Source organism: Candidatus Thiopontia autotrophica, assembly GCF_982804495.1.
This window is the reverse complement of record NZ_CEYDPX010000014.1, coordinates 1-42,343: the sequence shown is the minus strand read 5'-3', so window position 1 is coordinate 42,343 and position 42,343 is coordinate 1. Positions and strand designations below refer to the sequence as shown.

Annotated in this window: 49 protein-coding genes, 2 tRNA genes and 1 pseudogene; 36 read left to right on the top strand and 16 right to left on the bottom strand. The window is 50.1% G+C overall.

What is annotated here, in order from left to right:
* Positions 1 to 2: 2 nt before the first annotated feature.
* Together AC3ZFK_RS05655 and AC3ZFK_RS05650 are read right to left on the bottom strand one after the other, a co-directional pair.
* Positions 3 to 78, bottom strand: a tRNA-Asn gene (locus AC3ZFK_RS05655).
* Between the two features lie 71 nt (positions 79 to 149).
* Positions 150 to 1,340 carry a pyridoxal phosphate-dependent aminotransferase gene (locus AC3ZFK_RS05650; RefSeq protein WP_487506886.1) on the bottom strand — a complete coding sequence of 397 codons (1,191 nt, stop codon included), beginning with the start codon at positions 1,338 to 1,340 and terminating at the stop codon, positions 150 to 152.
* A gap of 108 nt (positions 1,341 to 1,448) precedes the next feature.
* Between AC3ZFK_RS05650 and uvrB the strand changes: the two genes are divergently transcribed.
* Complete coding sequence (gene uvrB / locus AC3ZFK_RS05645; RefSeq protein ID WP_487506885.1) at positions 1,449 to 3,464, top strand: excinuclease ABC subunit UvrB; 2,016 nt, start codon at positions 1,449 to 1,451, stop codon at positions 3,462 to 3,464.
* Here the strand turns inward: uvrB and AC3ZFK_RS05640 are convergent.
* A complete protein-coding gene (locus AC3ZFK_RS05640; protein ID WP_487506884.1) occupies positions 3,448 to 4,353 on the bottom strand; it encodes a recombination-associated protein RdgC in 906 nt (301 codons plus the stop codon). The genes uvrB and AC3ZFK_RS05640 overlap by 17 nt on opposite strands.
* A 96-nt stretch (positions 4,354 to 4,449) precedes the next feature.
* Positions 4,450 to 4,785 (bottom strand): hypothetical protein, encoded by a 336-nt coding sequence (locus AC3ZFK_RS05635; protein WP_487541471.1) that lies wholly within the window; start codon positions 4,783 to 4,785, stop codon positions 4,450 to 4,452.
* 182 nt (positions 4,786 to 4,967) lie between these two features.
* Between AC3ZFK_RS05635 and AC3ZFK_RS05630 the strand changes: the two genes are divergently transcribed.
* Positions 4,968 to 5,585 carry a hypothetical protein gene (locus tag AC3ZFK_RS05630; protein WP_487506882.1) on the top strand — a complete coding sequence of 206 codons (618 nt, stop codon included), beginning with the start codon at positions 4,968 to 4,970 and terminating at the stop codon, positions 5,583 to 5,585.
* Between the two features lie 201 nt (positions 5,586 to 5,786).
* On the opposite strand, the gene lexA (AC3ZFK_RS05625) is transcribed toward AC3ZFK_RS05630, so the two are convergent.
* On the bottom strand, positions 5,787 to 6,404 hold the full coding sequence (gene lexA / locus AC3ZFK_RS05625; protein ID WP_487506881.1) for a transcriptional repressor LexA: 618 nt from the start codon (positions 6,402 to 6,404) through the stop codon (positions 5,787 to 5,789).
* Positions 6,405 to 6,670: 266 nt separating this feature from the next.
* Here lexA (AC3ZFK_RS05625) and lexA (AC3ZFK_RS05620) point away from each other — a divergent pair, with 266 nt between their 5' ends.
* Entirely contained in the window at positions 6,671 to 7,135 is a 465-nt protein-coding gene (lexA, locus tag AC3ZFK_RS05620) for a transcriptional repressor LexA (protein WP_487506880.1), read from the top strand.
* A 52-nt stretch (positions 7,136 to 7,187) separates the two neighbouring features.
* Here the strand turns inward: lexA (AC3ZFK_RS05620) and AC3ZFK_RS05615 are convergent, their stop codons facing one another.
* The gene (locus AC3ZFK_RS05615) at positions 7,188 to 7,607 is read right to left on the bottom strand and encodes a YqaA family protein (RefSeq protein ID WP_487506879.1); all 420 of its coding nucleotides are present in this window, start codon (positions 7,605 to 7,607) and stop codon (positions 7,188 to 7,190) included.
* 24 nt (positions 7,608 to 7,631) lie between these two features.
* Positions 7,632 to 8,099 (bottom strand): DUF411 domain-containing protein, encoded by a 468-nt coding sequence (locus tag AC3ZFK_RS05610; protein WP_487506878.1) that lies wholly within the window; start codon positions 8,097 to 8,099, stop codon positions 7,632 to 7,634.
* Between the two features lie 116 nt (positions 8,100 to 8,215).
* Here AC3ZFK_RS05610 and AC3ZFK_RS05605 point away from each other — a divergent pair, with 116 nt between their 5' ends.
* The 7 genes from AC3ZFK_RS05605 (at position 8,216) to AC3ZFK_RS05575 (ending at position 13,303) form a co-directional block, all read left to right on the top strand.
* Positions 8,216 to 8,638, top strand: coding sequence for a hypothetical protein (locus AC3ZFK_RS05605; RefSeq protein WP_487506877.1), 423 nt, complete (start codon positions 8,216 to 8,218; stop codon positions 8,636 to 8,638).
* Positions 8,639 to 8,703: 65 nt separating this feature from the next.
* Positions 8,704 to 8,898, top strand: coding sequence for a heavy-metal-associated domain-containing protein (locus AC3ZFK_RS05600; protein ID WP_487506876.1), 195 nt, complete (start codon positions 8,704 to 8,706; stop codon positions 8,896 to 8,898).
* A gap of 2 nt (positions 8,899 to 8,900) precedes the next feature.
* Positions 8,901 to 9,620, top strand: a complete 720-nt coding sequence (locus AC3ZFK_RS05595) for a response regulator (RefSeq protein ID WP_487506875.1) — start codon at positions 8,901 to 8,903, stop codon at positions 9,618 to 9,620.
* Between the two features lie 6 nt (positions 9,621 to 9,626).
* Positions 9,627 to 11,054 carry an ATP-binding protein gene (locus AC3ZFK_RS05590; RefSeq protein ID WP_487506874.1) on the top strand — a complete coding sequence of 476 codons (1,428 nt, stop codon included), beginning with the start codon at positions 9,627 to 9,629 and terminating at the stop codon, positions 11,052 to 11,054.
* 35 nt (positions 11,055 to 11,089) lie between these two features.
* Positions 11,090 to 11,917, top strand: coding sequence for a transporter family protein (locus tag AC3ZFK_RS05585; RefSeq protein WP_487506873.1), 828 nt, complete (start codon positions 11,090 to 11,092; stop codon positions 11,915 to 11,917).
* Positions 11,918 to 11,928: 11 nt separating this feature from the next.
* Entirely contained in the window at positions 11,929 to 12,237 is a 309-nt protein-coding gene (locus AC3ZFK_RS05580; RefSeq protein ID WP_487506872.1) for a heavy-metal-associated domain-containing protein, read from the top strand.
* Entirely contained in the window at positions 12,191 to 13,303 is a 1,113-nt protein-coding gene (locus tag AC3ZFK_RS05575; protein WP_487506871.1) for an NHL repeat-containing protein, read from the top strand. Before AC3ZFK_RS05580 ends, AC3ZFK_RS05575 begins: the two co-directional genes overlap by 47 nt.
* A 6-nt stretch (positions 13,304 to 13,309) precedes the next feature.
* Here the strand turns inward: AC3ZFK_RS05575 and AC3ZFK_RS05570 are convergent, their stop codons facing one another.
* Both AC3ZFK_RS05570 and AC3ZFK_RS05565 read right to left on the bottom strand, forming a co-directional pair.
* The gene (locus tag AC3ZFK_RS05570) at positions 13,310 to 13,525 is read right to left on the bottom strand and encodes an SHOCT domain-containing protein (RefSeq protein WP_487506870.1); all 216 of its coding nucleotides are present in this window, start codon (positions 13,523 to 13,525) and stop codon (positions 13,310 to 13,312) included.
* 11 nt (positions 13,526 to 13,536) lie between these two features.
* Positions 13,537 to 13,848, bottom strand: coding sequence for a hypothetical protein (locus tag AC3ZFK_RS05565; RefSeq protein ID WP_487506869.1), 312 nt, complete (start codon positions 13,846 to 13,848; stop codon positions 13,537 to 13,539).
* Between the two features lie 257 nt (positions 13,849 to 14,105).
* Between AC3ZFK_RS05565 and AC3ZFK_RS05560 the strand changes: the two genes are divergently transcribed.
* The 11 genes from AC3ZFK_RS05560 to AC3ZFK_RS05510 all read left to right on the top strand — a co-directional run bounded on the left by AC3ZFK_RS05560 (position 14,106) and on the right by AC3ZFK_RS05510 (position 24,884).
* Positions 14,106 to 14,483 (top strand): hypothetical protein, encoded by a 378-nt coding sequence (locus tag AC3ZFK_RS05560; protein ID WP_487506868.1) that lies wholly within the window; start codon positions 14,106 to 14,108, stop codon positions 14,481 to 14,483.
* Positions 14,484 to 14,554: 71 nt separating this feature from the next.
* The gene (locus AC3ZFK_RS05555) at positions 14,555 to 15,433 is read left to right on the top strand and encodes a c-type cytochrome (RefSeq protein ID WP_487506867.1); all 879 of its coding nucleotides are present in this window, start codon (positions 14,555 to 14,557) and stop codon (positions 15,431 to 15,433) included.
* Between the two features lie 36 nt (positions 15,434 to 15,469).
* Positions 15,470 to 15,895, top strand: a complete 426-nt coding sequence (locus tag AC3ZFK_RS05550) for a DUF4399 domain-containing protein (RefSeq protein WP_487506866.1) — start codon at positions 15,470 to 15,472, stop codon at positions 15,893 to 15,895.
* Positions 15,896 to 15,914: 19 nt separating this feature from the next.
* Positions 15,915 to 16,307, top strand: a complete 393-nt coding sequence (locus tag AC3ZFK_RS05545) for a c-type cytochrome (RefSeq protein WP_487506865.1) — start codon at positions 15,915 to 15,917, stop codon at positions 16,305 to 16,307.
* Positions 16,308 to 16,329: 22 nt separating this feature from the next.
* Complete coding sequence (locus tag AC3ZFK_RS05540) at positions 16,330 to 16,701, top strand: c-type cytochrome (protein ID WP_487506864.1); 372 nt, start codon at positions 16,330 to 16,332, stop codon at positions 16,699 to 16,701.
* Positions 16,702 to 16,726: 25 nt separating this feature from the next.
* Positions 16,727 to 17,170, top strand: a complete 444-nt coding sequence (locus AC3ZFK_RS05535) for a c-type cytochrome (protein WP_487506863.1) — start codon at positions 16,727 to 16,729, stop codon at positions 17,168 to 17,170.
* Positions 17,171 to 17,674, top strand: a complete 504-nt coding sequence (locus AC3ZFK_RS05530; RefSeq protein ID WP_487506862.1) for a TlpA family protein disulfide reductase — start codon at positions 17,171 to 17,173, stop codon at positions 17,672 to 17,674.
* Positions 17,671 to 19,890 (top strand): heavy metal translocating P-type ATPase, encoded by a 2,220-nt coding sequence (locus tag AC3ZFK_RS05525; RefSeq protein ID WP_487506861.1) that lies wholly within the window; start codon positions 17,671 to 17,673, stop codon positions 19,888 to 19,890. The genes AC3ZFK_RS05530 and AC3ZFK_RS05525 overlap by 4 nt, the downstream gene beginning before the upstream one ends.
* An 82-nt stretch (positions 19,891 to 19,972) precedes the next feature.
* Positions 19,973 to 22,423 (top strand): efflux RND transporter permease subunit, encoded by a 2,451-nt coding sequence (locus tag AC3ZFK_RS05520; protein WP_487541476.1) that lies wholly within the window; start codon positions 19,973 to 19,975, stop codon positions 22,421 to 22,423.
* 242 nt (positions 22,424 to 22,665) lie between these two features.
* Positions 22,666 to 23,379, top strand: coding sequence for an outer membrane lipoprotein-sorting protein (locus tag AC3ZFK_RS05515; RefSeq protein WP_487506859.1), 714 nt, complete (start codon positions 22,666 to 22,668; stop codon positions 23,377 to 23,379).
* On the top strand, positions 23,379 to 24,884 hold the full coding sequence (locus AC3ZFK_RS05510) for a DUF1302 family protein (RefSeq protein WP_487506858.1): 1,506 nt from the start codon (positions 23,379 to 23,381) through the stop codon (positions 24,882 to 24,884). Before AC3ZFK_RS05515 ends, AC3ZFK_RS05510 begins: the two co-directional genes overlap by 1 nt.
* Here AC3ZFK_RS05510 and AC3ZFK_RS05505 read toward each other — a convergent pair.
* A complete protein-coding gene (locus AC3ZFK_RS05505) occupies positions 24,881 to 25,159 on the bottom strand; it encodes an ArsR/SmtB family transcription factor (RefSeq protein WP_487506857.1) in 279 nt (92 codons plus the stop codon). The genes AC3ZFK_RS05510 and AC3ZFK_RS05505 overlap by 4 nt on opposite strands.
* A gap of 96 nt (positions 25,160 to 25,255) precedes the next feature.
* Between AC3ZFK_RS05505 and AC3ZFK_RS05500 the strand changes: the two genes are divergently transcribed.
* From AC3ZFK_RS05500 to AC3ZFK_RS05475, 6 genes are read left to right on the top strand one after another with little or no spacing between them, the layout of a single operon-like run.
* The gene (locus AC3ZFK_RS05500) at positions 25,256 to 26,080 is read left to right on the top strand and encodes a sterol desaturase family protein (RefSeq protein ID WP_487506856.1); all 825 of its coding nucleotides are present in this window, start codon (positions 25,256 to 25,258) and stop codon (positions 26,078 to 26,080) included.
* 10 nt (positions 26,081 to 26,090) lie between these two features.
* Entirely contained in the window at positions 26,091 to 26,741 is a 651-nt protein-coding gene (locus tag AC3ZFK_RS05495; protein WP_487506855.1) for a TVP38/TMEM64 family protein, read from the top strand.
* Positions 26,731 to 29,073, top strand: coding sequence for an FAD-dependent oxidoreductase (locus AC3ZFK_RS05490; protein WP_487506854.1), 2,343 nt, complete (start codon positions 26,731 to 26,733; stop codon positions 29,071 to 29,073). Before AC3ZFK_RS05495 ends, AC3ZFK_RS05490 begins: the two co-directional genes overlap by 11 nt.
* Entirely contained in the window at positions 29,070 to 30,719 is a 1,650-nt protein-coding gene (locus tag AC3ZFK_RS05485) for a multiheme c-type cytochrome (RefSeq protein ID WP_487506853.1), read from the top strand. Before AC3ZFK_RS05490 ends, AC3ZFK_RS05485 begins: the two co-directional genes overlap by 4 nt.
* On the top strand, positions 30,719 to 31,450 hold the full coding sequence (locus AC3ZFK_RS05480) for a multiheme c-type cytochrome (protein WP_487506852.1): 732 nt from the start codon (positions 30,719 to 30,721) through the stop codon (positions 31,448 to 31,450). Before AC3ZFK_RS05485 ends, AC3ZFK_RS05480 begins: the two co-directional genes overlap by 1 nt.
* Positions 31,451 to 31,477: 27 nt before the next feature.
* Positions 31,478 to 31,711 carry an RND transporter gene (locus AC3ZFK_RS05475; RefSeq protein WP_487506851.1) on the top strand — a complete coding sequence of 78 codons (234 nt, stop codon included), beginning with the start codon at positions 31,478 to 31,480 and terminating at the stop codon, positions 31,709 to 31,711.
* A 62-nt stretch (positions 31,712 to 31,773) separates the two neighbouring features.
* On the opposite strand, the gene AC3ZFK_RS05470 is transcribed toward AC3ZFK_RS05475, so the two are convergent.
* Entirely contained in the window at positions 31,774 to 33,033 is a 1,260-nt protein-coding gene (locus tag AC3ZFK_RS05470; protein WP_487506850.1) for an inorganic phosphate transporter, read from the bottom strand.
* A gap of 14 nt (positions 33,034 to 33,047) precedes the next feature.
* Complete coding sequence (locus AC3ZFK_RS05465; RefSeq protein ID WP_487506849.1) at positions 33,048 to 33,722, bottom strand: TIGR00153 family protein; 675 nt, start codon at positions 33,720 to 33,722, stop codon at positions 33,048 to 33,050.
* Between the two features lie 192 nt (positions 33,723 to 33,914).
* Here AC3ZFK_RS05465 and AC3ZFK_RS05460 point away from each other — a divergent pair, with 192 nt between their 5' ends.
* Genes AC3ZFK_RS05460 through AC3ZFK_RS05445 form a run of 4 tightly spaced genes read left to right on the top strand, consistent with a single transcriptional unit; the run spans position 33,915 to position 37,268 of the window.
* Positions 33,915 to 34,967: a methyltransferase domain-containing protein gene (locus tag AC3ZFK_RS05460; RefSeq protein WP_487506848.1), complete on the top strand. Its 1,053-nt coding sequence runs from the start codon at positions 33,915 to 33,917 to the stop codon at positions 34,965 to 34,967.
* A gap of 6 nt (positions 34,968 to 34,973) precedes the next feature.
* On the top strand, positions 34,974 to 35,942 hold the full coding sequence (arsS, locus tag AC3ZFK_RS05455) for an arsenosugar biosynthesis radical SAM (seleno)protein ArsS (protein WP_487506847.1): 969 nt from the start codon (positions 34,974 to 34,976) through the stop codon (positions 35,940 to 35,942).
* Positions 35,842 to 36,627, top strand: a complete 786-nt coding sequence (locus AC3ZFK_RS05450; RefSeq protein WP_489433745.1) for a TIGR04283 family arsenosugar biosynthesis glycosyltransferase — start codon at positions 35,842 to 35,844, stop codon at positions 36,625 to 36,627. The genes arsS and AC3ZFK_RS05450 overlap by 101 nt, the downstream gene beginning before the upstream one ends.
* Complete coding sequence (locus AC3ZFK_RS05445) at positions 36,624 to 37,268, top strand: TIGR04282 family arsenosugar biosynthesis glycosyltransferase (protein ID WP_487506845.1); 645 nt, start codon at positions 36,624 to 36,626, stop codon at positions 37,266 to 37,268. The genes AC3ZFK_RS05450 and AC3ZFK_RS05445 overlap by 4 nt, the downstream gene beginning before the upstream one ends.
* On the opposite strand, the gene AC3ZFK_RS05440 is transcribed toward AC3ZFK_RS05445, so the two are convergent.
* Complete coding sequence (locus AC3ZFK_RS05440; RefSeq protein ID WP_487506844.1) at positions 37,265 to 37,495, bottom strand: TIGR02647 family protein; 231 nt, start codon at positions 37,493 to 37,495, stop codon at positions 37,265 to 37,267. The genes AC3ZFK_RS05445 and AC3ZFK_RS05440 overlap by 4 nt on opposite strands.
* Positions 37,496 to 37,588: 93 nt before the next feature.
* Between AC3ZFK_RS05440 and AC3ZFK_RS05435 the strand changes: the two are divergent.
* Positions 37,589 to 37,728, top strand: a pseudogene (locus AC3ZFK_RS05435) (organoarsenical effux MFS transporter ArsJ); the annotation flags it as partial.
* Positions 37,729 to 37,817: 89 nt separating this feature from the next.
* Positions 37,818 to 38,246 (top strand): hypothetical protein, encoded by a 429-nt coding sequence (locus AC3ZFK_RS05430; protein WP_487506843.1) that lies wholly within the window; start codon positions 37,818 to 37,820, stop codon positions 38,244 to 38,246.
* Here the strand turns inward: AC3ZFK_RS05430 and AC3ZFK_RS05425 are convergent.
* Genes AC3ZFK_RS05425 through AC3ZFK_RS05415 form a run of 3 tightly spaced genes read right to left on the bottom strand, consistent with a single transcriptional unit; the run spans position 38,216 to position 40,410 of the window.
* A complete protein-coding gene (locus tag AC3ZFK_RS05425; RefSeq protein ID WP_487506842.1) occupies positions 38,216 to 38,779 on the bottom strand; it encodes a hypothetical protein in 564 nt (187 codons plus the stop codon). The genes AC3ZFK_RS05430 and AC3ZFK_RS05425 overlap by 31 nt on opposite strands.
* A complete protein-coding gene (locus AC3ZFK_RS05420; protein WP_487506841.1) occupies positions 38,769 to 40,145 on the bottom strand; it encodes a hypothetical protein in 1,377 nt (458 codons plus the stop codon). Before AC3ZFK_RS05420 ends, AC3ZFK_RS05425 begins: the two co-directional genes overlap by 11 nt.
* A 4-nt stretch (positions 40,146 to 40,149) precedes the next feature.
* Positions 40,150 to 40,410 (bottom strand): hypothetical protein, encoded by a 261-nt coding sequence (locus AC3ZFK_RS05415; protein WP_487506840.1) that lies wholly within the window; start codon positions 40,408 to 40,410, stop codon positions 40,150 to 40,152.
* A 96-nt stretch (positions 40,411 to 40,506) separates the two neighbouring features.
* On the opposite strand from AC3ZFK_RS05415, the gene AC3ZFK_RS05410 reads away from it, so the two are divergent.
* From AC3ZFK_RS05410 to AC3ZFK_RS05400, 3 genes are all read left to right on the top strand, one after another.
* Positions 40,507 to 41,286 (top strand): tRNA threonylcarbamoyladenosine dehydratase, encoded by a 780-nt coding sequence (locus AC3ZFK_RS05410; RefSeq protein ID WP_487506839.1) that lies wholly within the window; start codon positions 40,507 to 40,509, stop codon positions 41,284 to 41,286.
* 470 nt (positions 41,287 to 41,756) lie between these two features.
* Positions 41,757 to 42,179: a hypothetical protein gene (locus AC3ZFK_RS05405; RefSeq protein ID WP_487506838.1), complete on the top strand. Its 423-nt coding sequence runs from the start codon at positions 41,757 to 41,759 to the stop codon at positions 42,177 to 42,179.
* An 87-nt stretch (positions 42,180 to 42,266) separates the two neighbouring features.
* Positions 42,267 to 42,343 (top strand) — tRNA-Arg (locus tag AC3ZFK_RS05400).

Genomic DNA, 42,343 nt, shown 5'->3' with positions numbered 1-42,343 from the left:
TATGGCTCCCCCGACAAGACTCGAACTTGTGACCCAAGGATTAACAGTCCTTTGCTCTACCAACTGAGCTACAGGGGAATAGTGGCGCAGATGGTACATTTACCGCTCGATTTGGTCAACAGAAACTGTTGGATTTAGTCCGTTTTTTACTATTCACCAAGGGCGTTGGTAATACGCTCTAATGCAGTTTTCAGGTTTTCCATGCTGGTGGCAAATGAGAGCCGGATATATCCCTCGGCACCAAATGCTGCGCCAGGCACAACAGCAACCTCGGCCTCACTCAGTAGCATCTCTGATAATTCTGTATCGTTGGAGATATCATCCATACGGTTAATAACTCCCTCTACATTGGCAAATGCATAGAAGGCTCCTTGTGATAGCAGGCAGTGGACGCCAGGAATATTGTTCAGGCTCTCGACCACAAAGTGGTTACGCTCACGAAATGACTCATTCATGATGTCTATACATTCACGGTCCCCATTCAGGGCGGTCTCAGCAGCGACCTGTGCGATTGATGTGGGGTTTGATGTGCTTTGTGACTGAACCTTTTTCATTGCACCAATCAGTTTTGGCGGGCCGCCGGCATATCCTATTCTCCATCCAGTCATGGAGTACCCTTTGGAGACCCCGTTCATCATGACTGTACGGTCATAGAGGTTGGGATTTGCCATCAACAGGTTGCTGAAAGGAATATCCCCCAGAAGGATATGTTCATAGATGTCATCAGTCGCAACAATTACGTGGGGGTGATGTTCTAGTACCTCACCCAGTGCAGCCAGTTCATCTGCCGTATACATGACGCTGGTTGGGTTGGATGGGGTGTTGTGGACAAAAAGTTTGGTATTCGGGGTGATTGCGGCCTCTAGCTGCTCAGGGGTAATCTTGAACTCCTGCTCAATTCCAGCAGAGACAATTACAGGAGTAGCATCTGCAAGCATCACTATATCTGGATATGAGACCCAGTATGGGGCAGGAATGATTACCTCATCACCAGGATTAAGCAGGGCCTGGCATAGATTGTAGAAAACCTGTTTGCCTCCAGTGCTCACCATAACCTGATTCATCTCATACCCAACGCCATTCTCTCTTTTGAATTTGTTGATTACGGCCTGTTTCAGAGAGGGGGTGCCATCGACCGCTGTATATTTGGTAAAGCCATCTGTAATTGCATCTTTAGCAGACGATTTAATATGGTCTGGGGTGTCAAAGTCAGGCTCACCTGCCCCCAGCCCAATAATATCCTTGCCCTCACTTCGCAGCCTTGCAGCCAGTGCTGTAACAGCAAGTGTAGGGGATGGTTTTACGCGTTGTACTCGATCAGAAAGCGGTATGTCATGCAGAGAGCTCAAGGCAGATTCTCCAGAAAATAAATTGGTAAAAAAGGTGGTTTAACTAATGGACGATACTATACTTCAACGCCCTCTATTCTGCACAGTTACAATAAAGCAATGAGTGAACGTCCTCTACAGCTTGTCTCCACATTCAAACCATCCGGTGATCAACCCGCTGCAATCAAGGCGTTGGTGGAAGGGCTGAATGACGGGTTGGCGCATCAGGTTCTATTGGGGGTAACAGGTTCAGGCAAGACATATACCATTGCCAATGTAATTGAGCAGACACAGCGCCCAACCGTTTTAATGGCCCCAAACAAGACCCTGGCTGCACAGTTGTATGGAGAGATGAAGGAGTTTTTCCCCAACAATTCGGTTGAGTATTTCGTCTCCTATTATGACTACTATCAACCGGAGGCCTATGTTCCGACCACTGATACCTTTATTGAGAAGGATGCATCAATCAATGAGCATATTGAGCAGATGCGCCTCTCTGCCACCAAGTCACTGCTGGAGAGAGATGACTCCATAATAGTTGCAACAGTTTCTGCAATTTATGGCCTGGGTGATCCAAAACTCTATCTGGGAATGGTGCTCCATCTGTCACGCGGGGAGCTGGTTGATCGCCACTCTATCCTGCGTCGTCTTGCTGAGTTGCAGTACACACGTAATGATGTCGAATTGCGACGCGGCACCTTTAGGGTGAGAGGGGAGATTATTGATATCTTTCCGGCAGACTCCGAGAGGGAGGCCATAAGGCTGGAGCTGTTCGACGAGGAGCTGGAGGGGATATCACGTTTTGATCCCCTGACAGGAGAGGTTCTTCATAAACTACCAAGAGTTACGATCTATCCAAAGAGCCATTACGTTACACCCCGTCAAACAATTCTTGATGCTATTGAAAAGATAAAGGTAGAGCTAAAAGAGCGTCTTGCTCAGTTGCGTGACCTTAACAAGCTGGTTGAGGCACAGAGACTGGAGCAGCGGGTAAAATATGATATTGAGATGATGCTGGAGCTGGGATACTGCTCCGGTATCGAGAACTACTCCAGGTATCTGTCTGGTCGAAATCCGGGTGAATCTCCGCCAACCCTGATGGATTACCTGCCAGATAACGCCCTGCTGGTTGCGGATGAGAGCCATGTAACTATTCCGCAGATTGGTGGCATGTACCGTGGTGACAGATCAAGAAAAGAGACTCTGGTGGAACATGGGTTCCGGCTACCGTCGGCGCTAGATAATCGCCCACTAAAATTTGATGAGTTTGAGTTGCTGGCCCCACAGATTATTCATGTCTCGGCAACCCCGGGGCAGTACGAGCTGGAGCATGCTGGGGATGATATTGTTGAGCAGGTGGTGCGCCCCACAGGGCTGCTCGATCCAGAGGTTGAGGTGCGTCCGGCAACCACTCAGGTGGATGATCTTTTGAGCGAAATCCGCAAACGTGTTGCTGTTGGTGAGAGAGTGTTGGTAACTACTTTGACCAAGCGTATGGCAGAGGATTTGACAGATTATCTTGCGGAACATCAGGTGGCAGTACGGTATCTCCACTCAGATATCGAGACAGTGGAGCGCGTCGAGATTATCCGTGACTTGCGACTTGGTGAGTTTGATGTGTTGGTGGGGATTAACCTGCTGCGTGAGGGGTTGGATATGCCAGAGGTATCTCTGGTAGCTATTCTTGATGCTGACAAGGAGGGTTTTCTCCGTTCCGACAGATCACTGATACAGACCATTGGCCGTGCTGCAAGAAACATAAATGGCAAGGCAATTCTCTATGGGGAGAAGATGACAGGGTCAATGCAGAGGGCAATTGAGGAGACAGAGAGGAGACGACAGAAGCAGCGACAGTATAATGAAGAGCATAACATTACGCCTCAAACCATCCGCAAGGCTGTCTCCAATATTCTTGAGACCTCACCAGGCTCCCTCAAGGGCAGGAGAGGTGGGAGAAAAGTTGCAGAAGAGTCCGCAGTCTATGGTGGAGATGATCCCAAGCTAATACAGAGAGAGATCGACCGACTTGAGAAAGAGATGTATCAACATGCCAGAAACCTGGAGTTTGAGGAGGCCGCAACGGTGCGCGATCAGGTGGAGAGACTAAATAACAGACTTCTTAAGCTTGTTCAGTAGATAGCAGCTCAAACAACCGTATCAGCAGATTACTGATCTCATCATGAAATAACATCATGTCGGCCAGGAAAAAGAGCTCTGCATCTTCCTCATCCTTGGTCTCCTGGCGCATATTATCAATAAGCTCAAGTGGTCTTATCCTTTTGATGGTCAAGTCTTGATCCAGAATAAATGAGACACGATCATCCCAACTCATGGCCAGACGTACCACGTGACTCTGTGATTCAAGATGTTTGCGCACAGCACCCTGAGTAATATCGATATTTTTACAGCGGATTATTCCTCCATGCTCATCGTTTTCACGAATCTCACACTCATCATCCAGGGTGAAGCCTGCAGGGGCAGTATCATGGAAGAGCCACTGACTCATCGCTCCGGCAGGGGACAGCTCTGTATCGGGGTTGGTTATCTCCAGAGACCCCAGGGTTTCACGCAGCAGAACTGTTAGCTCCTCTGCACGGGAACGGCTGGCTGTATCTACCAGCAACCAACCATTGTCTGGGTCGATAATTGCGTATGTTGTACGAGATCTGGAAAAGGCACGGGGTAGCATCTCCACAGTAATTTCGTCACGTAGTCTCTGCTTCTCTCTATTTTTAACCTCACGCTCTTCTGTTGACTCAATCTGTTGAATTCGCTCATTTAGTGCTTCACGAACAACAGTAGCAGGGAGTATTTTCTCCCTCTTTTTTGCTGCAACAAGAATGGCACCATCAAGAGATAGAGTTAATGCATCACCGTCTGGTATGGGGGATCCCCACCCCAATGTCGACATCTCCAGTGCCCCACACTCCCGTGATACCTTCTTTGCGAGCTTCTCCTCCAGGGACTCTACGGATACTCTAAATGGATTGCTTAGGTGGAAAAGAGTGACATTTTTAAACCACATGGGTGGCGATCTCCTGTAATGGTTGGGAATAGAGAGGCGCAAAAAAACCGACTGAGTGACTCAGTCGGTTTTGTTGAATAAAGTTTTTGTCGCTATTTATTCAGGAGCAGCTGGTGCTGGTGCGCGAGGTGCTGCTGGTGGAGCGTAGCGAGGTGCTGGCGCATAAGGTGCTGGACCGTAACCACCATATCCTGGAGCGTATCCAGGGTTTCCATAGCCGCCGTAGCCGTAACGATAGTAGTCATCGTCGTCATCATCATCCCACTCGTCCATCATCTCCTCCATCCAGTACATTGGAGTCCACTCAGGCCAGTCGTTATCGTCATCATAACCACCCCAGCCGTCATTGTTGCTGCCAAACCAACCGGCACTAGCTGTAGATGTGATAGCAATAGATGCTGCAGCAAGTGTTGAAAGTAGAATTTTCTTCATCATGAACCCCCAGGTAATTGTCAAAAAAGATACCCCCATTTTTATGGGATCTGGGAGTGGTGTCAAGTGTTCATTGAAAAGGATTTGAATAGACATCCACAAGATGTTAGCTTGTCTATTGTGCTCTCTTTTGTTGAGAAGCCTGAATCTAATAATAACGCCGTTAAGGAGCTTGGATATCTATGAAACAGTCAAAGAAACTCTCTGTTGTTACCCTGTTTGGAGTAGTCGCTTTTGTTGCTACTACCGCGAATGCATTTGATATGGGAGATATGAGAGGACCTATGAAAGGGGACAATTGGGGTGGTATGCCAGATGGTCCAAGCAGTATGAATATGGATGGGCCAAGCTCGTGGGGTATGCCAAACAATATGAATATGGGTAACCCTGGTGGTGGATGGGGTGGTCCTGGGGGCTGGGGCAGTGGCCCAAGTGGTTGGGGGAACCCTTGGGGAGGCGGAAATCGCGGTGGTAACTGGGGGGGAATGCCCTGGGGTGGAAACCGTGGTGGTAACTGGGGAGGAGTTCCCTGGGGCGGCAATCGTGGCGGTAACTGGGGAGGGATGCCCTGGGGCGGCAATCGCGGTGGTAACTGGGGAGGAATGCCTTCTTGGGGTGGAAACTCATCACCGATGGGGGGATGGGGCGGTCCACAAGGTTGGGGTGGTAGACCAGCAGAGCGACACTCTTTTGAAGATATTAAGCCGTTGCCACCTCTGAAAGATTTACCATCTTTGGACGAACGTTTTCCGTCAAGAAAGAGGGCAGAGGAGAGCGCACCAGCAGAGTCAGTTGAGTGATAAGCTAAATCAGGATAAAAAAAACCACCCCGAGAGGGGTGGTTAAATTGAAAGGGCAAAACCTTTCACTACCAAAGGAGTTACATCAGAAACTAAGTCATGATGTGATTTACAATTTACACGTATATCCTCTCATCCACAATTGATATCTTCTGCTGGATTGATCTGCGTCAAAAATACCCCAAATTGGTTACTGTTAGGTCACAGATAACTACGCATCTGTCCAACCAGCACCCCCTGAATCTCAACCTGATCTGGACGGTAGGTGAATGGTTCCATGGTTGAATTGGCTGGATGGAGAATTACCTGTTCTGGGTGTTGTTCGATTGTTTTCAGTGTGGCCTCCTCACCATCAATTAGTGCAACAACAACATCCCCATTTCTTGCGCTGCTGCGTTTTTCGATAATTACGTGGTCTCCCTCCAGAATTCCAGCATCAATCATCGACTCCCCCTTGACCTGAAGAACAAAACACTCATTTCCTGTGCGCAACTGTTCAGGGACCTCAATTCTCTCTACATCCTCAATGGCCTCAATCGGAAGACCAGCGGCGATACGCCCAACAAATGGAAGCTCATTTTCACTGTGATCATCCTGTTGCGGGGTCAATCTTATGCCTCTATGAAGACCCTCAAGTGGCTCTACCAGGTTAACGTCAATCAGTGCGTGAATATGTTTGTGGAGTGACCCTCTGGATTTAAGTCCAAGGTGGTGACAGAGTTGATCCAGACTGGGAGGATTGTCACGAAATTCATCCTGATGTTCATGCAGGTATTCGTAGATCTCGCGCTGTTTTCTGGTAATGGGTGGCAGTTCCATCATGGTTCTCCGCTATTTTTTATCTAAACTATTAGTTGCGTTCTCTTTATGTTCTGTTAGTATACATGGAAAACAAATAAAGAACAATAGTAAGGGAGCCTCTGAAAAAGCTTAATGGGATGGGGGTTTGGGGGAAGGGCTCTATAGGTGTTGTTGTAACATACTGAACCATAACCCTTCCCCCATAGAATAACTTGTAAAGGAGATCTGATTGGGTCACGAAGTGACTTAATCAGAGCTTTCTAAGCAACAAAGAGGAGATTGTTATGAGCGCAAGTCTGCATCTGTTAACCCCAAAGGGAGCTCGTCCTCTCTGGAGTGGAAATTTTGAGTCGGAAGAGTTTATTGCAGAGCCCCTGGTAGAGATTCCACTACTGGGAAAGATTACAGCTGGACTACCAATAGAGGCGGTAGAAGACCAGCAGATGATCTCGGTACCACAGAATATGGTGCGCAAGGATACCTATGCGCTCCGTGTGGTTGGAGAGTCGATGGTTGAAGATAATATTCAGGATGGAGATGTTATTGTAGTTGAGCGTCAGGAGAGCGCAGCCAATGGTCAGTCGGTTGTGGCGATGATAAACAATGAAGAGGTAACCCTGAAAAAACTATATATAGAGAAAGATGGGGTGCGACTACAGCCGGCCAACTCCACAATGGCACCAATATTTCTGCGTAATGAGGATGTTAAAATTCTTGGGATTGTCTCCGCAGTTATCCGTATTCCATAGGGGGTAAACTGTAGTGTCCGAACTGGTTTTTCAAATATTTCTGGACAGCTCCTTAGAGAAGCCACAAAAGGATTGCGTAACGTGCCGCCTTGCCAATACCGATAAAGATGGCAACAGAGATAAAAGGCAACCTAAACCATCCTGCTGCCAGGCAGAGTCCATCACCAATCACTGGTAGCCACGACAGGAGGAGAACAGGTGCCCCATGCTGTTTGATCCAGTGGAGTGATTTTGGATTAACCTTCTGCTTCAGTCTGTCAGAGTTCCACTTTTTTGCGACAAGCCATCCAATGCCCCAGGTAGAGATGCCGCCAATTGTGTTGCCGACAGTAGCAACCCATAACAGGGTGAAATCTGTATGGGTTGAATTTTGATCGAGCAGAAGCAAAACAGCCTCTGAGCTACCTGGCAACAGGGTGGAAGAGAGCAGTGCAGAGAGAAACAGCCCCCCCAGAGTTATCGAATCGGTCAATATTGGAGGTTTTTCAGATATGCCCTAATGGCGACTGAACAGAGTGACCTTGCCGTCATTATCAAACGTCACAACTGAATAAGGATCTTTTCTGTCGCCCATCTCCATACCTGGAGATCCAACCGGCATACCGGGAGCAGAGATCCCGAGAATTGCAGGACGTTCGGTTAGCATTCGTTTTACATCATCAGCAGGAACATGGCCTTCAATAACATATCCATCAACCATTGCAGTGTGGCAGCTGCTCAGACGTTGAGGGACTCCAGCCTCTTTTTTAATGGGGGCTACATCATTGGTATTGTGAACATTTACCTCAAAGCCATTCTCCCGCATATGAGTTACCCAGTCCTTGCAGCAACCGCAGGTGGGTGATTTGTAAACTTCGACAATAGGGGCTGCGGTGGCTGTCTCTGTGCCTGCACCAATCCAGGCAACAAAAGCTACTGTTGCTGACAGTGTTATAGCAGCAATAATTTTTATGTTTCGATTCATCCTGATCTCCTCCTTGAGTTGAGTTATATTGGAACCAATGTCCTGTTAGAGTGTCTTCCTTTAATACAGTTTCATGTAGATACTAACGTTAATCTTTTGTCCAAAGGAGAGTTTTGATGAGAAAAGTTGTTTTTTTGTTATCGACAGTTGTCGTTGCCACTATTGCAGGTAACGCCCAGGCTGATAACAGGGAGATGGTGCAGATGCCGGAGATGATGCAGGAGCATATGATGGGTAACATGCGGGACCATGTGTTGGCTATCCATGAGATTTTGACTGCGCTCTCCAAAGACGAGCTGGACAAGGCCTCATCTATTGCAGAGGAGCGCCTGGGTATGAGTTCACTGAGTCTGCATGGTGCGGGACATATGGCAAAATTTATGCCGCAGCAGATGGGGGCAATTGGAACTGGCATGCACAGGGCCGCAAGCCGATTTGCTCGCACTGCCGAAGAGGGAGATCGCCTGGCCGCTTATGATTCATTGAATCAGGTAACCGCAGCGTGTGTCGCTTGCCATGCTGGATATCGCATCAGGTAAGATGCGCAAATAACATTAAATAAACCAAATAATCACTTGATATATAAATGAAATAGGATAATAAAATGCAGACAGTAACTGTGGCTAATGTAATGTGTGGTGGATGTGCCAACACTATCGAGACCAGCCTCTCGGAGATGGATGGAGTCGACTATGTGAAGGTCAACGTAGAAGATAAGACGGTAACCCTTGGTTTGGATGAGGGTGTGATGCAGTCAGTCACAGAGAAGCTGGCTGAGCTTGGATATCCCGTACAGTAACAGTGACAAAATCTGGCCATCTGCTGGTTGTTGATGATGATCCAGAGATCCGTCGTCTGCTTAGAGAGTATCTGGAGAGGGCAGGCTATCGTCTCTCGACCGCTGCGGGCGGCAGGGAGATGTTCTCTGCTCTTGAACAGGCCCCGATTGATCTGATTATTCTGGACCTCATGATGCCCGGAGATGATGGTCTGGAGCTGCTCAGAAAGCTGCGTGGCCACTCAAATATTCCGGTGGTTATGTTGACCGCCATGGGGGAGGAGACTGACCGAATTCTTGGACTGGAGATGGGGGCAGATGACTATATCTCCAAGCCGTTCAACCCCAGGGAGCTGCTGGCCAGGATCAAGAGTGTACTTCGCCGTAGCTCCAGCTTGCCGGAGGCCCCCCTGCAGGATGAGGCGACAGAGGCTCTTTTTGCTGACTGGCATCTGAACCTCCAGCAACACCACCTGATATCCCCTGACGGAGTTGTTGTTCCGCTCAGTGGTGGCGAATTCCGTCTGCTGAAGGTCTTTATAGAGCATCCTGGACGAGTCTTGAGTCGGGACCAGCTGCTGGAGTTCAGTCAGGGCAGAGAGGCACAGCCATTTGATCGCAGCATTGATGTGCTGGTGGGGCGTCTCAGGAAAAGATTGAGAGAGGACCCCAAAAAGCCGGCAATCATTCATACCATGCGTGGAGAGGGGTACCGTTTTGTGCCCGAGATAACTTTTGCGTAGATTTCCATGAGATTGATACCTGAATCCTTGTACGGTCGTCTATTGGCAATTCTGCTGATTGGACTGATGGTGCCGCAGCTGCTCAGTGCACTGGTACATCTTTATGATCGAGACACCGTATTGCACCAGACCATGGGTGCAGGCAGTGCAGAGAGAATAGGCTCTATCGTGGAGTTGCTGGATCCGATGACTGATATAGAGCGCGAAAAAATGGTTGAAGCGCTAAATGGTTTCCCTTTGGAAGTGGTGTTGACCTCAAAATATATTAAATTTCATAAGCAGAAAGAGGTTGAGAATGAACAGCTATATCTGCTTTTTAAGGAGTATCTTCAGAAGAGTCTACCTCCAGGACATGAGGCTCATGTTGAGGTAGTTGAGACGGTAATTCCTGTTGCTGTTGGATATGAAGATATGAATGGGCCTCATACCGGGATGCGTGAAATGATGTCTCATCGGATGAGAATGCAAAATATGTGGGGGATGGAACAGCAGAAGGTTAAATCATTTCATGTTCAGGTCAGATTGAGTGATGGGGTATGGGTCGACTTCCACTACCATATTCCCAAGAAGGTTTTTGCATGGCCTACCCGTATGGTCGTTGCACTCTCTCTGCTACTTTTTTCTGTTCTTATTTTGACCTGGATTGCAGTTCGTTGGGTAACAAGACCACTGTCATTGTTATCTGATGCGGCTGAGGCGCTGGGCAAGGATATTCGGCGATCTCCACTGGAGATCAATGGACCTAAAGAGGTAAGGCAGGCGGCAGAGGCATTCAATACCATGCAGCAGCGGCTGAGTCGCTATATCGGGGATCGGGCACGGATCCTCTCGGCCGTCTCTCACGACCTAAAGACACCCATTACCCGCCTGCGGCTGCGCAGCGAGATGCTGGAGGATGATCGCATCCGTGCTGATATCGAAACCGATCTTGATCACATGGAGGAGATGGTGGTCTCCACGCTTGATTTTATGCGGGGAACAGAGAACCCAGAGCCGATGCAGCAGATCGACATGCAGGCACTGCTGGAGAGTCTGCAGGAGGATCTGGAGCCACTCGGTATTCGATTTGATATCAAGGGGCAGGTGACGGAGCCGATCCGTGGCCGACTGGTTCAGCTCAAACGTTGTCTCACCAACCTGTTGGAGAATGGAACCCGTCATGGAGGTGGGAGGGTCTGGGTAAAGCTGGATGAATTGGATGATCGATTATTGATTGTTGTAAATAGCGATGGGGCAACAATTCCTGCAGAAGAGTTGGAGAAGGTCTTTGAGCCCTTCTATCGGGTAGAAAAATCAAGAAGCAGGGAGTCAGGTGGAACCGGTCTAGGTCTTAGCATTGCAAGAAATATTGCCCGCGCCCATGGCGGCGAACTGATTCTTAAGAATCGCCCTGAGGGAGGGGTGGCAGCAGAGCTTGAGATTCCACGATCGTGATGGAGATAACAGTCATCTAAAACAGGGGGTATTCAATGGGTAGTAGAAAAGTGCGGGCCAGTCTCTGGAGGTTGCTACTGTTGTTGATATTACCAATGGCAGCTTTAGCCCATGACCCCATCTTCGGGATCGGTCCTCACACCATCTACAAGGGGGGCGTAGAGACAGCCATCGAGGTTCACTATGAGAAGGCCGGTTCAGAAAAGGAGCTGGAGAGTGCGTTAGAGCTGCTCTATGGGGTAACCGGAGATCTTGCAGTGGGGGCGGAGATCCCCTATGTGACCAAAGAGGAGGATGGCGCTGAGTCTGATGGTGCTGGTGATCTCAAACTCTTTACCAAATATCGATTCTGGCGGGAGGATAGCCTGGGGCTTCAAGAGGCTGCGGCGGTTCATCTCAAGGTAAAGAGTGATAGCGCCAAAGGAGGCAAGAGTCCCGCGCTGGGAAGTGGTACAACCGACTGGATTGGAGGTCTCTCCTATGGCTATGAGGGGATCAAATGGTACCGCTGGGGGGCGCTGCGTTATCGCCACAATGGCGAGAATTCGGCAGGGCTGCGCAAGGGGGGGCGCTGGATGGTTGATTTGGTGGGTGGTTATCGTCCAACCTCGCCTGTTTATCGTGAGCCGGATACGGTCTGGTTGCTGGAGCTCAATGGGGAGCTGTCAGAGAGAAATGAGCAGAATGGGGCAGCGCTTGCCAATACAGGAGGAGATGAGTGGTTTCTCTCCCCGGGAATCTTCTGGACACAACGCAATATGGCAGTGAAAGCCGGGGTGCAGATTCCCATTTCGCATGATCTGAATGGGGCTCAGGAGGAGTCCGATCTACGGGCAAAGCTGGTGGTTGAGTGGCATCTATGAGGAGCAGGATAATGAATAGAATAGTTAAGAGAATAGTTATAGCCGCAATGTTTTTGATGAGTGGCTGGGCAACCTCACTGTTTGCAGCAGGAGTGCAATATGAGATGCGGGTGGATGGATTGGCCTGCCCATTCTGTGCCTATGGCATAGAGAAGAACTTCATGAAAACGGAGGGGGTTGAGAGGGTTGATATCGACCTGAAAAGAGGGTTGGTGATTGTGGATACCCAAGAGGGGGTGCGTTTTACCGAAGATCAGCTCAAACAGATCTTTGATGATTCCGGCTTCAGCTATCGAGGGGTTGTTGAGCGTGCTCGATAATATCAATAGTTACAGAGGTGATGGCACTCTTACCCATGCAACATACTCAAGCACATCCATGTGGCGCTCGACTGTGGCCGTCCTGACCACAGACGGTTGCCTGTGTAAGAGTGCCATCACCTCTGCAGTTATTCATATAGGTAGGATAATAACCGCACTTTTGCTGATCTCATTCCCTGCCACAGTTATGGCGGCGGAGTATCAACAGATTCACGCATGGGGGAGTTTCGGTACCGGAGCAGGGGAGTTCAATGAGCCGACCGGGGTGGCGGTCAGTGAGTCAGAGGTGTTTGTCAGTGATGCCCGGAATGGGAGAATTCAGGTATTCAACCACCAGGGTGCTTTTCTGAGAGAGTTTGGAAACAGTGGAGAGAAGCAAGCGCGTCTTGGGCGCCCGATGAATCTGGAGCTTCACGATGGCCGGCTCTATGTGGCGGACTACTGGCATGAGCGGATCCAGGTCTACAGTCAGAAAGGGGAGTATCTGCGCACCATTCAGACCAGTGATGAAGATATGTTGCTGAATGGGCCGGGAGGTGTTGCCTTCTCTAAACAGGGGAACCTCTTTGTGGCCGATTTTTACAACCATCGGATTGCTGAGCTAACCCCCGAGGGGGCACTTATCAGCCAGATTGGAACCCCGGGAGAGAGCGGGTTCTGGGGGGGTGAATTCAGCTATCCCACCGATGTTGCAACGGGCGAGGATGGAACCCTCTACGTGGCTGATGGTTACAATGATCGTATTCAGCAGTTTTCCGCTCAGGGGGTACTGATCCGCAAATGGGGTGGCCCCTTTGCCATGAATATCCATGGCTCACTGGATGGCTGGTTCTCGGTGGTGACCAGTATCGCGGTCGGTCCAGAGGGAGATGTTTTTGTGGCTGATTTCTACAATAACCGTGTGCAAAAGTTTACCCCGGATGGGAAGTTCATCACGTCCTTTACGTTGCCAGCCGAAGAGCCATCTCACAGCGCAATCGCGCTGGATGTGGATGCAAGCGGAACCCTGTTTGTTGCTAACTTTGCAGCCAATCAGGTCACCGTCTGGAGAGAGAAATCCGACTGAGCTGTCCTAGCTGGAGAGATCCGCTCTCTTCTGCAGATAGCTGTCCCGATCAATTTTCCCAAGTGCATACTCCTCATCGAGCATCTCTCGAGCCGTCTTTTGCTGGGCAGTGTGTGAGCTATCACCTCCCTGACCCCGTGTGTTGGCCAGCCAGAAGATCAGTGCGATGATGAGGATCCAGAAGATCCATCCGAAGCCGCCAGACATAAAAGTATCCATCATGGTGCTATCCTCTATTTAGGTGGTTTGTTGCAACAGGGAGCAGGGCGAGCAGATGCATTTTCTCGTCCGGTCCTGTCACTGTATTGATGAAATTTTCCGAGCAATCTGGACCAGAAGGTCTGCCGTACTATAACGTCGGCATTAGAGAGATGGTTCAGAACAGTCAGGTAATCCGTGGTGCGAATGTCATACGTCAGATAGAGCTTGTTACCTCTACTGTTCCAGACAATATCCAGCACATCTGGAAGCTGTTCCAACCTCCCGGATGAGGAGGCAACATGGAACACCCTCTTTACCAGCCATGCGTTTTGATTGCTCTTCATGCACTCATCATAGCGCAGTTATTGAAGAAATCTCTGCTGTTTTGTAACCGGCTGTAATTATGTGGCGGATTGTTACATACGCTTACAAAAAAGCTGTTTTGAGACAAACTGCAGTTACATTCGGGGAGTATTCTGGGTTGCAAGATCAAATGGTTTGAGCCGCCAGCCCTGTTCATACTCCTCCCTAAGGGTAAAGCGTTCCGTATGACTCACGTTACGAGTCACTATATTTTAATCATGAAACAAGGAGAAGTATTATGAAAAGTTCAAAAATGGTTATAGCAGCTCTAGCATCCATGGCGTTTTCAGTTCCTGTTATGGCGGATAGTGAGCAGAGTCAGGTGCCAATAAATCCTCAGATGATGCAGGGGATGAACCCGCAGATGATGCAGGGAATGATGGGTAATCGGCAACAAATGCCGATGATGAGTGGGCAGCAGTGGAGAAACCCCATGGGTTATCAGCAACAGTATCCATATGGAATGATGGGTAACCGACACAGCTCAATGATGAACCCTCAGCTGATGCAACAGATGATGGCGTCAAAGCAGAGCCATATGAAGGCAGTTGAAGGCCATCTGGCTGGAATAGATGCATCACTCAAGGAGCTTGTTGAGTTGCAGCGTAATCGATAACTGTCAAACAACCTGAATTCTGCAAGCCTAAGAGTTCTTGCAGGATTTTTTTTTGAATAAGGAAACAAGTAGTGAATAGAAAGGAGTCCAGATCAAGGATGGTCACAGTGCTGGCTGTGGTAGTAGTCGTGATAGCGGGGGTGACTGGATATTCTCTGTTATCTGGGGATGAGGTTTATGCTAACCATACACAACCAGTTGATATGGAGCGACAGTTCTCCTTCGAACAGTTGCCAGAGCAAAAGACCATTATTAAACATGCTTCAGGTCTACAGTATGCAGGAACTGAGAGTGGCCTCTTCGTAAGTGAGGATGGCGGCAAGTTTTGGAAACGCTCGTATCCATTTCCACTACCGGTAACCATGATTACCACGTTTGACAATGAGAATCTCTATGCTTTTGTGGTTGGTAAGGGGTTGTTTAGCATACGAGGAGATGAGACCGAGTGGTCGCTGATAAATAATCAAATGGGTACTCAGTTTCTTGTTTCACTCTCTAGCGAAGAGGGGGAGATAAATAGATTGGTTGCTCGTAACCAATACGGCAAACAAATTATCTCTGATGATGGTGGAGAGAGCTGGGTTCGTGCGGATGGCTTTCCAAAAGTCAAAACCATGGTGGAGAGAAGGGGTGAAAAGTTGTTTAACGAGAAGTGTCAAAGCTGTCATGGTATTGCCGGAATTGGCGAGACCTATACCATCGAGGCACTGACTAATCGTGACTACCTGATGGCTCCACCCCTTGATGAGTCTGCACATGCCTGGCATCACACTGATGAGGCACTGATGAAAACCATTCTTGAAGGATCTTCACGACAGAGCAGGATGCCTGCCTGGGGAGATCTTGGAGTCACAAAAGCAGATGCCAGCCACCTTGTTGCCTATATCAAAAGTTTGTGGGGTGAGCGCATTAGAGATTGTCAGGGACCACGACACATGCAATGTATGTAAATAAAATTAATAACAGACCAGAGGAATCAACCAGAAATGAAATATGGAAAAATAGTAATTACACCAATGATGATAGCGACTTTGGTGAGTGGTTCAGTTCTCGCGCACGGCAGTTATGAACGTGGTGAACGTGTGGCCATTGCTAGCCCACAAAATCTTGCAGTGGTAGAGAGTCCATTCAAGGTTATATTTTCAGCTCCTGAGGTGAAGATTGCACCGGCTGGCGTAGACAAACACAATAGCGGACACTTTCATCTGATGGTGGATACGGATGCCATTCCAACACTTGATGAGCCGATGATGGAATCAGACAAGCATCTGCGATTTTCTGCAGGAGAGCGTGAGACCACGCTTGAGCTCTCTCCAGGTGAGCATACCTTGCAGTTGATTGTGGCTGATGAAGAGCATACCCATTTTGAGAACCTGGTATCCAAAAAGATTACGGTTTATGTGAAAAGGTAAACATTAGGACCTCATATTAATGGTTAAGATTGTTGTGCTGCTTCTCTCAGCAATTCTTCTGTCGGCCTGTGATTTTCTGGATCCAGAAAAAGTACGTGCACGCAACTTCCTTCCTGCCATTGGTTATCAGGCCAGTGTGGTAGATGGTAAGGCTAGTTATCAGGCGGTCTGTGCGCGCTGTCATGGGTCAGCATTGAATGGTGGTCCAGAGGGGCCACCACTGCTTGACCGTACATATGCGCCTTCTCATCATGCGGATCTTGCGTTCTTCCACGCAGTAAAAAATGGGGTAAGGCAGCACCACTGGAAATATGGAGACATGCCGATGTTGACTGGCATCTCTCCTGAACAGGTGGGAGATATTGTGGCATTTGTAAGAGAGGAACAGCAGCAAGCTGGTGTTATTAAGTAAAACAGAAACAGGGAGGTATTTTATGATGATTAAACAGCTGACTTTAGTGGCAATATTATTGACAATTTCATCTGTTCTCAGTGCAGCAACTACTGATAATGGAACTAGAGTTCCATTCAAGCAGGCAGTTGGAATGGGTAAGTTCAAACAGAACTGTTCTCAGTGTCACGGAGAGTGGGCGCGGGGAACGGAGCAGGGGCCGCCATTGATACATAACTATTACAAGCCTTCACATCATGGTGACAACGCCTTCTACCGTGCAGCCATGAGCGGAGTTAAAGCCCATCACTGGAAGTTTGGCGATATGCCGCCAGTAGAGGGGATAAAAAAGAGAGATGTAACCCGAATCATCTCTTTTATACGATGGCTACAGCAGACAAATAATCTATACTAGAAAATATTGGTAGGAATAACTGAAAATGAATAGAAAAGTATTGTTGGCACTCTCTGTGCTGGTTCTCGTTTTGGGGTTTATTGTGGCTCAACCATTTTTATCTGAGGATAAGGGTGCAGGTGCCAGTGGTCGTTGGTACACAGAGAGGCAGGTTGCAGAGGGTGGCCCGTTATTTCAAACTCATTGTGCCAGTTGTCATGGGCCAGAAGCTGCATCCATACCAAACTGGAGAGAGACTGACGAGAATGGGAATTATCCACCACCACCGCTCGATGGTAGTGCACATGCATGGCATCATCCATTGAGTTTGTTGCAAAAAACTGTAAGGGATGGAGGGGTTCCTTTGGGGGGACAGATGCCGCCATTTAAGGATGTGTTGTCTGCAGAAGAGATTGATTCTATTCTGGCATGGATACAGACGCACTGGTCAGACAAGGTTTACGGGATATGGAAAGAGAGAAATGGGTAGATGAAAAGATTGTGGGCTGTACTGCTGTTATCAATAGTCTCTCTGTCGGTAGCGGCAGAGAAGATTGATGGCAAGAATGTCTGGAGTGAGCTCCCACCATTTGTGCTGCTGGATAATGCCGACAATGAGAGAAATCTGAGCGAATGGAGAGGAAAGGTGCTGATGGTAAACTTTTTCGCCACCTGGTGTGCACCATGCCGTTATGAGGTTCCACATCTTATCAAGTTGCAGGAGGAGTATGGCCCCCAGGGGTTGCAGATTATCGGGATTGGATTTGATGAGGGTAAGAAGGTAAAAAATTATGCCCGCTCACTGGAGATCACCTATCCAGTACTGGTTGCCGACCCTGAACAGCATCCAACACTGATGAAACGCTGGGGGAATGAAACCGGGGTGATCCCGTATCTGTTTGTGGTAGACCAGGATGGCACTGTCTCCATGAGCCAGAATGGCTCATTCTCCGAACGCCACTTTGAGTGGTTTGTTAGGCCGCTGCTGAAATGAGTACCGAAACACGTCTCTCCATCTCCGGAATGGTCTGTGCAGGCTGTGTCTCTGCAGTCGAGGATGCACTGCAGCAGGTTGAGGGGGTCAAGGCGGCCTCCGTCAACCTTGGTGAACGCAGTGCAATTATTGAGGGAGAGGTTGAGGTTGAGGAGCTGATTGCGGCGATCAAGGGGGCCGGCTTCAATGCGGCAGAGCTGGTCAGTCTGGCAGATGAGGAGGAGAAGGAGAACCGCGAGCTACAGGAGTATAGACGGCTCTGGTGGCGGGCAATCTCTGCAGGTGCTATCGGGTTGATTCTTTTTATTTTGGGGATGGGAGGATTCCTGCCATCAGTTGAAGAGGGGAAGGTTGTCTGGCTTGGTATTAGCCTGATCACCCTGTTGGTGTTAATAGTTGTGGGGGGTCACTTCTTCAGTGGGGCCTGGGTCACCCTCAAGAACCGTCGTGGAAACATGGATACCCTGGTTGCGATGGGGACAGGTACCGCCTGGCTCTACTCAACTGTTATCGTGATCTATCCCAATGTAGTGCCATCACTTGCCAGACACGCCTATTTCGAGGCGGCAGTCATAATTATTGCCCTGGTGTCGCTCGGGTCGGCACTGGAGACCCGTGCCCGGGGCAAGACCTCGGCTGCCATTCGACAGCTGATTGGTCTGCAGCCAAAAACTGCACGGGTAATTCGTAATGGGGAGGAGATTGATCTCCCTCTGGAACAGGTGGGGCTGGATGAGACCCTGCGGGTACGGCCCGGTGAGAAGATTCCTCTGGATGGGGTGGTGCTTGAGGGCTCCTCTCATGTTGATGAGTCGATGTTGACAGGGGAGCCGATGCCGGTTGGCAAAGAGGCCGAGAGTGAGGTGGTTGGTGGCACCATAAATGGATCCGGCACATTCCTGATGCGCACAACCCATATTGGCAGAGAGACCGTACTGGCGCAGATTATCGATATGGTACGCAAGGCACAGGCCAGCAAGCCTGAGATTGGCCGTCTGGTGGATCGTATTGCAGCTGTGTTTGTACCTATTGTAGTGGTGGTTGCAGCACTTAGCTTTATTGTCTGGTTCTGGTTTGGGCCGGAGCCACAGCTCAGTTATGCAATGGTTGCAGCAATGACGGTGTTGGTTATCGCATGTCCATGCGCCCTGGGTCTGGCCACTCCAATCTCCATTATGGTTGGGGTTGGGCGTGCTGCGGGGATGGGTATCCTGATTCGTAATGGGGAGGCCCTGCAGCAATCTGGTGAGGTGACGACGGTTGTACTGGACAAGACCGGCACCATTACCGAGGGTAATCCGCGTCTTGTATCCATGTTGCCTGCAATTAATAGGAGTGAGGATGAGCTGCTGGAGATGGCGGCCTCACTGGAGATGGGGTCGGAACATCCACTGGCCACGGCAATACTGGATGCCGCAAAGGAGCGTGGCATCTCATCGGAGAGTGCAACCAGTTTTCACAGTGAGACCGGGCAGGGGGTCAGCGGGGAGGTCGATGGCAGGAAGCTGTTACTGGGGAACCGTGTAATGATGGAGGAGCACGGTGTCAATCTACATAAGTGGATAGAGAAGAGCCTGGAGTGGGGCAGAGCGGGGATGACCCCAATCTATCTGGCACATGATGGAGAGATTGCCGGAATGTTGGCAATTGCAGACCCGATCAAGGAGGGTGCGAAGGAGTCACTTGATCAACTGCGTCAGATGGGGATTAGGATAATGATGCTTACTGGTGACCACCGCTCTACCGCAGAGGCAGTTGCCAGTCAGCTGGGGCTTGGGGTTGATGAGGTTGCTGCAGAGCTTCTTCCATCTGCAAAGATTGATCAGATCAAACTTCTGCAGCAGCAGGGAGAGCGGGTAGCGATGGTGGGGGATGGCATTAATGATGCCCCCGCACTGGCTCAAGCAGATGTGGGCATTGCCATTGGAACCGGAACCGATATTGCGATTGAGGCAGCAGATATTGCCCTGATGCAAGGGGCTCTGCAGGGAGTGGTTGAGTCGATCGCCCTCTCCAGAGCCACGATGCGCAACATAAAACAGAATCTGTTTGGTGCCTTTGTCTACAACACTCTGGGTATTCCGGTTGCCGCCGGGGTGCTGTTTCCGCTTTTCGGGGTGATGCTGAGCCCGGTAGTTGCAGCTGCTGCCATGAGTATGAGCTCGGTAACGGTGGTGACTAATGCGTTGCGTCTCAGAAAAACAGAATTACTGTAGACACCATAACTTCAGAAATACAGCGGAAACAATTCACTGTTATGATCATCCAAAATAACAATAAATCCTTGGGAACATCATGATGAATAGAGCAGCTGTTGAACGTGGCTTCGTATCATTTGCCGGCAAACTGATACGCTGGAAGTGGGTGACCCTGGTTGCCATGTTGGTATTGACGGCACTGCTGCTATCCAATCTGCCAAAGATCACCATCGATACCTCAAATGAGGGTTTTCTCCGTGCTGATGACCCCGTTCTGCTCGATTACAACCGCTTTCGTGAGCAGTTTGGCCGTGAGGAGGTGGTGCTTATCTCACTGCGTCCTACCGATCTCTTTGCCCCCTCATTTCTACAGAAACTGAAGCAGTTTCACAACGATCTCGAGGAGCAGGTTCCTCATCTCGATGAAGTAACCAGTCTGGTCAATGTGCGCTACACCATCGGCAAGGAAGATGAGCTGCTGGTAGAGGATCTGATGGAGGCGTTTCCCGATACCCCGGAGGGGATGGAGCAGCTTCGTGAGGCGGCCATGGCCCACCCCTTCTACAGAAACCTGTTGATCTCTGAGGATGGAACTGTAACTACCATTGTGATTGAGACCCAGGCTTTCTCTGAGGAGGAGGTGACAGATGAATTGAGTGCAGGATTCGATGAGGCAGATGTGATTGCCGAGTCTGCTGAACGTACCTTCCTTACTGATGAGGAGAACAGTGCTGTTGTCCAGGCGGTAATGAAACTGGTGGAGCAGTACCGGGGAGAGGATTTCCCTATGGAGGTGGCCGGATCACCTGTAGTGATGGAGATCCTCAAGAAGTCGATGCAGAGTGATATGCGTCAGTTCACCCTCACCATGGTTGCGATCATCTTTATTTTTCTCTTTCTGCTATTTCGTCGCCTGAGTGGGGTAGTGGTTCCACTGGTTGTGGTTATCCTCTCTCTTGCGGCAACCATTGCCATGATGGCTGCAACCGGGGTGCCACTCAAGCTTACAACCCAGATTCTGCCATCCTTTATTCTTGCAGTCGGTATTGGTGACTCTGTCCATATTCTCTCCATCTTCTTTCGCCATTATGATCGTAATGGTGATAAGAGTGAGGCGATTAAGTTTGCTCTGAGTCACTCCGGGCTAGCGGTGGTGATGACCAGCCTGACAACTGCTGCGGGGCTCTTCTCTTTCTCTACTGCCGAGCTGGGTGCAGTGGCTGAGCTGGGAATATTTGGTGGTATTGGTGTGCTCTTTGCCATGATCTACTCACTTATCATGCTCCCGCTACTACTGGCTATTCTTCCAGTTCGACAACGTGCTGTGTCAATCAAGGACGGTGAGGGCGATGAGGAGGGAAACACAACCAATAGCCGGATGGATCATCTGCTAAACAACGCTGTTGCAGTTGCCACGAACCACTCAGCAAAGGTGGTGTTGGCCGCTGCCCTGCTGTTTGTTGTTGCAATCGCCGGAATTACCCAGCTGGAGTTCAAACATGATGTGCTGAAGTGGTTCCCGGAGAGTCAACCGATTCGCCAGGCAACAGAACATATTGACCGTGATATGGGTGGAACTATCTCGGTTGAGATATTGGTCGATAGTGGGGAGCAAGAGGGTCTCTACGATCCAGAGCTAATGGCCAGTCTGGCAGGGCTGCAGGATGGCCTTGATACCCTGGGCGAGGGAGATAGTCAGCTGAGGAGCGGTAAACGTATATCGGTGGTTGATATCCTGCGAGAGACAAACCAGGCTCTTAATGAAAATCGAAGTAGTCACTACAAGGTTCCAACAGAACGGGGGCTGTTGGCACAGGAGCTGCTGCTGTTTGAGAATAGTGGATCTGATGATCTGGAGAAGATGGTTGATAGCGAGTTGCGAACTGCCAGACTCACTCTAAGGCTTCCATGGCGTGATGCTGGTGCCTATACGGAGCTTGTGGATGAGGTGCAGCAACGCGTGGACGAGGCTTTTGGGGAGGGTGTGAAAAGCAGTGTAACTGGTCTGATGATGATCTTTGCGCGTACCCTCGATGCAATGATGACCAGCATGGTGAAGAGTTACTCAATCGCAGCGATTGTGATCACCTTGATGATGATTTTGCTGGTTGGTCATTTTCGACTTGGGCTAATCAGCATGATCCCTAACCTGTTGCCGATCACCATTGTGCTTGGGGTTATGGGGTTGACCGGGCTTCCGTTGGATGCATTTACCATGCTGATTGGAAGTATTGCACTGGGGTTGGCGGTGGATGACACGGTTCACTTTATGCACAATTTCCAGCGTTACTACCGCAAGAGTGGTGATACTGTAGAGGCTATAACCCACACCCTCCACACCTCGGGGCGTGCAATGGTGGTGACAACGATTGTACTTAGTCTGGGCTTCTTTATCTTTATGCGTTCCGAGATGAGTAATCTATTCAATTTTGGTGGACTTACCGGTCTGGCAATTATCCTGGCGCTAGCGGCTGACATACTGCTTGCTCCCGCACTGATGACGCTGATATTCGGCAAGAGCAATAATCCACAGCAAGGGGTAACACCATGAAAAATATAGCTAGTACCCCGCCCAGTAAATGCCCTGTAATTAGGGCGAGCATAAATTGTCGAGAACAAGGCGGAAAAACGCAGGAATATGCGTATATTTCAAGTTTTCCCAACGCAGTTATCGGCGATTTAGGCCGTTATAATTATGGGGGATTTACTGGGCGGGGTACTAGACTCGGAACTCTGCTTCTACTTGCCGTGGTTGCTGGAGCAGCGTTTGCTACCCCTACGGCACGAGAGATTATGGAGGCTGTCAACGATCGTGATGATGGGGACAATGCAGTGATGCAGATGGAGATGCGCCTAATCGACAAGAGAGGAAAGGAGCGAGTTCGCAAGCTGAAGAAGTGGTCACAGGACCGTGGTGAGGATAGCTACAGCCTGCTCTTTTTTCTCTCCCCCTCTGATGTAAAAAACAGTGGATTCCTCACCTATGACTACGATGAGCCGGGCAAGGATGATGATCAGTGGCTCTATCTGCCGGCACTACGCAAGACCAAGCGCATCGCCAATGATGACAAGAGCGGCAGCTTTATGGGGTCGGACTTCAACTACTCGGATATGACCGATCCGGATCTTGATGACTATACCTTTAACCTGATGAAAGAGACCGAGGTGAAGGGTCATCCCGTATGGCAGATTAAATCTGTTCCAAAATCCAAAGAGATTATTAAGGAGACTGGATACAGGCAATCAGTCGTCTTTGTGCGCAAGGATAACCATGTGGTGGTGCGTGCAGTACGCTGGCTGGAGAAGAAGGGAAAACTTCGTTATCTTGATGTAAAGAAGCTGGAGCAGATTGACGGTATTTGGACCCCGACGGAGACAACTATGACCACCAAGCAGGGGAAGAGAACCCAGCATAAGACGGTCATTAGTTACTCCAGTGTTAAATATGATCAAGACCTTGATCAAGGCATATTCAGTGTGCGACGTCTGGAGAAGGGCGCTGACTAATGTCCAGATGTCTTGTTCTGGCGTTACTGCTAATTTCAGCAACAGTCACTGCAGCTGAGGATGAGCTCTCTCTGGAAGATGCTCTGGCTGGATTTGATGTCAGCGAAGAGGGGGAGCTTGCAGTTGAAGGGGCTCTCGAAGGGTTTGATGATGAGCCTTACCCGGGAGTTGATCTCTCTATCGATGATGTTTTGGATGGCTTTGAGAGTGATAGCAGAGAGGAGGTGGTCGATTTAGAGGAGGAGATGGAAGTTGTTACCAGACCGTGGCTGTTCGGGACGGATGAGGAGCAGGGGATGGGGATTCGTGGTCACTGGATTGCCGGTAGCTCCTGGAATATAGCTGGTGAGAGCCCAACCAGTGACCGCCTGACCAGGCTATCCACCAAGCTATGGCTTGAGGCAGAGAGTGAGATTGGTGATGGCTGGAAATTTCATGGTGATGGCTTCCTGCGCTACGACTTTGCCTACGAGATCAATGGACGCGACCAGTACACCAGCGGGGTGCTCGATACCTATGAGAGTGACGAGGAGATTGGTGAGCTCTGGATCCGTGGGTCGCTGACCCCTGACCTGGATCTCAAGGTGGGGCGGCAGATTGTGGTATGGGGACAATCCGACTATCTACGGGTCAACGATATTATCAATCCAATTGATCTGCGTGAGCCTGGGTTGGTTGATATCGAGACTCTGCGTCGTCCCGTGGGTATGGTCAAGAGTGACTATTATAGTGGCCTATGGCGCTGGAGTGCATTACTGATTCCAGAGAACCGTTCTAATCTGTCGGCACCATGCGGTAGTGAGTATTCACTGGCTGGGGTGGCGACACAGTCAAAATGTGACAGTGATGCCGTTCCTTCAGACACTCCAGGAGATGGGCTGGATGATGCAGAGTATGCTCTCTCAGCCATGGGCCGTTTCAGCGGCTGGGACCTCTCCTTATATGGAGGAAGATTCAACTATGGTACTGCTTATAAGGATGGTACCGGCTTATCAGCGGTCATGAGAAATGCTCGGATAAATCATTTAGGTGGTGCGGTTAATATTGCCGAGGGAAGCTGGCTCTGGAAGGGGGAGGTGGCAGTGATAGATGGACTACGCTACTTCAATACAGGTGCAGCCGAGAAGTCACGACTGGATATTTTATTGGGTGGAGAGTATCGCGGTATCACCGACACCACGCTCTCCTTTGAGGTGTTGAGACGACATATCAACAGTTATGAGAGCTCTCTGGTCGATGGTACCGACTATGTGGATGAGAATAGCTGGCAGAGTGTATTTGCCTACAGTCGTGAAATGTACAATGAGACCCTCCATCTTAAAGGAGTGCTGTTACGTAATGGCAGCTCCCTGGATGATGGTGGTTATCTACGACTCTCGGCCGCGTATGATCTGGATGATAATTGGTCGGCTACTGGTGGGGGTATTTGGTATGACGCAGCAAAGTATCCGCCCAACTGGGGCGACAATGACCGCCTATTTATTGAGATCAGGCGTGATTTCTAATCCTTTGTGCTCCAGTCCCGAAAACGGTTCAGCAGATCAAGCAGTTCATGGTCAGATATACAGTAGAAGACGAAGCTTCCATTCTTTTCACCACGCACCAGATTCATCTCTCTCAGCTTTCTGAGGTGAAAGGAGACGTTGGTCTGGCTCAATCCGGTATCTGCAATCACGGCCGATACCGGCCTGCACTCAAGCCCCAATGAGGTGAGAATACGCAACCGATTGGGTTCGGATAGTACCTTGAAAAGTGATGAGAGCTTTTTGACCTGTTCCATAATCTGTGGTTAAATCATCGTATGCGTTACTGCTCATATGTGAGCACATTTATATGAATACTCCATTACTTCACTTAAACTGTCAAGGAGGCTGGGATGGTTGAGATATTTTCTCTTCAGGTGCAGGCGAATGAGAGCGTTATAAGACTCTCCGCCTTCCTTGGGATTTTTGCAGTTATGGCTCTATGGGAGCTAGCTGCACCTCGGCGCAGGCTCTCTATGGGGCGTGGGGTGCGATGGGGCAGCAATCTGGGGATAGTAGCAATCAATACCGTGTTGGTGCGCCTGCTCTTTCCTGTTGCCGCTGCAGGGTTTGCAATGGTCGTCTCCGATGAGGGTTGGGGGCTCATGAATCAGGTTGATCTGGGTGTGGTTACCAAGATTGTGATGGCGCTTCTGGTGCTGGATTTTGCAATATACCTACAGCATAGGCTGTTTCATGCAGTTCCACTACTATGGAGGTTGCATCGTATGCACCATGCCGATCTCGATTACGATGTCACCACCGGGGCACGGTTTCATCCAATCGAGATTATCCTCTCGATGGTTATCAAGTTTGGGGTGATCCTGCTAATTGGAGCACCTGTGGTAGCGGTTATTCTGTTTGAGGTGCTGCTGAACGCCACCGCAATGTTTAACCATGGCAATGTTAGGTTGCCGCTATCCATTGATAGCTGGTTGCGCTGGATTGTGGTTACCCCCGATATGCACCGGGTTCACCACTCTGTGATTCGTAGAGAGACGGATAGCAATTTCGGTTTTAATCTTCCGTGGTGGGATCGTCTGCTGGGAACCTACATTGCCCAACCGGAAGAGGGGCATCAGGGGATGGAGATTGGGCTACCGCAGTTTCGCCACTTTGGTGATAACCGGCTGGATCGGATGCTTGTCCAGCCTTTTTATGAATCATTAAAAAAGTAATGGATAACAGATGAAAAAAATTCTGCTAATAATTGCTCTTGTCGCACTACTGATCATGGCATGGCAGTGGCGTGGCGATATCAACCAGCAGCAGATTGAACTCTGGATTGAACAGGCAGGGCTCTGGGCACCAATATTTTTTATAGTACTCTATGCGGTTGCCACCGTTCTCTTTGTGCCGGGCACAGTCTTGACTCTGGCTGGCGGCGCACTCTTTGGCCCCATCTTTGGTGCACTGATCAACCTTACCGGTGCCACTATCGGTGCCACCCTTGCTTTTCTGGTATCCCGTTATGTCGCCTCCGACTGGGTGGAGCAGAAGGCGGCAGGCAAGATGAAAAAAATCCTCGAAGGAGTGGAAGAGGAGGGATGGCGTTTTGTCGCCTTCACCAGGCTGGTTCCGCTTTTCCCATTCAATCTGCTCAACTATGTATTGGGGTTGACCAAAATCCCGTTTCTCCACTACGTGGTTGCCAGCTGGATCTTTATGCTTCCTGCATGTTTTGCCTACACCTATCTGGGGTATGCTGGAGGAGAGGCGCTGAAGGGGAGTGAATCGATGATCCAGAATGGGGTTATTGCACTGGCATTGATTGCGCTGGTTGCATTCATTCCGCGCGTGGTGACACGTATGCGACAGGATAGTGGTGATGGAAAGTAACAGATTTCCCATCATATACCAGCCAGTAGAACGTCCTGTATCTGAACAGGACTCCCTGCCTGGCCGTTACCCCAGGTTTTTTCAATGGCTCTCAATGGCGGCCTTCACCCTGGCCTTGATGGGGTGGCTAAATGAATCATGGTTTTACTGGTTTGAGAGCCCAATCTGGTTAAATCGCTATACTGAATACGCCATCATTCTCGGTTTTGGGGTGTGGCGCATCTGGGCCGAGAAGAATAGCTACACTAGAAAACGGCTGATCGTGCTGGTGGCTGTGGTCACCATTTTCTGGTGGTTGATCCCGTGGCTAATTCCCAGATTCGAACCCTATGTAGGTTATCTCTGGAGTCAGCCCATCTTTCCCAGTATCCACGTGCCCGGGACCATAACCTTCTTCCTGGTTTTGGGGTTGGTATTTCTCTTTGGTCGTCGTGTGGTCTGTGGCTGGGGCTGCCCCTGCGTAGGTGTCCGTGAGACTGTTGGCTATGCCTTTAGAGACCGCACTATTCGTGGCAAGTGGGCGCATCGCTTGCGTCACAGCAAGTGGTTCTTCTTTGTAATCTACATGGGAGTACTGGTTGCCACCCTGTTTCCACCATCTGCCTGGACCGTAACCTTTGTCGGCATGTTCTATGCAATGGTTGGACTTACCTATTTTGGAACCTTCTTTCTAATGCCTGCAGTGGGTAATCGATTCTACTGCCGTTACCTCTGCCCCTACGGCGCAACCTTCGGACTACTTAACCATGCCGGTTTCTACGGCATAGAGATGGAGCAGGAGCAGTGCAATGACTGCCGGCGTTGTGAGCAGGTCTGTGACATGGGTATCCGGGTCTGGGAGGAGGGCAAGGCGGAGGGGAGGGTCACCGATCTGGAGGACTGCATGGGGTGTGGCCGCTGTGTGGTCTCCTGCCCAACCAATGCACTGGAGTTCAGGGATGTGAGAAATCTGCTGCGTAGCGGTCTGAGACAGGATGCAGATTATCTGCTCAAGCGTACGGCGCAGCCACCTCTGCCACGCAGACTTCCAGAGTTGCTGCCGGCAGCAGAGCGTATTGGTAACTGGGATGAGATTGGTGCGACTCAAGAGGCAGAGGAGAAGATCTCATGGGTTATGGAGCAGGCGGGGCGCTGTCTAAATTGTGGTGTTCCGGGGTGTCGGAACGGCTGTCCACTCTCCAACAAAATTCCCGAGTGGCTTGGATTAGCTGCCGCCGGCAGGATTCAGGAGGCGGCGGCAGTGATTCACCAGACCAATCCATTTCCGGAGATCTGTGGCCGTCTCTGTCCGCAGCATCGCCTCTGTGAGGGAGGATGTACCCTAGCAACAGAGCCCGAAGGGGCGGTGGCCATTGGTGCACTGGAGAGGGCAGTATCTGATATGGCGCTGGAGAGCCCCATATCCATCAAGCCATCTGTAAGCCGGATCACTAAATTCGGTAACAAGAGTGTTGCGGTTGTAGGTGCTGGTCCGGCTGGCCTGGCCTGTGCGGAGCAGTTGGCAGCGTCTGGTTGTGGAGTATCGATCTATGATCAGGAGTCGGAGATTGGCGGGCTGCTGTTGAGCGGTGTCCCCTCATTCAAGCTGGAGAAGTCAATCCTGACTCATCGCCGCAAGATGCTGGAGCAGATGGGGGTTGTCTTCCATCTTGGGGAGCACTGTTCGACTGAGCAGATCAGGGCTCAGGCAGAGAGTGCAGATGCTCTCTTCCTCGGAACCGGGGCACAGAAACCACGCTCGGTACCGATTTCTGGAGATGATCTGGAGGGGGTATTTGATTCTCTGAGTTACCTGCGCCATGCCAATCCGAATTCCGACAATCCCAATAACCGGCAGATAGAGGGGCGGCGAGTTGTGGTTCTTGGCGGGGGCGACACTGCTATGGATTGTGCTCGTAGCGCCGTGCGTCAGCGGGCAGCTGAGGTAACGGTAGTCTGTCGCAAGGCAGAGGGGGAGATTCGTGCCGCCCCCAAGGAGGCTTTGGCGGCCAGTCAGGAGGGGGTGAACTTTCTCTACCTCAAGACGCAGACCGAGATTGTTGGGGAGGATGGCAGGGTCAGTGGGGTAAAACTGATGAGCCTCTCCACCAGGGATGATGGTCTTTGTGGTGACCCCGGTGTCGGTATTGCCGGACTTGAGGAGCTGCTGGAGTGTGACATCATTATTCTTGCCTTTGGTCAGGTCAAGGAGAAGGCCCCATGGCTGGAGACCCTGCAGAGAGAGAACAGCAAGGTGTTTACGGGCGGAGACCTCAGTCGTGGCCCCGATCTGGTGGTGACAGCCATTGCAGATGGGCGTAGGGCGGCTGCAGAGATTATGGAGCGGTTATGAGTAGTTGCACCACAGACGAGCGGCACAGAAGTGTGCTTGAGCGACCTGTAATTGAGAGAGTGCCAAGAGTTGCGACACGACTGGTAAATGGTAGCTACCTACTTGGATCATTGCCACTGCTCATTTCCCCAACGGCTCTGCTGGCCCACCATACTGATGACCATCTGGTGCTGATGGGGGGAGTAGAGGAGGCAGTTCGAGTAGGTGCCCAATCAGGTGGTGTTGATGGTCCTTGGGCGTGGTTTGCCATCTCCTTTGTTGCGGCACTGATTCTGATCGGGTTGCTGCGCTGGAGGGGGGTGCCACGTTATGTGATCGTTGCCGTGGTCATGGTGGCCATTGCCATCCCCTCCGGGTTTACCATGCTGGAGAGCAGCCGTAGTGGAACCGGGATTGGCCTCTACTCAAATGAGTGGGAGCCCGATCCAATGCAGCAGTATTGGGATCCGGAAAACTTCTATAATGCAAACAGCAAGATCAAAGCCGTTTTCAGTGGGGATCAGTGCATCCAGTGTCATCAGAGCATAACCCCGGGAATTGTGCGTGACTGGAGAGAGAGTAGACACTCTGCTCCCACCAATGGGGAGGAGGTTGTGAGGTGTCCAGCATGTCATGGGGATGATCATGGCAACCTCCATCTCCCCAACCCAACAACCTGTGGTGGCTGTCACACCACGCAGCTGACCCAGGTTGAGGATGAGAAAAAATATGGATTCCCCAGCCACGCCCTGGCCATGGAGCGAGCAGTTGATGCCAAACACTTTGTAGACAAGCCAAAACCGGAGGTACTCTCCTGTCTGCAGTGTCACTCAGTCGCCACCAAGTGTGACTCCTGTCACACCCGTCACCGTTTCAGTGCGGCAGAGGCGCGGCGCAGCGAGTCCTGCATTACCTGCCACTCAGGCCCCCCTCATCCAGATGACAAGACCTACTTTGCCTCTGCCCATGGCAAGATCTACAGAGAGGAGGGTGGTGACTGGGACTGGAATCAGCCACTCAAAAAAGGAAACTACAAGGCTCCAACCTGTGCTTACTGCCATATGGAAGAGGGTATTCATTCGGTTGCCCATAAATCGATCTGGAAATTCGGTATCCGTGAAATTAATCCCAATACCTCTGGCAACAAGGTTCTGCGAGAGCGCTGGGTCAATCTATGCATGGATTGCCACCAAGAGGAGGAGTCGCGGCAGTGGCTGAGAGAGATGGATGAGGAGCGCAAGGAGGCGTGGAATATGCTCTACAGGGCGGAAGGGGTGCTGAAAGATCTCCGTTCCGATGACAAGATTACCCCTGCTCCGGGTGAGCGTCCGCCATACCCGCTCGACAAGATGGACCAGCTCTGGCCACGGGCACATATAGGTTTTTTTGAGGGGCAGGCCTCCGCCTTCTACAATGTCTCGGGCATCGAACGTGACTATTTTGAGATGTGGTACTTCGATAATCTGCATGGATACAAGGCCGCTGCTCATGGCGATCCGGCGGGTGTGGAGGAGGCACACAAGGCCATGGAGCGTGATCTGAATGGTATCGAGAAGAGGGCGGAACAGTTACGCTCGTCTGCCAGCGAGGAGAGTGCTGCACATCCGCAAGATGATGGTCTCTGGCTTGAAGGCAGGTATACCGATTACAACAGGGAGAATAACTGATGCGATATCTCTGGTTTGCTCTGTGGATGGTATGGACTTCCACCCAGGCCGTGTCGGAGGAGTTCCTGCTGGACAAGGTATATGGCGAACAGGAGTGCGTCGAGTGCCACCATAAGGTCTCCGCAAAGATAGTGAATACTCATCGTCAGGGCAGACATGGCTCGGGCAGTGTAGGGTGTAGCGACTGTCATGGGAGTAGCCATAGCGATTCCCTGGCTCGCTCCAGAGCTAACCAGAGCTGTACCCAGTGTCACACTGGTGTAGAGCAGAGAAGTTACGAGACCTCCAAACATGGCGTTATCCTCACCCTGGAGGAGTCCAGCTGGGATCTCACCAAACCGCTTGCCACGGTCTCAGTCCGTACCCCGGGATGCGCCTACTGCCATCTATCGGATGGAGACCATGCTATGGAACCCAAGGCTGATGGTGATCCCAAGATATGTGGCAAGTGCCACTCTACCCGTTACCTGAAGACCCTGGCCTCCAGTGGAGAGGCGATGGAGGAGGTGGGTGAGATGAAGGTGCTGGAGGCGAAATGGCTTCTCAAGTGGAAGGGGGGAGATCTCCCTCAACAGGAGCAGAAAGAGTTACTAGATTCGGTGAAGAGACACAGGCACAATCTCCGCCTTGGAGTTGTTCACCACTCCCCAGATTTTCAGTGGTGGCACGGGCAGCCGGCACTAGATGGTGACTTCATCCGCATACGCTCTAAAATACTGGAATATAGATAAATAACTAATTGATATATCGAATAAAAAATGAAATGGATTGATAAGATACCACTAGGTCATCTAGTGTTGATTGCATTGATGCTGGCGGTTATGCCTGCAATTTTCCCTCCTCACCCTGAACCACATCTGGTAGAAAAACTAAAGATGCTGGCGGACGGAGTGCTTGTGAAACCGCTGGATATCTTTGACCTCCTCCTTCACGGCACCCCGATTACCCTGTTGCTGATCCGTTTGGTGCGGATCTGGAGTGGAAAGGTATGAATAAAAAAACCGCTCTCGGCACAAGCCAGGAGCGGTTTTTTGTGATCCAGTAACGTTAACAATTACAGAAAGACCCCCTTCAGGAAGAAGAAGAAGAGGATAGAGAGGAGCGCCCCGGCTGGGAGTGTAACTACCCAGGACATAAAGATGGTGCGAATGGTGCCCATATCCAGTGCAGCAATACCTCGGGCAAAGCCAACACCAAGAACAGCGCCAACCAGGGTCTGGGTGGTCGATACCGGGAGGCCAGTACCAGACGCAATAACAACGGTAGAGGCTGCGGCAAGCTCGGCAGCAAACCCGCGACTGGGGGTTAGTTCCGTAATTTTCTGTCCTATAGTGGCCATAACCCTGGCACCATAGGTAAGCAGTCCAATCACAATACCAATACCACCAAGTAGCAGCACCCAGCTTGGCATAATTGATTTGGTTTCAATGGTTCCACTCTGAACCACGCCAACCACTGCAGCAATAGGCCCAACTGCATTGGCCACATCGTTGGAGCCATGAGCAAATGCCATTGCTGATGCAGTAACAACCATCAGAACAGCAAAGACCTTCTCCACGTTGGCAAAGTGGAAATCCTTGTCAGCCTCCTCATCAACCTCAATTCTGCGAATAAAGAAGATACCTATAGCCATGATCACAACCCCAGCCAGCACTGCGAGCTGAAAACTGGTGCCAGTGGTGAAGTGTAGTCCTACATGTTTAAGCCCCTTGACGATGGTCACCAGTGAGATGACAAATCCAGTCAGAAAGATATACATGGGGACAAAGCGTTTGGCATTCTCAAAAGGTTTGTCGGTATCGAGTATCAGTTTTTGTACCGAGCGGAATATGGTGAAGGATAGCAATGCGGCCAGCATGGGGGCGCCAAACCAGCTCATAATAATAGATCCAACCTTGCTCCACTGAACCGCATCTACACCGATTCCTACAGCGGCAAAACCGACGATGGCACCTACAATGGAGTGAGTAGTAGAGACCGGCCAGCCAAAGTATGAGGCAACCAGTAGCCAGATAGCGGCTGCCAATAGCGCTGCCAGCATCCCGAATATCAGAATCTCTGCCCCATTTGGCATGCTCTGCAGCATATTGGAGTCGATGATCCCCTTACGGATGGTTTTGGTTACCTCACCACCTGCAAGGTAGGCACCCAGGAACTCAAAGATGGCAGCAACTACAACTGCCTGTTTAAGTGTAAGCGCACGAGATCCAACAGAGGTTCCTATTGCATTGGCTACATCATTGGCACCAATTCCCCAGGCCATAAAGAGACCAAAGATGGCAACCAGAATCAGATAAGTTGATGAATAATCCATTATTACATTCTCCCTTATCGAGCAAGCATTAGTTGCAGACGACTACCGACTCGCTGAGCAAGGTCACCAAGGTCACCGGTCCAGTTAATCAGCTGGTAGAGGAACATAACCTCCACAGGCGGTAGCTCATTCTCAATGCCAAATAGAATCGCGCGAATCTCACGTTCGATTGTGTCGGTGTCTGATTCGATGGCATCCAGCTCAGTCAGCATCTTCTCCACCAGTCTGACCTCACCGCCACGGAAGCCGGTCTCTACCAGTTCGTCAAGCTCATTGATTGCGACCTGTGCCTGTGCCGAGGCATCAACACTACGGCTTATGAACTTAATGAAAAGTGGGCCCATAGCTTCGGGGATCTCCATCTTGCGTCCGGTGATAATTCCTGCAATATCCTTGGAGCGGTTGGCAATACGGTCCTGCATCGCCAGTACATTCAGTACATCGCCTCTGGAGACCGGCATAAACATCCCTTTGGGGAGGTGGATACGGAGCTCTTTTTTCATGTCATCAGCTTCATGTTCGAGGTCGGAGATTCTCTTTTGTGTGGCGGCAACGCTATCAAAATCTCTCTCTATGGCCGCCTCAAACAGCGCCTCTAGCTCCGAGATACAGGCCTGAACCTTGGCCATGTGAGTCTGTAGTGGATTGATCGGTGATCGTGCAAATATTCCGGAAAAATAGTTTCCCATTTAGTTACCCTCCTTGGGTATATTTTCTATCGTTAAGTCGTTTCTTTGTTTAGTAGAGATTGCATTTTAATTGATGAGATTTATGCATGTAAAACCATTTTTATCATTTTTTCTGGGGTATTGATCGCTCGCATCTTTTATGATTAACGGCTATTCTGAAATGGTTGTTACGTAATTTAAGGGCACGTTTTTATGCATGATGAGGTAAAGAAATATTACGGTCAGATTCTGGTTACCAGCAGTGATCTACAGACTGATGCCTGTTGTACAGATGCATCGATGCCACCATGGCTAAAAGCGGCAATGGCTGATATTCACGATGAGGTATCAGCCAAGTATTACGGCTGTGGTCTGGTGGCACCACAACAGCTGGAGGGGGCCAGGATTCTTGATCTCGGTAGTGGCTCGGGGCGAGACTGTTACCTGTTGGCGCGCCTTACCGGTGAGGATGGATATGTGGTGGGTGTCGACATGACTGATGAGCAACTGGATGTGGCTAAGCGCCATATTCAGTGGCATGCCGACCGCTACTGTTACTCCACTCCAAACGTGGAGTTCCGCAAAGGGTATATCGAGAGACTGGATGAGCTCGAGCTTGAGGATGAGAGCTTCGATATTATTGTCTCCAACTGTGTCATTAACCTCTCCCCTGACAAGGATGCCGTGTTGCGTGAGGCGTGGCGGGTGCTGAAGCCAGGTGGTGAGCTCTACTTTTCTGATGTCTATTCGGAGCGCAGGGTGCCGGAGGAGCTGGTAAAGGATCCTCTGCTATATGGGGAGTGTCTCAGTGGGGCCCTTTACTGGAATGATTTTCTGACCCTGGCCAAAAACAATGGCTTTGCAGATCCGCGTCTGGTGGAGGATCGCCCACTAACTATCGACAATCCGAAGATTGAGGAGATGCTGGGGACACACCGTTTCTACTCCGCAACCTACCGACTCTTCAAGATTCCGGAGCTGGAGGGGAGCTGTGAGGATTACGGTCAGGCTGTTATCTACAAGGGGACGGTAGAGAACCATCCAGATCTGTTTGAGCTCGATAAGGGGCACCGTTTCGAGACGGGCAAGGTGGAGCCAGTCTGCGGCAACAGTTGGAGAATGCTGCGTGATAGCCGCTTTGCCGACCACTTCGAATTTTTTGGCAGCGGGGATACCCACTACGGAATCTTCAATGGTTGTGGTACCGCTATGCCGTTTGATGAAGATGGTAGTGGAGAGCATGCTTCCGAGGGAAGCTGTTGCTGATAGATTATGCTCGATAGTTATCCCCATCTGAAGGAGATCCCCTTCCCTCCAATTCAGCGCAGTCCACTAGAGACCCTGCAAGTTAACCTGGGTTACCGCTGTAACCTTAGCTGTACCCACTGCCATGTCAATGCCGGTCCCAACCGTACCGAGATGATGGATGGGGATACAGTCGACAGGGTAATTCAGGTGCTGGAGAGTGGGGGGGTTAAGGTTCTTGACCTCACAGGCGGTGCCCCTGAGATGAATCCCTGGTTCCGTAAGCTGGTTATGGCGGCAACCAGTCTCGGCATACGGGTGATTGATCGCTGTAATCTCACTATACTGGAGGAGCCTGAGCAGCATGAACTGGCTCAGTTTTTATCAGACAATCAAGTTGAGATAGTTGCCTCAATGCCTTGTTATCTAGAGGAAAACGTAGATGCACAGAGAGGCAAGGGTACATTCAATCTAAATATCAGGGGGCTCCAGCGGTTGAATAGACTGGGGTATGGTGACGATGCCGGTGGCAAGATCCTGAATCTTGTATACAACCCGCAGGGGGCACACCTTCCACCTTCACAGGGTGCGCTGGAGCCGGATTACAAAAAACATCTGCATGATAATTATGGGATTATCTTCAACCAGCTGCTAACTATCACCAATCTGCCTATCCACCGTTTTGGCAGCCGACTCCTCTCTAAGGGAGAGTTTGATGGTTATATGGAGCTGCTGCAGAGCGCACATCGAGATGAGAATCTATCTACAGTGATGTGCCGTTCACTCGTCAGTGTTGACTGGCAGGGGGTGATCTATGATTGTGACTTCAACCAGATGCTGAAACTTCCACTGCGCAGCGGGGATGAGCAGGTTATGCATATTGAGGATCTGCTGGATGATGATCTCTCAGAGCTCTCCATACGGGTTGCGGGGCACTGCTACGGCTGTACTGCTGGTCAGGGATCCAGTTGTGGCGGGGCGCTTAGCCAAGGGTAGGATATTGGGCTTACCTTCAATCTCAATCATCATTCCGGTAGTGAATGAGGCTACAGTAATTGAGAAAACACTCAGGCCACTGCAACCGATGCGGGAGCGGGGAGTTGAGATTATTGTCGTGGATGGTGGCAGCAGTGACCAGACCAGAGAGCTCTCACTGCCCTATATCGACCGCTGGGTTAAATCGGATTCTGTCGGGCGCGCACTGCAGATGAACAGGGGGGCGGAACTGGCCAGAGCGGAGGTGCTCTGGTTTCTTCATGCAGACACGCAGGTACCGGAGGAGAGTGATCAGACCATACTGCAGGCACTCCAAAAACAGTTATGGGGGCGCTTTAATGTGCGCCTGAGCGGAGATAGGATGCTACTGAGATTAGTGGAGATGATGATGAATCTGCGCTCATGCTGGAGCGGGATCGCTACCGGGGATCAGGGGATATTTCTTTCGCGCTCCCTGTTTCTGGAGCTTGGAGGGTTTCCGGAGATTCCGTTAATGGAGGATGTTGCCATCAGCAGAGAGCTGAGAAAGAGGGGACGCCCACTCTGCATTCGGCAGAGGGTGGTGACCTCCAGCCGACGCTGGGAGGAGAGAGGGGTGATAAAAACGATCCTACTGATGTGGGGTCTCCGTTTTGGCTACTGGGCGGGAGTCTCACCACAGCGACTAGCCAGAATGTATCGATGAGCTCTCCACTGCTTATCTTCGCCAAGGCTCCTGTTCCAGGATACGCAAAAACCCGTCTGATTCCGGCACTGGGTGAGCAGGGGGCAGCCACACTACAGCAGCGTATGATCAACCATGTAGTCGAAGAGGCGCGGCTATCTGGGGTGGGGCCGGTTACCCTCTATTGCGCCCCAGATTCATATCACCCACTCTTTCAGCAGCTGCAGCAGGACCATGGCCTGGGGATATGCAGACAACAGGGGGCGGATATTGGTGAGCGGATGTTGCATGGATTTGAGCAGACGCTGAAAGAGAGTGAGATGGCTATCCTGGTGGGTACAGATTGCCCGCAGCTGGATGCCAAGCAGTTTCAGGCGGTCCATGCCGCACTGCAGGGCTCAGAGGCGGTGGTGATTCCTGCGCTGGATGGTGGTTATGTGTTGATTGCGCTCAGGCGAGCTTTTCTGGACCACCTGCCAACCCTGTTCAGGGGGATAGAGTGGGGCAGTGACCAGGTGATGGAGGCGACCCGCATGGTTCTCGACAGGTCTGGGCTGGAGTGGGCTGAGCTCTCTCCACTGTCCGATATCGATATCGAAGAGGATCTTGCGCTGCTACCACCCCAGTGGGGAGTTAGTAACCCTTGTGGGTTGTGCTCCTAGGAGAGCATGTCATGTAGTGTCTGTGCTCTCTCGGCACACTCAATACCAAAGTCCGTCAGGTAGCCGCCATCCTTCTGTGAGGTTATCCCTTTTTTGTGAAGTCGCTCTGCCGCTTTAACCATGCCTACCCCGGCACTATTGTGGATCTTTATTCCCTCTTGTGTAGAGTGCAGGTCAAATTGCATTAGAAGATTAAGTTCGTCGACCAGCTCCTGCGTATAACTCATCCCTGTTATCTCCTTGTCATTATTGATAGACCTTCAAAGTATACTCGTTTTCATGGCGGTTACAGGAATATAACAGATAGACTCTGTTTAGATTTTATGATTTTGGCACTCTCTGATCACGACAAGGGGCCATGAATGTTGGCTGCTACTACATGGCCAATGCGGGAGGGATATTGGTGGGCACTGTGCTCTCTGGGTGGATCTATCAGCAGCAGGGGATAGATGGGTGTCTCTGCTCTATTTGCTTATAAGATGTGGACAAAACAGCAGGATGTGGACTATCCTCAAGGTGTTGAGGATGAACTTTATCAGGAGAGCAAAAATGAGAAAAACAGCTAGTGTACTAATTTTAACAATTGGCTCCTTTAGCACAACTGCTATGGCAACCGATCTAATCTGCAGTATGGATGAGATCAACAAGGGTACTGGCGAGGTTACGCATACTGACAATGTAACTGTCACTGTTCCAGACCAGAGCAGCAAGAACGTGACTGCGCTCACCTACTACAACAGTGACCGCATTATCGAAGAGTGGGAGATCACTCCTACCCATTCAAATTATCGTTATCGCAAAATTGTGGATGGTGATGTGCTGAAGATTGAGACCAGCTCTATTGAAGCCTCAAGCGGAAAAGTTATGGGTGCTGTTCATTATGATCCATCACCATATCTGAGGATTCGTGGTCACAAAGAGAAAGAGACAACCTTCTCAGGCCAGTGCTATCTGGCTCCTGCATCTTCAGAGAAGTAGCTCTTAACATCTTCCACCTGTTCTGAAATCCAGACATTGGCGCTCTCGGCGCCCTTGTCTGCGCTTTTCTTGCTCTCTTCATAGAATGCGGAGGCGTCCTTTTTGCACTGCTCTGGATCCTTGTAGCACTCCTCCGCTGCTTGAGCAGCATCTGCAGCAATCAAGCCTACCGAAGCGATAGATCCTACAATCGGTATTTTTGATGCGCCCTTGGCAATCTTTCTGATTCCCTTCGGTTTATCGGCCTCAATCTTCGCAAGCTTGTGATGTGCCTTGTCGAGATCTTTTCTGGTGGAATTAAGTCGCTCTTCTGTTGTTGCTAACCGTCTTCTCTCTCTATCCAGATCTCCACGACTCTTTTCCAGTTTTGATTCCAGTTTTCTGTTTTTTTTAAGTAGTCGTTCTGCGCTCTGCTTATAACCCTTTAGCTGAGCGACCTCTCCAAGAAGAGAGGTGATGTAATAGAGGCCACTACCAACTGCGCCAATGGACCCAACCAGCAATGCGGTAACCATTTTTTTTCTAACCGTCATCGTTGGCTGCCCACTCCAGGTTCTGTTCAATAGAGGAGCGGTGGTTGTTAATAACAACGGAGCCAAACTCCTGAACCAGAGAGTCCATCACATTCTGCTCTATGGTTTCGTAATCAGACAGATGCTGGTAGCTCTTGTAGAGGTCAACTGTCCTGTTTTGCAACTGGACTCGGAGCAGTGATTCAATCAGTAGGTCTGCAGCACTGTCATTGGTATATCCGGAGTACTCCTCACCAATATCCCCTCGTGCTGAGATAATCAGATCCAGCAGTCTGTCACTCTCCTCTTCGCTTGTCTCTTCTGTATGAATCAGATTTTCCAGAGTGATGCCGTGCCGTTTCGCAAGTTTTTGAGCCTTCTCTATCTTTTTTACTCTTGGATTAACAGCCTTTTTTTGAGGCCTCTTCTCTATTTTTTGCGGGGTATGGGAGGGAGGATCACCTGCCATACTCTTGTCGATGCTATCCAGCGCGGTATCAATCTTTTCAGCAGAATCACCATTGTCTGGGTCTTCATCCGTCTCGTCTCCTGGTGGAATATCCACAAATTCCTGGTGCCACTTCTCAACAACATCATTCCGTTCGGACGGGAGAAACTCTCCGGCTGCTACCAGTTCATCAAAAATTGAGCTGTAGACTATCTCTCTGGTCTCTCTATTCTGAATGGACTTGCTCTCGATGACTCTTGGGGTAATGCTGTTGAGCAGCTCTTTAATACGCCTGTCTCGATCTTGGCTGATGCTCCCATATAGAAGGTGGTCAAAAAGCATCTGCGGATCGGCAAACCCAAAAGTAGAGGAGAGTGTATCCATATCCTCCTTGAATGAGATAGCCTCACCAAGCTGCTCTCCAGTTAAATGTTCAACATCAACAGGCTCGACTGGCCCAATCAGCAGAGATATGGGGAGCTCTGTTGGGGTCAGGCGGAAACGGTCATGGATATTGCAAATCTCAAACAGAGCATCTGCCCGCTCTCTGGTGGAGAGCCACCGGTCATCATCTTCTTGTCCAACTTCGTCAGCAGCAAAGGTTTCTGGATCTTCTGTAAGTGAGGACTCCTCAGCAATGTTCTCAACTGTATCGTCAGTAACATCGTCGGTATCCTCATCGGCATCCTCATCGGCATCCTTATCGGCATCCTCCGCGACATCTTCAGAGATATCTACCATCATCTCTTCTGATAAATTCCCTCTGTCCGGTGGCTTGGTCGACTCTATTGTCTCCTCTTTTTTAGGGGCGAAAAAATAGACCGTAACTAACCCGGCAATAGAGACGGCAGACAACACAAGACTGCCAAGGAAGATGGCAGTCAGTAGCAGAAGCAGGAGGGTAGTAAAAGCGTAGAGTCTTTGCTTTTGTGTTAGCACAACATCATGGTGCCGTTGATTGAATCAACTGGAATGATTGCAGCGAGTGGAAATCCAGATCTAGTCCGGTTCCAATAACCACTAAAATCACCATGATAATGGCTGTGGCAACTATGGATGCAACCATGAATTTCATTACTAGCCACACCAGTGAGAGGAAGGATATATCCAGATCGGTTACCCGCACCTTGATGGGGTGTTTGTCCTGAAGGATGTCGCCATCAGATAGCTCACCCTTGTCGTTACGGTTGAATTTAATTCTCATATTGAGCGAAATTATACCAGAGAGATCTCGTCATCAAACCACCTCTTAAGAGAAAGATCAGGTATCCTCTCAGATCATCATCAGAAACATGGTTGTATGTCACATTTTTCAGAACGGTTTAGTGCATTATCGCGGGTATACGGTGAACGCGGGCTAGAGAAGCTTACTACCTCTCATATTTGTGTGGTTGGAATTGGTGGGGTCGGTTCATGGGTTGCCGAGAGCCTTGCGCGCTCTGCAGTTGGCAAGATTACCCTGGTAGATGGCGATATAATTGCCAGAAGCAACTCAAATCGTCAGATTCACACTCTGGAAAGTACGCTGAATCGCCCAAAGGTTGAGGTGATGCGTGAACGTATCATGGAGATAAATCCACAGTGTTGGTGTGATGCGGTTAAGAAGGATCTTGATCACGACAACATGAGAGATATCCTGGAGCGTGGATATGACTGCGTAATTGATGCCATTGACGGAATTAATGTAAAAGCCAGGATGATCTACCACTGTAAACGCAACAAGATCAAAATCGTGACAACCGGTGGAGCGGGTGGGTTGCTTGATCCAACAAAGGTGACCATACGTGATCTTGCCAAAACTGCAAACGATCCACTGGCTGCAAAGGTCAGGTCAGAACTACGTAGAAACTACAACTTTTCAAGAAACCCCACCCGTAGTTTCGGTATTCCATGTGTCTACTCAACTGAACAGCAGCGCTATCCATCGGCGGAAGGGGAGGTCTCTTACTCCAAACCTGGTGTTCCGGGTTTATCTCTTGACTGTGCCTTTGGGTATGGGTCAAGTGTGGCTGTGACCTCAGCAGTCGCACAGGCTGCATGTTATAAATCCATTAGCATTATACTTAATAAATCAGCATGATATGTTATGTATCTAATGTATACAATTAAAACAAAAGAGTTTCTGTAACCACATAAAAATACGTATTTTTACGTATTTATTCACAACCAGATGCTCTGTAATATCTTTGGTACTGGATTTACCTGTATAGAAATAGCTACCGAGACATATTATGAGCATCATTCAACACAATTTAGACGCAGTCATCATAGGCTCCATAGGGGTCATCTCACTGCTATGGTTGGGTCGTAGCATCTATCTTGCCATTAAGGATATTCTTATCGACAGGGCAGAAGAGAGATCCATATCTCACTCTCACTGAGATAACACCACAAGCCATTCTGGCCGGGAGCCTAAATATGCTCCCTGATTACTTTAACTTATCACTAACCACCGGCTACAAATAAAACTAATTTGATATATTGGTATTACCTTATATTATCAAGTTGCGTTAGATGTGGTTTCTTGTCAACAAGGTTAGGAGAAGAGTTATGAGAAAAGTAATCGCTGTCATCGTACTGACACTGGTTGCCTCCAGCGCTTCTGGTTGGTTTGGCGGAGACAATGATAGTTGGGGTGGTTGGGGTAACACGGATGGTTACGGTTATTCTGACGGTCGGGGTCGTGGTCACGGACGCGGATCTACCGACATGGATGGTTCATTCAGCATGACCATCAATGCCAGCGGACGTGCTCACACAGATATGAAGAGTGATATTGATGGTGACTGGAGAGGTGACTATTACGGTGATACCGGATGGAACACCCACTCCTATCCTTATCAGTATGGCTACTATGCATCTGCCCCAGCTTACAACCCAACAGCCGGCTATGAAGCACATCGGAAGGCAGTTGAAGAGCGCCGCGCCGCGGCTGCCCAAAAACGTGAAGAGGCAAGAGCTGTAACTGAATAACCTTGCCGCAACAGAACCCCGGCCGTCATTGCGGTCGGGTCAAATCGCTTGACTAGATTCATTCCCTCTATATAATACGCCGCTCATGCGCCCGTAGCTCAGCTGGATAGAGTACTTGGCTACGAACTAAGGTGTCGGAGGTTCGAATCCTTCCGGGCGCGCCA

What these genes read in the sequence shown, in the direction of transcription:
- AC3ZFK_RS05415 (WP_487506840.1), bottom strand. Translation starts at nt 40,410, where the DNA reads ATGAGAATTAAATTCAACCGTAACGACAAGGGTGAGCTATCTGATGGC.
- AC3ZFK_RS05520 (WP_487541476.1), top strand. Translation starts at nt 19,973, where the DNA reads ATGAATAGAGCAGCTGTTGAACGTGGCTTCGTATCATTTGCCGGCAAA.
- AC3ZFK_RS05610 (WP_487506878.1), bottom strand. Translation starts at nt 8,099, where the DNA reads ATGAATCGAAACATAAAAATTATTGCTGCTATAACACTGTCAGCAACA.
- AC3ZFK_RS05510 (WP_487506858.1), top strand. Translation starts at nt 23,379, where the DNA reads ATGTCCAGATGTCTTGTTCTGGCGTTACTGCTAATTTCAGCAACAGTC.
- AC3ZFK_RS05445 (WP_487506845.1), top strand. Translation starts at nt 36,624, where the DNA reads ATGAGCTCTCCACTGCTTATCTTCGCCAAGGCTCCTGTTCCAGGATAC.
- AC3ZFK_RS05460 (WP_487506848.1), top strand. Translation starts at nt 33,915, where the DNA reads ATGCATGATGAGGTAAAGAAATATTACGGTCAGATTCTGGTTACCAGC.
- arsS (WP_487506847.1), top strand. Translation starts at nt 34,974, where the DNA reads ATGCTCGATAGTTATCCCCATCTGAAGGAGATCCCCTTCCCTCCAATT.
- AC3ZFK_RS05500 (WP_487506856.1), top strand. Translation starts at nt 25,256, where the DNA reads ATGGTTGAGATATTTTCTCTTCAGGTGCAGGCGAATGAGAGCGTTATA.
- lexA (WP_487506880.1), top strand. Translation starts at nt 6,671, where the DNA reads ATGAGCGCAAGTCTGCATCTGTTAACCCCAAAGGGAGCTCGTCCTCTC.
- AC3ZFK_RS05475 (WP_487506851.1), top strand. Translation starts at nt 31,478, where the DNA reads ATGAAATGGATTGATAAGATACCACTAGGTCATCTAGTGTTGATTGCA.
- AC3ZFK_RS05530 (WP_487506862.1), top strand. Translation starts at nt 17,171, where the DNA reads ATGAAAAGATTGTGGGCTGTACTGCTGTTATCAATAGTCTCTCTGTCG.
- AC3ZFK_RS05480 (WP_487506852.1), top strand. Translation starts at nt 30,719, where the DNA reads ATGCGATATCTCTGGTTTGCTCTGTGGATGGTATGGACTTCCACCCAG.
- AC3ZFK_RS05440 (WP_487506844.1), bottom strand. Translation starts at nt 37,495, where the DNA reads ATGAGTTATACGCAGGAGCTGGTCGACGAACTTAATCTTCTAATGCAA.
- AC3ZFK_RS05560 (WP_487506868.1), top strand. Translation starts at nt 14,106, where the DNA reads ATGAAAAGTTCAAAAATGGTTATAGCAGCTCTAGCATCCATGGCGTTT.
- AC3ZFK_RS05640 (WP_487506884.1), bottom strand. Translation starts at nt 4,353, where the DNA reads ATGTGGTTTAAAAATGTCACTCTTTTCCACCTAAGCAATCCATTTAGA.
- AC3ZFK_RS05600 (WP_487506876.1), top strand. Translation starts at nt 8,704, where the DNA reads ATGCAGACAGTAACTGTGGCTAATGTAATGTGTGGTGGATGTGCCAAC.
- AC3ZFK_RS05635 (WP_487541471.1), bottom strand. Translation starts at nt 4,785, where the DNA reads ATGAAGAAAATTCTACTTTCAACACTTGCTGCAGCATCTATTGCTATC.
- AC3ZFK_RS05470 (WP_487506850.1), bottom strand. Translation starts at nt 33,033, where the DNA reads ATGGATTATTCATCAACTTATCTGATTCTGGTTGCCATCTTTGGTCTC.
- AC3ZFK_RS05550 (WP_487506866.1), top strand. Translation starts at nt 15,470, where the DNA reads ATGAAATATGGAAAAATAGTAATTACACCAATGATGATAGCGACTTTG.
- AC3ZFK_RS05630 (WP_487506882.1), top strand. Translation starts at nt 4,968, where the DNA reads ATGAAACAGTCAAAGAAACTCTCTGTTGTTACCCTGTTTGGAGTAGTC.
- AC3ZFK_RS05605 (WP_487506877.1), top strand. Translation starts at nt 8,216, where the DNA reads ATGAGAAAAGTTGTTTTTTTGTTATCGACAGTTGTCGTTGCCACTATT.
- AC3ZFK_RS05490 (WP_487506854.1), top strand. Translation starts at nt 26,731, where the DNA reads ATGGAAAGTAACAGATTTCCCATCATATACCAGCCAGTAGAACGTCCT.
- AC3ZFK_RS05590 (WP_487506874.1), top strand. Translation starts at nt 9,627, where the DNA reads ATGAGATTGATACCTGAATCCTTGTACGGTCGTCTATTGGCAATTCTG.
- AC3ZFK_RS05425 (WP_487506842.1), bottom strand. Translation starts at nt 38,779, where the DNA reads ATGACGGTTAGAAAAAAAATGGTTACCGCATTGCTGGTTGGGTCCATT.
- AC3ZFK_RS05570 (WP_487506870.1), bottom strand. Translation starts at nt 13,525, where the DNA reads ATGATGGATACTTTTATGTCTGGCGGCTTCGGATGGATCTTCTGGATC.
- AC3ZFK_RS05410 (WP_487506839.1), top strand. Translation starts at nt 40,507, where the DNA reads ATGTCACATTTTTCAGAACGGTTTAGTGCATTATCGCGGGTATACGGT.
- uvrB (WP_487506885.1), top strand. Translation starts at nt 1,449, where the DNA reads ATGAGTGAACGTCCTCTACAGCTTGTCTCCACATTCAAACCATCCGGT.
- lexA (WP_487506881.1), bottom strand. Translation starts at nt 6,404, where the DNA reads ATGGAACTGCCACCCATTACCAGAAAACAGCGCGAGATCTACGAATAC.
- AC3ZFK_RS05405 (WP_487506838.1), top strand. Translation starts at nt 41,757, where the DNA reads ATGAGAAAAGTAATCGCTGTCATCGTACTGACACTGGTTGCCTCCAGC.
- AC3ZFK_RS05525 (WP_487506861.1), top strand. Translation starts at nt 17,671, where the DNA reads ATGAGTACCGAAACACGTCTCTCCATCTCCGGAATGGTCTGTGCAGGC.
- AC3ZFK_RS05535 (WP_487506863.1), top strand. Translation starts at nt 16,727, where the DNA reads ATGAATAGAAAAGTATTGTTGGCACTCTCTGTGCTGGTTCTCGTTTTG.
- AC3ZFK_RS05485 (WP_487506853.1), top strand. Translation starts at nt 29,070, where the DNA reads ATGAGTAGTTGCACCACAGACGAGCGGCACAGAAGTGTGCTTGAGCGA.
- AC3ZFK_RS05545 (WP_487506865.1), top strand. Translation starts at nt 15,915, where the DNA reads ATGGTTAAGATTGTTGTGCTGCTTCTCTCAGCAATTCTTCTGTCGGCC.
- AC3ZFK_RS05495 (WP_487506855.1), top strand. Translation starts at nt 26,091, where the DNA reads ATGAAAAAAATTCTGCTAATAATTGCTCTTGTCGCACTACTGATCATG.
- AC3ZFK_RS05465 (WP_487506849.1), bottom strand. Translation starts at nt 33,722, where the DNA reads ATGGGAAACTATTTTTCCGGAATATTTGCACGATCACCGATCAATCCA.
- AC3ZFK_RS05450 (WP_489433745.1), top strand. Translation starts at nt 35,842, where the DNA reads ATGATGATCTCTCAGAGCTCTCCATACGGGTTGCGGGGCACTGCTACG.
- AC3ZFK_RS05430 (WP_487506843.1), top strand. Translation starts at nt 37,818, where the DNA reads ATGAGAAAAACAGCTAGTGTACTAATTTTAACAATTGGCTCCTTTAGC.
- AC3ZFK_RS05505 (WP_487506857.1), bottom strand. Translation starts at nt 25,159, where the DNA reads ATGGAACAGGTCAAAAAGCTCTCATCACTTTTCAAGGTACTATCCGAA.
- AC3ZFK_RS05575 (WP_487506871.1), top strand. Translation starts at nt 12,191, where the DNA reads ATGATTCCGGCTTCAGCTATCGAGGGGTTGTTGAGCGTGCTCGATAAT.
- AC3ZFK_RS05540 (WP_487506864.1), top strand. Translation starts at nt 16,330, where the DNA reads ATGATGATTAAACAGCTGACTTTAGTGGCAATATTATTGACAATTTCA.
- AC3ZFK_RS05565 (WP_487506869.1), bottom strand. Translation starts at nt 13,848, where the DNA reads ATGAAGAGCAATCAAAACGCATGGCTGGTAAAGAGGGTGTTCCATGTT.
- AC3ZFK_RS05515 (WP_487506859.1), top strand. Translation starts at nt 22,666, where the DNA reads ATGGAGGCTGTCAACGATCGTGATGATGGGGACAATGCAGTGATGCAG.
- AC3ZFK_RS05585 (WP_487506873.1), top strand. Translation starts at nt 11,090, where the DNA reads ATGGGTAGTAGAAAAGTGCGGGCCAGTCTCTGGAGGTTGCTACTGTTG.
- AC3ZFK_RS05580 (WP_487506872.1), top strand. Translation starts at nt 11,929, where the DNA reads ATGAATAGAATAGTTAAGAGAATAGTTATAGCCGCAATGTTTTTGATG.